Origin of the sequence: Kocuria rosea (genome assembly GCF_023715525.1) — a bacterium.
Classification (GTDB): Bacteria; Actinomycetota; Actinomycetes; order Actinomycetales; family Micrococcaceae; genus Kocuria; species Kocuria rosea_A.
Map to the genome: position 1 here is coordinate 1 of NZ_JAMBOG010000020.1, position 56,849 is coordinate 56,849.

Consider the following 56,849-nt stretch of genomic DNA (forward strand, 5'->3'; position numbering starts at 1 on the left):
TGCTGGCGATCGCCGGGCTGGTCCCGCGCTTCGAACAGCACCAGGACGGCTGGAGACGTCAGAGCGAGGCGCTGCTGCGGGCCCGGCAGCAGTCCCAGCGCGCCACCACGGTCCCGGATGCCCACGAGCCGGCCGCAGGCGCCCGCGCCCAGCTCACCCCCGCCGCCCCGCGATCGCGGGCTCCCATCCCCCGGTAAAAACCGTGCCCCCGCACCCGCTCTGACCTCTTGCAGGGCCGGCCGGGCCGGCTGCCCACCGGCTCCGGTCCAGCCGGGCGAGGCGGCACAGGGCTAGGGCGGTGGTGTCGTCGTCGGCCGCTGCGGAATCGGCGTAGTCGCCGCACAGTCCCACGAGCTCTTCGGCGGGGGCGGACGGGCCGTCGCCTGCACCGACCCTGCTCGGGGAGGGGACTTGCTGTGCTGAAGGCCCCACAGGATGAGCGGCGGTGGTGAGGTGATGGCCGCACCGGGAGGGTACCGCCAGTAGCCGGAGGATGCGACACCGGGCCACGGCCGAGTGCATGATGCGGGCCCAGGTCGCTGCCGCCAGGCGGGCCGGGGTGAACGCCACTGCCGTCGCTCCCCGGCTTCACGGCTGCTGGGCGAAGCCCAGCATGTTCCGCATCGACCGTGAGGCCCGCACCGGAACCCCTGTCGCAACGCCGGGTCCGTGAAGCATGGACCCGCGAGTCAGTGGTTGATGCGACCGAGGGCGAGCTGGACCGCATCCAGGGTCCCGCACCCCAGCCAGCCCGAGCACGCTGATGGTGTTCCGTGAGCTCCGGTCACTGGGGGATGGCACGCGTGGCCGGACGGGGTGGGCGGGGCTCCTGCTGGGGAACGGCGGCGGTGGTGGCACGTACGACGACGCGGTGTTCGTCAGTTTCCCACGACCGACCATCCCACCGGTCTACCAGCCTCGTCAGTGGTTCGCGGGACAGGCCCTGACCGCCCTCACCAGGACTGTCCCGGATGAGGCAGGCGGGTGTTCAGGCCGCCCGAGGCGCAGCGACCGCCCGCAGGTCGAACGCCGCCCAGGCGTGGGTGGTGAGCTCGCGCAGGTACCCCTGGGCTTCCAGCACCTGCAGGGCACCTTGAAGCTGCTCGCCGGTGAGCTGGTGCTCCACGGCCAGGGCAGCCAGATCCAGGTGCGGGGCCTCCTCGAGGAAGTGATCGATCAAGGCGTCCAGGACCACCACCGCGTCCACGCTCAGGTGCTCGTCGTGAATGGCGCGGGAGCGCAGTCGCGCGGTGGCAGAGGCGGCGGCGTTGATGAGACGAAACGGAGAGGTGTACATGGGACGACAGATACCCGTGGCTTCCTGAAAAAACCCTAATGATCCCTGATCCCCACGAAGCCCTCTCCTGCAGTGCTGCCCCACCCATCGGCTCCGTGCAGCGCTGCAGGACCCGTCCTGCTGCGCCCCGGGAGCCGACGTGCCGGAGGGTGCGCCGGGAAGGGCGCCCCTGCCGGGTCCGGGCAGACGGAACGGCGTCCACCCCTACGAACGGCCCTCACCGCGCCCACCATCCAGGAGGTCCTGGGCAGCTCGGTGACCGCGGCGTCGAGCTGGTGCCGGTCCGGCTCCACCGCCACGCTGGCGGCCAGCCCGTAGCCAAGGGCCGCCGGGGTCACACGCGTGCCAGCGGGCCACGACCGCTCCGCGAGTGAGGTGGGGCACATAGACTCATGGTCACCGAGGTAGGGAGGTTGCATGGGCATCGAGGACGAGTTGCGCGCTCGGGCGGCTGCCCCGGGGACGAACGAGCCGGACTCGCCCCGTCGAGCCGCATTGGATGGCGAGGCTCGAGGGCTGGGTCTGGAACAGGCCTTGGCAGACGTTCGGCAGGTCGCGATCGAGGCCAGCGAGCTGCTGCGCGCAGAAGGTCTGAAGCCGGCCAGACTTGTGTACGCCCCACCGGACGCCAAGTCCTACCCCGTAATCGGCCAGGCGTTCTCCATGGTCAGATGCGGTTACGGGTGGCACGTGGTTCGCGGCGTGGTCGTCGGCACGGACGGCCGGCTGTGGGCACGCAGGCAGGTCCACGACCCGACGCCGCAGAAGGACCTGGATGCCTGGATCCTGCAGGTGGAACCGCCCCACGGGCGGGGCCAGCTGCCGCCTGCTGTGGAGTACGACGGAAGGGCCCTCCACACCGTGCGCTGGATCTCCGAGAACGAGTACACGAAGGTCGACCTCATCGACCGGCTCACGGACGGCTACGCGCGGCTGCTGCTCCTCCATCACCAGCGCGCGACATGAGGGGTGAGCCCGCGGAGCGGGTGCCACGGTACTTCCAAGAACGCATCTCATAATGTGGTGAGCTGCAGGATCTCGAGGTGGGGGCAGCCCGACGCCCTCACCGTGTCATCGCGCAGGGCCTCCACCTGTGGTGCGCCCACCCCCGCCCCTCGACATAGGAACGACCATGGAACCCCAGGACATCTCCTTCCGTACCCGCAAGTGGGTCAAGCCCGAAGACCTCAACGCCAACGGCACCCTCTTCGGCGGCAGCCTGCTGCGCTGGATCGACGAGGAGGCCGCGATCTACGCGATCGTCCAGCTCGGCAACCAGCGCGCCGTGACCAAGTACATGTCGGAGATCAACTTCGTCAGTTCCGCCGAGCAGGGCGACATCATCGAGATGGGTCTCACCGCCACCGGCTTCGGGCGGACGTCGTTGACCATGCGCGCGCAGGTGCGGAACATGATCACCCGGGAGCTGATCTTGACCATCGACAAGATCGTGTTCGTGAATCTGGACCGCGAGGGCCGGCCGGCCCCGCACGGCTACACCGAGATCACCTACGACCGCGACCGGATCCCCACCACAGCCGTGCCCACCGTGGGCTAGCGGAAGTACCGCGGCAGCGGGCAGCTCCCGGACAGACGGGAGCGCGCCACACTGTGCGATGAGCTCCACCGGCAGTCGCCGGGCGCCGATGATGGTGATGGCCAGGGTGGCCTGCGTCTGTCGAGACTCTTTCCTCGTAGGCCATCACCGCCGCCGATCGTCCCGCGAACACCCCGGGGGACGGTGGCGTCCGTCGCTGAGACCACCCGGTGGCGGATGGCCGCGCCGGACACCGAGAGGCTCTGGTCCCGACAGGGTCGGCTCCTGAGCGCGCAGGGACGCCAGACCAACCGGGGACCCCGGACGGCGGCCTCGATCCCCGCACCGTGCTCGACATGCCGCCGTGGGGAACCGTCGTCCTCGTGCTCCCGGCGGACCCCGCATCAGCACCGCACGTGTTGGCACTACGTCGTCACAGGCCGGCTCCTGCCGTGCATCAGAGGGGCCGCGGTTGACCGGTGGAGGCGGTCGTGCCCCCGTCGACGGGGATCACCGCACCCGTGATGTAAGCGGCGTCGGGGCCGGCCAGGAACAGGACGGCACGGGCGACGTCCTCCGGGGTGGCAGCCCGTCCCAGTGCCACCCGATTGTGCAAGGCGGCGGCGAAGGCCGGATCGTCCAGGCGGTCCTGGGTGAGACGGGTGGCGGTGAAGGCCGGGGCGATGACGTTGGCGCGCACCCCGTAGGCCCCCAGATCCAGCGCCAGGCTCTGCACCATGGCGTTCACCGCGCCCTTGGTGGCGTTGTAGGCGAACTGCCCCCAGTCCCCGCGCAGGCCGGACACGGAGGAGATCGCCACGAGGTTTCCGCGGGACTGCTTCAACAACGGCACGGCGGCGCGGGCGACGAAGAGCACAGCGTCGAGGTTGATGCTGCGCATACGCTCCCACGCCGCGTCGTCGTAGTCCTCGATCTCCCCGCCCTCGAACACACCGGCGTTGTTGACGGCGACGTCCAGGCGACCGAAGCGATCGGCGATCGCAGCGACGAGCCCCTCGACCTCGGCGCGGTCGGCGACATCGGTGGTGCGCACCAGGACCCGCTCCTCGGGGAACTCCTCGACCGTCTCCCGCAGAGGTTGTTCGTGGCGGCCGGTGACGCACACGCTGGCTCCCTGCTCCAGGAAAGCCCGCGCAATGGCCTGGCCGATACCGGAACCGGCTCCGGTGACCAGAACCACAGTGCCGTCATAGGGATAGCGAGCCCACGCGATCATGGTTGCTCCTATGTCAAGCAGCTGTTGGTAGGCAGGATGGGGATTCGATGTGCTGGTTGGTCAGGGGCTTCTGCGCCTGATCGCGGATCAGGAGGTAGTACACCACGCGGGCGATCTTGCGTTTCATGCAGCGCAGAGCCTCCATGGTGGTCTTTCCACTGGCTTTGAGCCGTTCGTAGTAGTCCTTGCCAGGTCCTGGCAAGCGGATCTGGGTGATCGCGATTCGGTGCAGGGCGCAGTTGAGCTGCCGGTTCCCACCCCGATTCAGTCGTACTCGTCCGGCGGTCTTGCCCGACCACACCGGGATCGGGGCCACCCCGGCGGCCATCGCGAAGCACGCCTCGGTACGGAACCGGCCCACCCCGGCGACCTCGGCGTAGATCGTCGCCGCGCTGACCTCCCCGCACCCGGGCAGCTCCAGCAACTGCGGTGCCCGTAGCCGTACCAGGGCCCGGATCCGTGCGCTCAGCCCGGTGATGGCCTCACACAGCCGCTCCACATCGGCCAGGACCTGCCCGGCGATCTCCGCGACGATGCCTACCTGCCCGGCCAGGAACTCCCGGATCTGTGTCCGCACCCGGGCGCGGTCCAGGGACCGCGGGGCCGGATCGAGCTCGGGATCCAACTCGTGCAGGTGCCAGCGCAGGCGGTTGATCGCCCGGGTGCGCTCGGCCACCAGGTCATCGCGGCGGGCCACCAGCAGCGCCACCTCCCGGGCGGGCTCGTCGGTGACCGCCCTCGGCAGGTCCTCCTCCCGCGCCACGGCCCGGGCCACCGCCAGCGCGTCGATGGGATCGGACTTGCCCCGGGTCCGGGCCGAGGCCCGGTGCCGGGCCATGAGCTTGGTGGGCACCCGCACCACCGGCTCCCCGTGAGCCAGCAGGTCCCGCTCGAGCATCCCCGACAGGTGCCGGCAGTCCTCGATGCCCCAGACCCGGCTTTGATCGATGAACGCCGTGCGCGCCCACCGATAAGCCTTCTCGTGACCGGCGTGCGTGGCCGCGACCGTGAGCTGGCCGATCTGCTTGCCGGCCGCGTCCACGGCCACGAACGTATGGGAATGCTTGTGGACGTCCGCGCCGATGGCAATCACCATGGTGAGTGCCTCCCTTCCCAGTGAGGTAACCGGTTGGGCCGGTCGGCGGGCACTTCACAGTGGGGGCGATGCCACGCTCCTGACTTGTCTTGAATGGGTGGTGGCCGGCACTGGGGAGTCTGCAGCTTCGTAGTGTTGAGAGTGGCGGTCGGCGCTGGTCCGCAAGCTTCTTGCCGCCCCTGGAAGGGGCTGGCTCATTGATAGGGTGCCCGGCCGATCGCCACCTGCCCTGGGTGTGGTTCGACAGAGGCGTGCAGATGGATTGAAGTCAGAGTGCCCACCGAGGGAGCTTCACATCCCTGCCAGTGGAAGCAGTCTGCCATGACCGTCATCGGGATCGATCCGCACAAGTCCTCCCTCACCGCCGCAGCGTTAGCCGCCGATGGCACCGTAAAAGCCACACAGCGTTTCGCCGTGACCAAGGGCACCGGCCCGGCCGTGGTGGCCTGGGCCTCCCAGTTCGAGGACCTCCTGTTCGCCGTGGAAGGCGCCCAGGGTTTGGGCCGAGGCATTGCCCAGTACCTCACTAGTCAGGGCCACGAGGTCCTCGATGTGCCCTCCACGCTATCGATGAAGGCCCGGGTCTTGCACACCGGCGGTGGACGCAAGACCGATGCCGCCGATGCCCGGGCCGTGGGATGGGCTGCCCAGCACCATCAGGGCCTGCGGCGTGTGGCGGCCGAGGATCACGCCGAGATCCTGGACCTGCTCACGCATCAGCGCGACGCACTCAAGGGTGAGCGGACCCGGGCTCTGAGCCGGTTGCACGAGTTGCTGCGAGACCTGATCCCCGGTGGTGTGCCGAGGGGCCTGACTCTCACCAAGGCGCGGTCGGCCTTGCGCGGGCTGCGGCCGGCCACGGCCATCGAGCAGTGCCGCCGGGATCTGGCCCGCGATCTGATCGGTGAGGTGGCCCGGCTCGAGAAGCTTATGGACAACTACCAGCAGAAGATCGCCGAAGAGCTTCAGGCCACCGGCACCTCCTTGATGGAACTGCCGGGCCTCAGCACGATCCTGGCCGGGAAGATCCTGGGCGAGGTCGGCGACGTGCGCCGGTTCCCATCACCCGGGCACTTCGCCAGCTACACCGGCGCTGCGCCCCTGGATACCTCCAGCGGGGACAACCTGCGGCAACGCCTGAACCCCGGCGGCAATCGCCAGCTGAACTCCGCGCTGCACGTAATGGCCGTGTGCCAGATCAGCCACGCAGGCCCCGGCCGGGACTACTACTTGAAGAAAATTCACGAAGGCAAGACCCCACGTGAGGCCCGCAGAGCCCTCAAACGCCGGTTGAGCAACGTCATCTACCGCACCATGGTCAACGACCTGACGGCTCGCAAACCGGCGCTCTCTTGACACAGAGGCCCTATCAAGCCACGCCGACCGGTCCTTCACACCCGGTGCCGGCACAACCATGGCCAGCCAGCCCCAACGGAGCGGCATCGAGGCTAGGAGCCAGGCACCAGGTGCAAAGGATCCAACCACCGCAGCACTTGCGGCACCACTCACCCTCACACTGACCTCGATGCTACGCACCCCATCCGGTGAACCGGTGAACTGCTTGGCTGGGAAGCGGCAATGGCGCCCAGCACCATCACGAAGGCACCCACACGCTCAGCGCATCACCCCGACCGCCGACCTCCCTCCATCGCGTCGATGTGCTCCGATCCCTTCCGTCCGAGACGTGGCTGAGCACCCCGCACGCGGACGGCCCGATGTGGAGACCTTCCTCCCATGACGGCTCCCCTGCCCCCTCCCTTCAGTCGGGTGTCGTCAGCGGGTGGCCTCACCGCAGCCAACCAGCGGGTTCGGCAGCCGGGCGTGGCACTGGACGCCCGGGACCGCCCCACGACACGCCCTGGCACCTCTCGGCGACGCCGCAGGGCGAAGCGTCCGGGAACCGGCCGCGGGAGAACCCCTGACGCCACCCTCCGAGCGCGCAACCGGCTCACGCCGTGTCACGGTGACTCCAGCAGGACCCGTCTGCAGCGCCCCGGGGCCACCTGGCTACGGCAGGTAGTCCGGTGCCGGCTCGAGACCGAAGAACTCCTCCAGCGTGTTGACCCGCGCGTCGGCCTCTGCCGCCGCCTGCAGGTCCTCCACCAGGGCCGGACCGACATAGCGCAGGTGCCAGGGCTCGTAGGTGTAGCCGGTGACGGCCTCCTCGCCTTCGGGGTAGCGGATGATGAACCCGTACTCCCCGGCGTGCTCAGCCACCCACGCCCCGACCGGGGTGTCCTCGAAGCAGGCCTGCAGCGCGCACGCCCCGTCGGCGTTGGCCACGTCCATGGCCAGCCCAAGCTGGTGCTCGCTGTAGCCGGGCCGGGCCGCGATGGTGTCAGCAGTGGCCTGCCCGTACTGGGCCACGTAGCTGTCGTAGAGGCTGGCCTGGTGGGCGGAGGAACGGTACCCGCTCACGGCCACGAGGTTGACCCCGTCGACCTCCGCCGCCCGGCTCATGCGCTGGTAGGCCTCGGCGGCCTCGGTGCGCAGGTGCTCGGTCTGGACCCGGACAAGGTAGTCCGGCACGTAGCTCGGCGGGTCCAGCGGCCGGTGCTTGTTGACCACCACGGTCAGGCTCGAAGCGGAGTCGATGTCGTAGGCCGCCCCTGTCGCGACCGCCGTCGACGGGGCCACCAGACCCGTCGCCAGCGCCAGTACCGTCGCCGTACCACCGAGTCCACCCAGCTTCTTCTTCAGCATGCTCACGCCCCCACGTGTCCGGAAAAGATCCGTCTCAGCGTACCCACATGAGCCCACGGACGCGTGCTGTGTGACACATGCGCCCAGGCTCCGGGGCGCTCGGGCTCTCCGGGGCGCGGACGGCTTATCCTCTCAGCAGCGGTACAGCAATCGGCCGCGGCAACCTCGGACGGGCAAAGGATGCTGTTGTGGACCACAAGCTCTCCGTGACCGTCCAGGTGGCTCTGGACGGGCAGAAGGTGCGGATCAGTGCCGGCGGATGCCTGACCCGGCTCAGCCAGTCGGGCCTGCACCCGCTGATCCGCCGGGCCCGCGGCCTCGCCCCGGGTGTCCAGGTCACCGTCGATCTGACCGGCACCCGTCACGTGGAGGCGATCGGGGTGGAACTGCTGCGCTGGGCGGTCGACCACGACGTCCCCGACCACCACGGGCCCGCGGTGGAGATCGTGGTCCCGGAGCCGCTGCCCGACCATCTGATCCCCGCCGCACCCCCGGTGCCGGACGCCTCGGGCGGCACCGGCCGCCCGCCCGGCCGGCCGAGGACGGCACCTGCAGAACGCTGACCGCGGGGCACGACAGCACCCCCTGTCGTCCCGGCTCGGATGACGGTGGGGTCGGCAGTTCTCGGCTGCGCCGGCAGCGCACGGCGGCCCCGTCCCGGCGCGCCGGTTCCTGCCCGGGCTGATCCCGCTGACCTGGGACCGCCCGATCGACCCGGTCGAGGTCTTCGACCTGACCCTGTCCTGGAGCAGGCCGCCGAGGCCTGCCGCGCGACGGACGGACACCGCGCCCTCGAGGTCCTGCTCACCACCGACCGACCTGTTCTCGCACGGCGCCTTCCCCTCTCCCCCGATCCCCCGGAGGGACCGACTGTGTCGAGGTCGAACCACGCAGCTGGTGCTCCCGGTCCGGCGGCGTCGCGTGAGCCGGTCTCCCACGATCGGCGTCGGAGCCTGGAACCGGCGGGGCCGGCGGCGACGGATCAGGTTTCGGGATCAGGTCCGGCAGGTGAACAACTGCTGAACAGGTAGCGTAACGGTACTGGGTCTGTCTGGGCCCGACAATGGGGTGGATGTCAAGGGTGTTCGGGGAGCACGCGCGCATCTGGAACGTGAGGTGTTGCCATGTCCGGCCGGATTCTTCACGTGATCCGACGGGTTGGCGTCGTCGGGGGACGCGTCCTGGTCTACGCCCTGATCTGGGCGGGGCTCGTGCTGCTCATCACCGCCGCCGGCATCCGTTTCTACTGGGGCAGGATCTCTGTGGGCCAGATGCTCCTGAACCTCGTCTCCGTGGAAACCGACGGCGGGGGCGGGGCCATCGTCTGGGTCGGCGTCCTCGGGATCGGCGTCGCGCCCCTGCTCATCACCGTCGGGATCGCCCTGTGGCAGTGCTTCCGGCGCCGCGCGCGCCACCACCACGGCGACGAGACGCGTCCTCGTCGATCGCCGTGGATCGCGCGCACCGTCTTCACCGCCTCGGTGGCCGCGGTGGTCGTCGGCGGCACCACGGCCTTCGCCACCACGGTGGGTATGGGGGACTACATCAAGGCGGCGAACTCCCGGTACGACCTCGGCGACTACTACGCGGAGCCGACCGTCACCGGCGACCAGCACAAGCGCAACCTGGTGCTGGTCTACCTCGAGTCCGGCGAGGCCACCCTTGCGGACGACCAGCTCTCGGAGACGGACGCGTTCGCTCCCCTGCAGGAGGTCACCCGGGCCTCGGACGGCTGGCGGAGCGTGCACGATCTCCGGCAGTACGAGGGTGGAGGCTGGACCATGGCCGGGCTCGTCTCGACGCAGTGCGGCGTCCCGCTGAAGGACATGGTCTCCACCGCGGGCAGCGGCGCCTCGGACGGGTCCGACGGCGACGTCGACGCCTACCTGGGAGGGCTGACCTGCCTGGGCGACGTCCTCGACGAGCACGGTTACCACAGCGTCTTCCTGGGCGGGGCCAACGCCTCCTTCGCCGCGAAGGACACCTTCCTGCACAGCCACGGCTACTCCGGGGTGAAGGACCTCTCCGACTGGCGCGCCGCCGGCGAACCGGAGAAGCACTTCCGCAGCGACTGGGGCCTGAGCGACGAACGCCTCATGGCCCACGCCAAGGACGAGGTCGACGAGCTGCACGCCGAGGCGGAGAGGACCGGCCAGCCGTTCCACCTCTCCGTGCTGACGCTGGACACCCACGAGCCGGTGCACGTCTTCGACTACTGCACCGTGGATGCGCAGAACGAGGTCGCCTCCGTGCTCTCCTGCTCCATGACCCAGGTGGCCGGATTCGTGGACCACATGCAGGAGAAGGGCTACCTCGACGACACCGCCGTGGTGATCATGGGCGACCACCTCATGCCCAAGAACGCCGGCGACGCTTTCCACGAGCAGCTGGACGACCACGAGAACCGCACCATCTTCAACCGGATCTGGATTCCGGGCGAGGACGCGAACAGCACGCTGCGCCCCCGCGCGGACCAGCTGAGCATGTACCCCACGATCCTGGAGGCTGCCGGCCTGACCCTGCAGGGTCACGAGGCCGGGCTGGGCGTGTCCGCCTTCGCCCCGGAGGTCCCGGACGGTTCAGCGCAGGCGATGGAGCCGGGTCCCTATGCCGAGCTGCTGAGCTCGCGCTCCCCCTGGTTCTACGCGCAGGCCTGGGCCGGCGAGAGCGCCGCCCGGTAGCGCCGGCCCCGGCTCTGGCCGTGGCCACGGTCGGGCACGTGGTCGTGGCGATGAGCCCGGACTGCACCGTGATGCCCCGCCGCCCGCTTCCCCACCGCGGTGGCCACCGGCGCGTTCTGAGCCGTGGGCTCCGTCGGCGCGCGCCAAGTTCGCAGCCCCGGTCGGTCCTCCAGCGGCTGCCGCGCCCCCGTGCCTCGGCCAGCCGGGGAGCATCGCGGATCCGGAAGTCGGTGCAGGTCTGGCGCTGCCCATCCAGGTCCTTGCCGGCGGACCTTCCCCCGGCCACCGAACCGGTGATGCGCTCGCCTCTGGTCCCCGGTCTGGTTGTTGTTCGTCGGTCTCACCGGGCTGGGGCCGGTTGGCGAACGCGGCGTGCACGCCGGGGCCGTTCGACCCCGCTGTCAGGCCCCTGCCCCGAGGGGGTCGCCGAAGACGCCGACGGCGCCCTGAGCTGCCGGGTCCGCCGCCCCCCAGGGAGGAAATGGGCGGAACGGACGTCAGCGCATGAGTTGCCTGCTCGCGTGGCTGGTGCTCAGGCATGCCGGAGTTCTGCCGTGTCCGGGCTGACTCAGTAGACAGGTTTTCCCGGTTCGATTTGTGCCACCCAGGCCAGGATGCCGCCCTCGAGGTGGCGGAGCCGTTCCTCCCGCTGCGCGAAGTGCGGGCGCAGCGCGGCCAGGGCTGTCGCGGACCGGGCGCCGGCTTTGCAGTGCAGCACCAGGTCCATGCCGAGGACCTCGGCCGGCAGGGCGTCTGCGCCGCGCTCGAGCAGCTCGCTGAGCGGGACGGGGACGGTGCCCGGGATGCTCACCAGCTCTCTCTCCCAGGCCTCCCGCACGTCCACGAGCGCGAAGACGGCCTCGCCGCGCTCGCGGCGGGTCAGCAGCACGGCCAGCTCCTGGGGGCCGAGGACCTCGGCGGGCCCGGGGCCGTGGCCGGGCCGGGCGCAGACCGCCTGGGGGCTCTCGAGCGCGACCACCGGAGGTGCGCCAGGGTCCGGGGTCAGCCGCAGCTCTCGCCAGGTCATGGCGAGGGCGTCGTGGAGCAGGACCCGCCCGAGCAGCGGCTCGCCGACGCCGGTGATCAGCTTGACCGCCTCGGTGACCATGACGGAGCCGACGGTGGCCGGGAGCATCCCGACCACCCCGCCCTCGGCGCAGCTGGGCACCTCCCCGGCCGGCGGGGACTCGGGGTAGAGATCCCGGTAGGTGGGCCCGTGGCCCGCCCAGAAGACGCTGACCTGGCCCTCGAACCGCAGGATCGAGCCCCATACGACCGGGGTGCGGGTCAGGGCCGCGGCGTCGCTGACCAGGTAGCGGGTGGCGAAGTTGTCCGCGCCGTCCAGCACGAGGTCGTACCGACCGACCAGGTCCACGGCGTTGTCCGCCGTGAGCCGCACGGGGTGGGTGCGCACGTCCACGAGCGGGTTGAGCCGAGCCACCGCGTCGGCGGCGGAGTCGACCTTGGGGCGGCCGATGTCGGCGACGGTGTGGATCACTTGGCGCTGCAGGTTGGAGGCGGTCACGACGTCGTCGTCGACGATCCCCAGCGTGCCCACCCCGGCTGCGGCCAGGTACTGCAGGGCGGGGGCACCCAGTCCCCCGGCCCCGACGACGAGGACCCGGGCGTTCTTCAACCGCCGCTGGCCGATCGAGCCGACCTCGGCGAGCGCGAGGTGCCGGGCGTAGCGCTCGAGCTCCTCGCACGTCAGTCCTGGGGCGGGTGCGGCAAGTGGGGGCAGCGGGCTCACCGCGGGTGCCCCACGGGCGCCCAGTCCCCGCGCGGCGCGGCGTCCGGGACCTTCCCGCGCCCGGCGGGGCCGATCCGCCCGGCCGTGGGCGAGGAGGCGACGGCGTGGCGGCGGACGGGGATGCGCCCCGCGGTCGCGGCCAGCCGCCCGGCTGCGACGGCGTGGCGCATCGCGGTGGCCATGGCCACCGGGTCCTGGGCCCGGGTGACGGCGCTGGCCAGGAGCACGGCGTCGCAGCCGAGCTCCATGGCCAGGGCGGCCTCGGAGGCGGTGCCGATGCCGGCGTCGAGGATCACGGGCACGGCGGCGCGGGAGGCGATGAGCTCGATGTTGTGCGGGTTGAGGATGCCCAGCCCGGTGCCGATGGGCGCGCCCAGGGGCATGACCGCGGCGGCGCCGAGGTCCTCCAGGCGGCGGGCGACGGCCGGATCGTCGGAGGTGTAGGCGAAGACCTTGAACCCGCGGGCCACCAGTTGCTCGGTGGCGTCCAGCAGCTCCACGACGTCGGGCAGGAGCGTGTCCTCGTCGGCGATGACCTCGAGCTTGACCCAGTCGGTCTCCAGCGCCTCCCGGCCCAGCTCGGCCGTGAGCAGGGCGTCCCGGGCGGTGTAGCAGCCGGCGGTGTTGGGCAGGACGCGGATGGCGTTGCGCTCAAGCAGGGCGAACAGCGAGTCGCCCTGCCCGGGGGCGTAGCGGCGCAGGGCCACGGTGGTCAGCTCGGTGCCGGAGGCCAGCAGGGCCTGCTCCAGGGTGTGCAGGGAGCTCAGGCCCCCGGTGCCCATGATCAGGCGGGAGGACAGCGCCGCGCCGTCGAGGAGCAGCGGGTCGGGGTGCGTGGTGGTCACGGCTCAGCCTCCCTGGACAGCGGTGATGATCTCGACGTCCTGGCCCTGCACCACGGGCGTGCGGTGCCAGCGGCTGCGGGGGACGATCGCGGCGTCGACGGCCACGGCCACGCCCAGGCGGCCCCCGTCCACGGGGTGGCCGTCGGGGCCCAGGGCCCGGCCGACGGTCTCGGCGACGAGGTCGATGACGGTGGTGTCCTCGGCCACGGTGCGCGAGGCGCCGTTGAGGGTGATGGCGGACATCAGATGCTCCTGTTCGGTGGTCCGGCGATCTGCAGATCGAAGCGGTGCGGGTCGGTGGTGGCGAGGTGTGCTGCGTCGGCCGCCGGGTCGGCCCCCGGCTCCCCGGTGACCAGCTGAGCGGCGAGGCGGGCGGCCAGCGGGGTGAGCAGCACGCCGTGGCGGAAATAGCCCGTGGAGACGACCAGCCCGGCCACCGGCTCGCCGCTGTCCGCGCGGACGCGGCCGAGATACGGGATGTCGTCGGGGGTGCCGGGGCGCGCGCGGGCCATGACTTCCGCCAGCTCGAGGTCGGCCACTCCGGGAACCAGCGCCTGGGCGTCGCGCAGCAGCCGGAACACGCCCCCGGCGCTGGCCCCGTCCAGCCCGTCCTCCCGGGAGGTGGCCCCGATGACCACGGTCCCGTCGGCGCGCGGCACCAGGTAGACAGGCACACCGTGGACCAGGCCGCGGACGGTGCGCTCGAGTAGCTCGGGCGCTCCCGCGGGCGGGCGCGCCCGCAGGATGTCCCCGTGCACCGGGCGCATCGGCAGCCGGCACCCGACGGGCAGGCCCGCCAGGGCCCCGAGCCCCGCGCCCGGGGACAGGACCGTCTCCGCGGCCGCCACCTCCTGTCCGCCGGCCAGGACGACCCCGGTGACCGCGCCCCGGGCGTCGTGCTGCAGCGCCGCGGCAGGCTCGCGCACGAGGCGGACCGGACCGCCGTCACCGCCTCCGTCGAGGGCCGGATCGCTCGGCAGCGGCGCGGTGAGCGCGGCCAGCAACGCGGCCACGAGCCGGCGCGGGTCGACCTGGTGGTCACCGGGGATCCGGAACGCGGCGGACAGCCGCGGGCTCAGCGCCGGCTCCAGGGCGCGGGCGGTGCGCAGGGGCAGGGGCTGCACGTCCATGCCGTGGCGCAGCTGCAGCTCGCGCAGGTCCGCCAGGGCCTGGCGGTCGGCGGCGTCGACGCCGCAGACCAGGGTCTCGGTGGTGCGGTGGCCCACCGGCTGCCCGGCGGCCCGTTCCAGGGCGGCCACGAAGGCCGGGTACTCGGCGGCCGAGGTCGTCATCAGGGGGTAGAGGGGTTCCTGCTGGTACTGGACCTCGCTGACGGGGGCGAGCATCCCGGCCGCGGCCCGGCTCGCCCCCGAGCCGGGGTCCGGGTCGACCACCGCGACGGAGCGACCGCGGCGGCGCAGCTCCCAGGCGGTGGCGAGGCCGATCAGCCCAGCGCCCACGACCGCGACGTCGACGGCGGCCCCGGAGGGCCCGGGGCCCGGCAGCGCGGCAAGGGGCACGGCGGGCACGGCATGTCCTTTCCTACGGCGGCATGACCCGCATCAGGTGTGGCGGTCGGCGCTCAAGCCCTCTCAGCCCCGGCAGGGCTCCCGCAGAACTGCTGACTAACATCAGCGTGTGACCCAGCATACCCATGACCTCCCCGCCCCCGCCGACCCCGGTCTGCGGCGATCCCGCACCGAGAAGCTCGCCGCCGCCCGGCTGTACCTCTGCACGGACGCCCGCCTGGAACAGGACGACCTCGAGGAGTTCCTGCATGCCGCCTACTCCGGAGGAGCCGACATCGTGCAGCTGCGGGACAAGGCGCTGGACACCGACGCCGAGATCGAGGCGCTGCAGGTGCTGGCCCGGGTGGCCGCCCAGCACGAGAAGCTGTTCGCGGTCAACGACCGCGCGGACGTCGCAGCCCTCGTGGGCGCCGACGTCTTCCACACCGGCCAGCACGACCTCTCTCCCGCCCAGGCCCGCTCCCTGCTCGGCCCCGACGTGCTGATCGGCCGGTCCACCCACGACCTCGGCCAGGCCCGCACCGCACTGGAGGACCCGGACGTCGACTACTTCTGCACCGGTCCCGTGTGGGAGACCCCCACCAAACCAGGCCGCACCGCCACCGGTCTGCGTTTCCTCCGGGAGGTCGCCGACCTCTCGGCCGGCGCCCCGGCCGCGGTCACCAAGCCGTGGTTCGCCATCGGCGGCATCGACGGAACCCGACTTCCCGCAGTCCTCGGCGCCGGGGCCACGCGCGCAGTGGTCGTCCGCGCCCTGACCACATCGGCCGATCCCCACGACACCGCCGACAGGCTCCGCCGCGGACTCGACGCACCGGGCGGACAGTGACGGCGACCAGCAGACCCTGCAGGATCTGCGCCGGCCGGTGGTGATCCTCCAGCAGGAGCACGCTCGCCACGTCCAGCAGCACGAGCATGCGGCGGCTCCCCCGGAGGCTGCCGCCGGGACCGGGGCGGGTGGGCCTAGGCTCCGACGACGACGCGGGTGAACTCGGCCCAGGTGCCGCCGTCGTTGCGGTAGGTGTAGTGCTGGTCGCTGCGGATCCGGCCGGCCTCGCCGGCCCGCACCCGCAGGGCGAGCCCGCTGGTGGTGATGACCAGCTCCCCGGCGTGGACCTCGTGCAGCTCCTCGGTCCCGGCCCTGTCCGGCCGGGCGTGGTAGGTGTCTCCCGGGGCCAGGCGCCAGCGCCACAGCTCGGTGCGCGGGGAGCGCTCGGTGGCGATGAGCAGCACGGCCTCGCTGCCGTGGTCCGAGCTCCACACGCGCACCGCCGTCCCCGCCCGGTGTCCACCGGTGTCCTGCGCGGGTGCCGCGGGCGCCATGGCGAGGGAGACGAAGTCGGTGTCCAGTGCGTGGGCGATGTGGTCGACGGTCACCAGGCTGGGGTTCGCCTGGCCCAGCTCGATCTGGGTCAGCATGCGCCGGCTCACCCCGGCGCGGTCGGAGAGCTCCTGGACGCTCCACCCGCGCTGCCGGCGCCGGTGGCGGATCTGCCGGCCGACCGTGGCGACGAACTCGGCGGTGGCCTCGCCTTTCTCACGGGCGGCCATCCGGATCCTCCTCAGGAGGCAGCAGGGCGGACAGGGGCGACGCCGTTCTCGCCGGCTGCTCCCCGGACCGGCTCGTCCTCTGCGGAGCCGGCCCGCCCCGGGCCCGAGGCCCGGGAAGTGCTCGATCGCCGGCGCCGGTCACCGGGCCTCGAGGTGTTCCCGGTCCGCGCCCTCACCGGCTCCCGGGGCGGGTGGCCCCCGGCCTCCGGGCCACGGGGGCGCAGCTCGCTGACCAGGACACCGGCGACGATCAGCACGGCCCCGAGGATCGCCAGACCGGGCAGTCGTTCTCCGGCGAGGCGCCCGATGATCCCGCCCCACACCGGCTCTCCGGCGTAGATGACGGTGGCTCTGGTGGCCGAGACGGAGCGCTGCGCCCAGTTCATCGCCAGCTGGATCAGGATGCTCGCCGCCCCGAGCCCGACGCCGGCCGCCAGCCACACCCAGGAGAATTCCGGGACCTGCTCGCCGGCCACCGGCATCATGGCCAGGGACAGCAGCCCCGCCACCGCCACCTGCACCACGGTCACCCGGCGGGCGTCCACGGTGCCGGCGAAGCGGCTGATGAGCACGATCTCCACCGCGCAGGCCACCGCGCTCAGCAGCGTGACCGTCTCCCCGGTGCTCAGCCCGCCCAGCCCGGCGTCCGGGCCGGCCAGGAGCACCAGTCCGGCGAAGGCGAACGCCACCCCGACCAGGGTCATCGCCCCGGGCGCCCTGCGCAGCAGCACCCACTGCAGCAGGGGCACCATCGGTACGTACAGGGCGGTGATGAACGCCGACTGGCTGGCCGTGATCGTCTGCAGCCCCACTGTCTGCAGCCCGTAGCCCACGAAGATCGACACCCCGATCCCGGCCCCGGCGGCGATCTCGTGCCGGGTGATTCCCCGCAGGGCGCGCCAGAACACGACCGCCCCGATCAGCCCGGCCACCACGAAGCGGATCCCGACGAAGAAGAGCGGTCCGCTGTGCGCCATCGCCACATGGATGATCAGGAAGGTCGCCCCCCAGAGCATGGTGATGCCGATCAGGACCAGCTCGGGGCGGCTGACGCGGAGCCTGGCTCCGCCGTTGCGCAAGAAGGTGTGCCACACGCGCGCCAGCCTATGGGAAATATAGTGCGCACAGCAAGACGGCGCCCTGCCGCCCTGCCGGCCCCCACGGCGCCCGGCCACCGCGCCGGCGGTTCCCTCCCGTGGAGGGCCCGGCTCCGTCGGGGCGGGACCGCCGTGTCCGACCTGCTGCTCGTCATGGCCATCGGTTGCGTCGGCTTCCTGCTGCGCCGCTACGGCTTTCCGCCGGCCCCGGTGATGATCGGGATGGTCCTGGGCCCGCTGGCCGAGACCAGCCTGCGCAACGCCCTGATGTCCTCCGGCGGCCGGGTCGGCACCTTCGTGGGCAGCCCCATCACCTGGAGCCCCTACGGCCTGCTGGCGCTCGTCCTCGCCCACACCGCCGTCCGGAAGCTCCGTGCCGCCCAGCGCCAGGACGTCTGAACCGGCAGCACGCCACCTGGCTGCCGCCGGAGGAGGCCGTTGTCCTCCCGCCGGAGGAGGACGGCCGCCTCTCGGCCTGCGCGCCGCCGGGCCCAGGGAAGCCGGAGGCGGTGGCAACCGTCCGTTCTCGGGCGACGGGATGCTGTCCGCACGCCCGGTGAGGATCTCCGGGGTGCTGCCGCGGCCGAGGGCATCCGGCGGGCAGACGTCGCTTCCTGTTCCTCGCGTCGGGGTGGACTAGCCTCGGCACTGGGCCGGCGGACCGGACCGTGCTCCTGGGCCGGCGGACGTGCACGGGCCCAGGCTGCTGCCGGCGCGACAGGTGAGCGAGGAATCCGATGACCGAGATCTGGCCCGTGGTCCACGCCGAGCGGGCGGCGTTAATCGAGGACCTGCAGACCGTGACGGGGCGGCAGTGGTCCACCCCCTCCCTGTGTCCCGGCTGGGACGTCCACGATGTCCTGGCCCACCTCGTCGACGACGCGAAGACCACCCGGCTGGGATTCCTCCGCGACCTCCTCGCCGCCGGCTTCGACTTCGACCGCCTCAACGCCGGCGGTGTGGCCCGGGAACGCGCCGAGGACCCGGCCCGGACCGTGGAGCGGTTCCGCGAGGTGCACTCACGCACGACCGGCGCCCCGGCCCCGCCGGCCACCCGGCTGGTGGAGGCGTTCGTGCACGGGGAGGACATCCGGCGCCCGCTGGGCATCGGCCACGACTATCCGAGGGCCCACGTGATCACCGCGCTGCGCCACCAGCTGGACACCAGCGGGAGGTTCGGCGGCGGCAGGGAACGAGCACGGGGACTGCACCTGGTGGCCACGGACACCGGCTTCACCACCGGTGTGGGCGAGGACGTGCGAGGGACCGCCATCGCCTTGCTGCTGGCCGTGTCCGGGCGCCCCGTGACCGCCGAAGAGCTCACCGGCCCCGGAGCCGCCCGCCTGAGCGGGTAGGACATGGCCGCCCACCGCCCGTCGCTGACCGGCCGACCCGCCGGCCTGCGCCCCGTCATGCCGATCATGATCGCCGCCCCGGAGCAGGGTCACTCTCCCGGCCGGTGGGGATGATCATCACGGGGCTCTCGCCCCCGTGGAGCACGGCCTGCGACACGGAACCCATCAGCAGGCCCCGGAACCCCCCGTAGCCGCGGCTGCCCACCACCACGAGCTCCGCCGAGCGGCCGGCCTCCACGAGCTCGTCCGCGGGCACCCCGAAGAGCACATGCGTTTCCACCGTCAGATCCGAGTCCTTCGCCCGCACTTCCTCGGCCACCTCGCCCACCATGGCCTGCGCCGGGCCCAGGAGCTGGTCGCGGATCGCCCGGTCCAGATCCACCGACCCCGTGAAGGTGGTCGTGGCCTCCGGGACCACGGTGAGCAAGGTCAGGCCCAGGCCGTGCCGGCCCGCGTAGCAGGTCGCGGCCACGAGCGCGGGATTGTCCGCCCCCAGCCGGTCCACCCCCACCACGACGCGACCGGCGAAAGCACCCGCGCCGGCCCGGGACGCCCGCACCCCGGGCGTCCACCGGCCCGGCAGCACGACCACCGGACACCGCGCGTGGGCCGCCACGGCCGCCGAGACCGAGCCCACCCGCCCACGCACACCGCGCCGGCCGCGCCTGCCCAGCACGAGCCCCGAGACCGTCCGCGAGCGCTCCACCAGCACCCCGGCGGGGTCACCGCGGGCCACCACCCCCACCGCCGGGACACCGCGCTCCTGCGCTCGCGCCACGGCCTGGCCCGCGACCGTGCCCGCCTCCTCCTCGACCGCCGCCAGGAAGGAGCCGTAGAGGCTGGTCTCCACCGCCACGGGGCGCCCGGTGGAGACCACCACCTGCAGCTCGGCCGACAGCACCGCCGCCTCCCGGAGGGCCCACTCCAGGGCACGGTCGCTGTGCTGGGACCCGTCGTAGCCCAGGACGATCTGCTCTGCCATGGTGGGGCGCTCCGTTCACCCGGGGCCCTCCGGGGCCGCGGCGGTGGTTCCCACCGTAGCGAGCACCTCCCGCCGGCGTCGCGTGAGCACCGGCTCCGCCGGACATGTTTCACGCGGCGGCCGGCAGCCGCGCGCACGCCCGTCGACGACCGGCACGCCCTCGGCGGGCGGATCCACCAGCGTTGCCGTTGCATCCGCACCCCGGACCCCAGCACGGTGGTCCGTCTCCGGCGTGCCCCGCCGAGCACCCAGCGCGCCCCGGCGTGGGCCCTCAGAGGGTCCAGGGGTCGGAGGCGGTCCTCACGCTTCAGCAGTGGGCAGCATGGGCCGATGCTCGTAGAAGGTCTGCAGCACCACCGTGGTGCGGGTGTTGACGGACGCTACGTGGCGCACCTCGTTGACGAGCGCCTCGAGCTCCTTCGGTGAGCCGACCCTGACGAACAGCATGTAGGCGGCGTCGCCGGCAACCGAGTGGCAGGCCTCGATCGCCGTGAGCGACTGCAGGAGCTCGGGGGCGTTGTCGGGCTGACGAGGATCGAGCGGTGTGATCTCGATGAATGCGGCCAGCGGTTTGCCAATGGCTTCGGGGTCGAGAATCGCCTGGTAGCCGACGATCACGCCGCTGCTCTCGAGCTTTCGCAGCCGTGCCTGCACTGCCGAGGTCGAAAGGCCGACCCGTTCGGACAGCTGGGCGAGAGTGGCACGCGGATCGTGCGAGACCGCGGTGGCCAGTCGCACGTCGACAGGGTCGTCCATGCGGGGAAGGCTATCAGCTGATCATCCCGAAGGGGTTGACACGACCGTAAGCACATGTGAATGTTCCTGTCTATGAGCTAGATCACCGGACAATTTCCGTTGATTCCGTGACAGGAGGGGTTGAATGTCCACGTCACTGCAGACGGTGCAGGCCATCATCGGCGAGCCCGAGGTCGTCGAGGACGCCGGCACCGTGGAGTCGAGTCCCGCGTGGCTCCGGCTCAAGTCGGCAGCCACCGAACTGCAGGCGCTGCAGATCAAGGACGGTTCGATTCCCGAGCCCGCCGACCACCCGACCGCGCGCGAGCACGTCGAGGTGATCGTGGAGTCGGTCGCCGAGCTCGCACCGCTGTTCCCGCACGGTGCGGCGTACCTGGCGGCCCTGCCCGGTGACTTCGCGCGCTGGGTCGACGGCGGCTTCGGGGAGCCGGACTTCCTCGACTCCCTCGTCGCGTTCCAGCCCCAGCAGCACCGCATCGACGGCATCCGGCACCTCGTCGTGTTCCCCATGTACACCCAGAACGGCTCGGCGAACCGGCACGTCGAGGCGCTGATCGTCGAGGCGATCTGGCCGGAGTTCATCGCCGAGCTCGAGGCCGGGGACTACGGCAACGAGCTGTTCCTGTCCCTGCGGCTGATCGACTTCACCCCGGGATACGACTCCAACTCGGCGGTCATGTTTCCCGAGACGGTCGCCGTGCGGCAGACCCCGCCGTTCACCTGGGGGGCGATCTTCCAGGACCGCGAGGCGGCACGCTACCGTCGCGTGGTCACCGCGGCCGCCGACATCACGAAGCTGGACCTGCCCGACGACGCCGCGGCACTTCTCGCCGACCAGGACCTCGCCGAGAAGACCTTCGTGATGTGGGACCTCATCCACGACCGCACGCACATGCGCGGCGACCTGCCGTTCGACCCGTTCATGATCAAGCAGCGGATGCCGTTCTTCCTGTACACCCTGGAGGAACTGCGCTGCGACCTGACGGCGTTCCGGGAATCGGTCACGATCGAGCGTGCCCTCACGGCGCGCACGGCAGCCGGCGAAGAGCTCACCGACCTCGAGGAGCAGACCCGCCGGCACGGGAAGCTCGTGCAGTACGCGGTGATGTTCGACCGGATCTTCCGTTTCGCCATCACCGGTTCGCGCGTGCGCAACTACGACGGGCTGGGCGGGCAGCTGCTGTTCGCCTGGCTCCACCGGAAGCACGTGCTGCAGTGGCGTGACGTCGAGCTCAGCTTCGACTGGGAGAGGGTCGCCGATGCGGTCGTCGAGCTCGGCGACGCGATCGACCGGCTGTACTGGGAGTCGATCGACCGGCCGAAGACGGTGCACTGGTTGAAGGCCTACGAGCTCATCGCCTCCGTCGTCGCCCCGCACCCTGCGTCAGCGTGGGCCGAGGGGCTCCCCCGCGAGGTGCTGGCCGGACCGCCGAAGGGGTACACGGACCTGGTGCTGGACGACGAGTTCCCGCTGTCGATGTTCTTCGAAGCGCTCGACAAGAAGATGAAGGACGTCGTCGCATCGACGACCGGCATCCGCGCCACGGACGACTGAGCGATGACCGATCCGACCGGACGCACCGTGCTGATCGCGGGCGCCACCAGCGCGTCCGGCCTGGCGGCGGCGCGGGCCCTGACCTCCGCCGGGGCCCGCGTCGTCGCCACGGGGCGCAGCGCGGAGAAGCTCGCTCCCCTCGCCGCACTGGGGGCGCTCACGGAAACGGTGGACCTGGCGGACGAGCGGGCCGTGCTCGCCCTCGCCCGCAGGCTGCACGACCGTGGCTCGTCGATCGACGGGCTCCTCCACCTCGTCGGCGGCTGGCGCGGCGGGGGTGGGATCGCCGGGCAGACGGAGGAGGACTACCGCGCGCTGGAGACCTCCTTCACCGCGCTGCGGCACGTGAGCCGCGCCTTCGACGACGACCTGCGGACCTCACCCGCGGGACGGCTGGCGATCGTGTCCTCGACCGCAGTGGACCGCCCGCTGGCGGGAGGCGCCAACTACGCCGCCGTGAAGGCCGCGAGCGAGGCCTGGACCCGGGCGGTGGCGCAGGGATACGCGAAGGCCGCCCGCGAGGCCGGCGAACCGCTGCGCGCTGCAGCCGTGATCTTCCGGGTGCGGGCCCTGGCCGGCCTGGAGGACCGTCTCGCCGCCGCCTACGCCGGGCTGTGGGGCGCCGAGGCGGCGGAGCTGAACGGCTCGACCGTCGACATCCAGGAGAAGAAGCGAGGACCCGAATGAAAAGAGCTCATGACGTGCAGCTGCGAGGATTCGCCTCCGACAACTACTCCGGGGTGCACCCGGAGGTGCTGGAAGCGCTCGCCGAGGCCAACGGCGGCCATCAGGTCGCCTACGGCGAGGACGAGTACACAGCACGGCTGCAGGACGTGATCGTGCGGCACTTCGGCGAAGGCGCTTCGGTGTGGCCGATGTTCAACGGCACGGGCGCCAACGTCGTCGGGCTGCAGTCCATGCTCCCCCGCTGGGGCGCGGTGATCTGCGCGGACACCGCGCACATCCACGTCGACGAGGGCGGTGCGCCAGAGAAGTCCGCCGGCATCAAGCTCCTCACCGTCCCGACGGACGACGGCAAGCTCACCCCCGAGCTGATGGCGGCAGAGGCCTGGGGCTGGGGGGACGAGCACCGTGCCCAGCCGCTCGTCGTCCACATCACCCAGCCCACCGAGCTCGGCACCCTGTACACACCGGAGGAGCTCCGCGCCATCACGGGCTACGCGCACGCGCACAACATGTCCGTCTACATGGACGGGGCCCGGCTCTCGAACGCGGCGGCCGCCCTGGGGCTGCCCCTGCGCGCCTTCACCACCGACGTCGGCATCGACGTGCTCGCCCTGGGCGGCACCAAGAACGGGGCTCTCGGCGCCGAGGCCGTGGTGGTCCTCAACGAGGCCGCATCCCAGGGGCTGGTCTACCTGCGGAAGAACCAGATGCAGCTGGCGTCGAAGATGCGGTTCGTCTCGGCCCAGCTGCTGGCGCTGCTGGACGGCGACCTGTACCTGCGCAACGCGGGCCGTGCGAACGCGATGGCCCGGCGTCTTCGCGACGGCATCGAGGCGGGCATGGCCGACGGGTCGTTGCGAGGCGTGACCTTCACGCAGGAGACCCAGGTGAACGCCGTCTTCGCCACCTTGCCCGGCGGCACCGCGGACCGCCTGCGCCGACGGTTCCGGTTCTACGACTGGGACGCCGCGAAGGGCGAGGTCCGCTGGGTGTGCAGCTTCGACACCACGGAGGAGGACGTCGACGCCTTCCTGGGCGCCCTTCGTGCCGAGCTCGTCCCGGTCGGCTGACCCCCGGGGGGAAGCGGGAGGCGCCCGGTCCACGACGGTGAGCCCGCGGAGGCGGGTTCCTGCCGCCGCCGGCCCCGCGCGCCCTCGCCCGCCTGGACCGCCGCGGCGTGCCGATGACCGCGCTGGTGGCCACCACCGCGGTCGGGGCCGCCTGCTTCCTCACCACCTTCATCGGCGACGGCGCCGCCTACGTCTGGCTGGTCAGCGCCTCCGGGCTGGCCGGGTTCATCGTGTGGACGGGCATCGCCTGGAGCCACTACCGCTTCCGCCGGGCCTACACCATCCAGGGCCACGACCTCGCCGACCTGCCCTTCCGCGCCCGGCTCTTCCCCCTGGGACCGCTGCTGGCCCTGGCCCTGTGCGCGGTGGTCATCCTCGGGCAGAACTACCAGGCCCTCACCGGCGACCTCGACCTGCTCGCGGCCCTGTCGGCCTACCTCGGCCTGCCCCTGTTCCTGGCCCTGTGGGCCGGCCACCGCCTCCTCACCGGCAGCCGCACCGTCCGCTACCAGGACGCCGACCTCACCCGCCCCTGACCCCCCGTGGTTCCGGGACCGAGCCAGCTCCATCCGGTGGCGTGCGCCCGGACCACGATCCCTGTCCGGTCCACCACCGGTCAACGTGGAACTCCGAGGACCCGGACAGGTCGACCGGGATCCGCTGCCGGCGCTCTCCTCGGAGGCGCACCTCACAGCTCTTCTCATCGCACCGCTCCGACGGGAGCCCGCAGAAGCATCCTCGGGAAGCGCACGCATCGGGTCCCGCGACCAGAACGACTCATCGCCCTTGCTCCGGGAGACGACCCCTGCGGTCCGGGACCCGGCAGCGATCTGCGGAGCCACACCCCCGAGGACCACATGCCACGTGTCAGCTCAGACCCGGGGGGCCGACCTACGGGTACACGATCGCCGCCGAGCTGGCCCAGGCAGGAATCGGGGGACGTCAAGGGCGGCACGCTCTATCCCCTGCCGGCCCGACTCGAGAAGAACAGCTTGGTCAGCACCGAGTGGAGGGCCGGTGAAGGCGGGCCGGGCCGGAAGTACTTCGCCCTCACCGAGGCCGGCCGCACCGGGCTGGAGCAGGGCATCGCCCAGTGGCGGACGTTCTCGGCCACGGTCACCGACTATCCGTCCACCGGCATCACCGGCAACGCGCCGCAGCCCCCCGCCCCCGTGCTCCTCGAGGAGGACACCATGAACACCACCCCCACACCCAGGTACTGTCCCCTGATGTCCGGCAGCGCCCGTTCGTGCAGGCCCACCGGAAGTGGTGCGACGGCTTCGTGGTGGAACTGCGCCTGCTCGAGGTTCCCGGGCCGGTGATCGGAGACCGCCCCGGCGAGGTGGAGACCCGCTGCGCGGCCACCGGGAGCACGCCGGCCGAGGCCTTCGGCGACCCACTCGCCTACGCCACCCAGATCGCCCAGGACGGCACCACGGAGCCGGTCTCCGGGGCCTGGAGGATCACTGCACTCTCCGCCGCCCAGGTGATGGCCATGCTGGTGGGCACCACGGCGGTCACCGACTGGGTCCGGGGCGAGGACCTGGTTTACAACGTCGTCCCGGTGGGGCTCCTGAGCCTGTTCCTGCTGGTGCTCCTGTGCCTGCCCAGGATCATCCGCCCCCTGGTGCGCCACCTCTGGGCGGCCGGCGTCCCCCTGGCCGGCGGGGTCCCGCTGCTGGCGCTGTGGGCGGCGCTCCCCAGCCAGTTCGACCTGCCGATCGCACTGCGCCTTCCCTCCGCGCCGATCACCATCGGCCTGTTCGTGGTGGTCCTGGTCCTGGCGTGGCTCCAGCACCGCGAACTGGCTCGCGGCCTCTGCACCGGCCCGGGAGGCGTCCCTCTCCATTCTTGTTCCTGGGTGCGTCTTCTCCCGCCCTGGCGCTCGGCCTCGGGAATCTATAATCCCGGCAGGTGGAGGGGGGACGGCGATGCCCGACGAGGAGGTCTTCGTACCCTACGGCCCCACGCACTGGGCTGCTCTGGGCGTCTGCGTCCTCGGTGCCGTGGTCGTGGTGATGCTGGGCCGCCGTCTACGGGACACCGAAGCCGAGATGGTCTTCTCCCGGGCCTTCGCCTCGGTGCTGACCGCGTACACGGTGACGATGCTCGTCTACCGGTGCTTGCCGGGCAATTTCGACGTCCACATCTCTCTGCCGGTCCACCTCTCGGACCTCGCGTGGATGGTCGCTGTCATCGCCCTGTGGACGCGGGTCCACTGGGCGATGGCGCTCACCTACTACTGGGGACTGACTCTCAACCCGCAGGCTGTTCTCACCCCGGCCCTCGACTCGCCGGACTTCCCCCACATCGACTTCATCGACCTCTGGGTCCAGCACATCCTGGTGCTCTGGGCAGCCCTGTACCTGATGTGGGGACGCGGTGGCCGCGTCGACTGGCGCAGCTACCGCCTGACCATGGTCGTCACTGTCACGTGGGCGACGGCGACTCTCGGGCTCAACAGCTGGCTGGGGACCAATTACGGCTTCCTCAACGGGAAGCCGGCTCACCCCTCGCTCCTCGACCTGTTCGGTCCCTGGCCGTGGTACCTGCTGGTGGAGTTGCTCATCATCACCGCGGCGTGGGCGCTCATCACCTGGCCGTGGACGATCCGGGGGCCGGGCAGGGCCGAGACCCGGACTGGTGCGGCAGGCTGAGACCGCACGACCGCAGGGCATCGGTTCAGGCTCACCGCGGCGGCGGGCTGGTTCACCACCCGATGGGCGTGCTGGCGGCCGATCAGTCCGGCGCCGACGACGGCGGTGCGCAGGTGGGGCTCATCGGTCACCCTTCGGGATGGGTGCGGACCCGGCCGTCCGCACCGGCGCTGCTGGGCGCGCAGGCAGCAGCCGTCACGGTCCTGCTCCTTCTCGGCTGTGGGTGGTTGCCATGACGGTGGGCCCCGGAAGATCGGGGATCTTCCGGGGCCCACCGCTCTGACGCGGTGCCTCGGAGCAGGGTTTTCCCCCCGGGAGGGTGGACGGTTCAGCGGCTGACGGCGCCGTGGGCTTCGGGGTGGTGGACCGGTTTGCCCAGCTGCTCCAAGGGGGTGCGGTAGGTCTCCTTGGCCCACAGGGCGCCGATGGTGGCGATGACCGAGGAGCCGGCCACGATCCAGGCGGCCGGGCCCCAGTTGGCGGGGTCCCCGCCGACCAGGGCGGTGCCCAGGGTGGGGGTGAAGCCGGCGCAGAGGATGCCGATCTGCAGGCCGATGGCCATCCCGGAGTAGCGGACCCGGACGTTGAACAGCTCAGGGAACCAGCCCGGGTAGATCGAGTTGGACATCGCGTAGGTGCCGGCGGTGATCAGCGTGCTGGCCAGGAAGATCATCGGGATGTTGCCGGTGGAGAGCACGTTGAAGTAGACGAAGATCAGCACGGCCGAGCCGGTGACCCCGCCGATGAACATCGGTTTGCGCCCGAACCGGTCGGACAGGGCGGCGAACAGCGGCTGGGAGAAGATCGCCAGGACGTTGCCGAGGATGCTCACCCACAGCATGGTGGAGGTCGGGATGCCCACGATCTTGGTGGCGTAGGCCAGCCCGAACGACTGCATGAAGGTGTTGGTCACCGTCTGGAAGGACATCAGGGTGACCTGGAAGAACTGGGCCGGGTGGGTGCGGAACATCTCGGCGAAGGGCAGCTTGACCAGGTCGTGGTGCTCGGCCTTCTCCTCGAAGACCTCCGGCTCCTCCAGGGACCGGCGCACCAGGTAGGCCACCACCAGCACGACCAGCGAGAGCCAGAACGGGATGCGCCAGCCCCAGGACAGGCGGGCCTCCTCCGACATGGCCGCCACCGGCAGGAAGGCCAGGGAGGCCAGCACGATCCCGGCGGAGATCCCGCTCATGGCGAAGCTGGGGAAGAACCCCCGGCGCCCGACCGGGGACTCCTCCATGGTCAGGGCCGAGGCACCGGCGGTCTCACCACCGGCGGACATGCCCTGCAGGATGCGCAGGAACACCAGCAGCCCCGGAGCCCAGTACCCGGCGGTGGCGAAGTCCGGGAGCACGCCGATGAGGAAGGTCGCCCCACCCATCAGCACCAGCGTCATCACCAGGGTGTTCTTGCGCCCGATCTTGTCGCCCAGGTGGCCGAACACGAACGCCCCCAGCGGGCGGAAGACGTAGCCGACGCCGAAGACGGCGAAGGACTGGATCAGGGCGACCGTGGGATCCCCGGCGGGGAAGAAGATCTGGCTGAAGATCAGCGAGGCCGCGGTGGCGTAGATGAAGAAGTCGTAGTACTCCAGCGCTCCGCCCAGGAAGGCGGCCAGGGAGGCCTTCTTCGCCCGCTTGAGCTGGTACTGGGCCCGGGCCGGGGACACGGCCTCGGGGGCAGAACCTGCCGATGTTTGAGGTGACATGGTCGTCGCTCCTACTGGATCAGGGAAGGCGGGCGCCTGCGCCCCCTCCGTCGGTCGTCATCCCGCGCGGCGGCGGGGGCCTGTTCGGTGGGTGAGTCGTGGGACGTCTCCCCATCCCACCGGTATGGCGGGAAGTGTTCCGCCGACCTCATTCCAACTATTGGCAATGTATGCTGTATGTTGGAAGATAAGCATGAGGCAGATCACAGCACACGTCAACATGGGAGCGTCATGGCCACGGACAGATCCGGCACGGCGGGCAAGGCCCTGGGGGTCCTGACCCTGCTGGGGGACTACCCCGGCGGGGCGACGACCGGGCAGATCGCCGAGGCGACCGGCTATCCCTTCAGCACCGCCTACCGCCTGCTGAATACCTTGGTCGACACCGGCTTCGCCACCTACGACCCGACCGACAAGCGCTACCAGCTGGGCCTGCGGATCTACCAGCTGGGCCAGAAGGTCGCCCACCACCGCGGCTTCGAGGGCTCGGCCGTGCCGATCCTGCAGCACCTGACCGAGGTCACCGGGGAGAGCTCCGTGCTGCACGTGCTCGACGGGGACCAGAGCCTCACGGTGCACAAGGTCGACGGACCGCAGTTCCGCACCACCAGCGACCCCGGCGACCGCAGCCCCCTGCACACCACCGCCTCCGGCAAGGTGCTGCTGGCCTTCGCCGATCGCACCACCCGCGAGCACCTGCTCGAGACCGTCGACCTGACCCCGCGCACCGAGCACTCCATCACCGACCGCGACGAGCTGGCCCGCCAGGTCGAGCAGATCCGGACCCAGGGATGGGCGGCCCAGTCGGAGGAGAACGACATCGGCATGGCCGCCATCGCCGCCCCGGTCCTGTCCTCCTCGGGTCGGCTGATCGCCGCGGTCACCCTGGCCGCCCCGATGTTCCGGGCAACCTTGGAAGACCTGTGTCAGCACGTGCCCCACCTGCAGGAGGCCACCGCCGAGCTGGGCCTGAAGCTGCCCCAGCGCCCGTGAACGGAACCGTACCGGCTCCGTCGTCCTGCGTCCCCACCGCACACCCCAGGGCCTGTCTTGGCCGCCTTATCCGAGGAGTTCCCATGAGCACCGTTTCCGAGTCCTACCTGGTCGGCCTGATCGGTGAGGGCATCACCGCCAGCCTCACCCCGGCCATGCACGAAGCAGAAGCAGCCCACCACGGCCTGCACTACCTCTACCGGCCCGTGGACCTGGAGGTCATCGGCCGCCCCGCCACCGAGGTGGGCGAGCTGCTGCGCGCCGGGCGGGACCTGGGCTTCAACGCCTTCAACATCACCCACCCCTGCAAGCAGCTGGTCCTGGCCCACCTGGACGAGATCGCCCCCGCAGCGGCCGCCCTGGGCGCGGTGAACACCGTGCTCATCCGCGACGGACGGTTCCTCGGCCACAACACCGACCACTCCGGCTTCGCCGCCGGACTCGCCACGCAGCTGCCCGAGGTCCCCCGGGAGCACGTGGTCCAGATCGGCACCGGCGGAGCCGGCTCCGCGGTGGCCTCCGCCCTGCTCTCCTCAGGCGTGCGCACCCTGCACCTGTTCGACCTCGACCCCGCCCGCGCCGCCGAGCGCGCGGCGGCCCTGGCCGCGCTGCACCCCGACCGGCAGGTCGCCGCCGCCACCGCCGAGACCCTGCCCGCGCTGATCCGCTCCGCCGACGGGGTGGTCAACGCCACCCCGGTGGGCATGCACCACCACCCCGGCACCCCCTTCGACACCGGTCTGCTCGACGGGCACCAGTGGGTGGCCGACGTCATCTACCTGCCCGTGGACACCGAGCTCGTCGTCGCCGCCCGCGCCGCCGGGTGCCGGGTCCTCGACGGCGGGCACATGGCCGTGGGCCAGGCCGCCGACGCCTTCGGCCTGATCACCGGGATCACCCCGGACCGGACCCGGATGCGCACCCACTTCCTGGACCTCCTCCACGTCCAGCAGGGCTGAGGTGCATCCCCGCCCCGTCCCGCGCCAGGCTTTGCCCTGGGTCCTCGTCGGGATCGTCCTCGTCGCGCTGAGCCTGCGCGCCCCGATCATCGCCCCCACCCCGGTCATCACCGACATCCGGTCCGACCTGGGGCTCTCCGCGGCCGCGGCGGGCCTGCTCACCGGCCTGCCGGTGCTGCTCTTCGCGCTGGTCACGCCCCTGGCGGCGCGCCTGATCAGCCGCGCCGGCCCGGAGGCCGCAGTCCTGGCCTGCCTGGGCGGTGTGCTGGCCGGCACCGTGATCCGCTCGGCCGGCCCCGCCCCGGTGGTCCTGGCCGGCACCGTGGTCATCGGCGCTGCGATCACCATCGGCAACATCGTCGTGCCGGTGATCATCCGCCGTGACGTGTCCTGGCGCCGGGTGCCCATGGCAACTGGCGTCTACACCGCTGCCCTCAACGTCGGATCGATGATCACCGCCCTGGGCACCGCCCCGCTGGCCGCCCACATCGGATGGCGCTGGGCCCTGGTCACCTGGGGCGTCCTGACCCTGGGGGCCCTGGTCTTCTGGCTGGTCGTGGCCCGCCGCCGGGCCGGCACACCGCCGGCCGCCGCATCCACCCCCACCGAGCCCAGCACGACCACCGGGGCGCTGAGGCAGGCCCGGGGCACCGCGCAGATCAAGCGCATCGGCTGGCTGCTGACCTTCGCCTTCAGCGGCCAGGCCTTCTCCTACTACTCCGTCACCACCTGGCTACCCACCCTGCTGGCCGACACCCGCGGGCTGAGCCTGGCAGCCTCTGGCGTGAGTGCCTCGCTGTTCCAGGTCGCCGCCATCGCCGGGGCCCTGGGGGTGCCCGTGCTGGCCGCCCGCACCCCGGCCTGGACGCCCGTGGCCGTCATCGGGGCCCTGTGGGTCGCCCTGCCCATCGGCCTGCTCATCGCCCCCGGGGGATACATCGGGTGGTCGATCGTCGGCGGCATCGCCCAGGGCGGGGGCTTCGTCGCGATCTTCTCCATCGTCGCCCGCATCGTGCGCAGCGATGCCGAGGCCGCCACCACCTCGGCCCGGATCCAGGGCACGGGCTACATCGCCGCCACGATCGGTCCTCCCCTGGTCGGGGGCCTGAACTCCGTCACCGGAGGATGGTCCGCTCCCCTGCTGGTGATCCTGGCGGCGACCCTGATCTTCCTGACCGGTGGGCTGCTGGCAGCCCGCCAGACCCAACGCGGCAGCGCATGAGAACTCATGTCATGACGTGCTGGGCTGTCGATGGCTGATCAGGGCTTGAACCGTTCCACCAGGTGGCCCTTGGCCGGCCCGATCGGACCATTCCGGGTGGCCACCGTCTCCTGCGCCCCGCGGATCTGCTTCGCCTCGGCGAAGGCTACGGCCGCATGCGCCACCAGGGCCCCGATCTCCTCGAAGTCCTCCTCGAGAGCGTCGTGGTCGGCCCCGTAGACATCCAGCGCCCCGAGGACGTCGGCTCCCCCGCCCCCCGCGGCTGGAAGCACAGCAGGGATGTCCTCCCGGCCGCGGCGGCGGCCGGGGCGAAGGCCGACCACCGGGCTCGACCCGAGAATTCGGCGCCCGCGCGATCCGCTGCCGGTAGGACGCATCCAGGCACGGGCCCTCCCCGGTGGCCTAGGGAGGGCGTCCACGTCCCGGGGCAGGCCGGACGAGGGGGCGAGGGAGGAAGTGGTCCGGTGTTTCTGCGCCACTGAGACCGGGGCCGCCGCCCCGGTAATCCGCTGCCGGGCCGCGTGGGCCATGGTCGCCGGGGTCGCCGCGAGGTCGGCATCATCCTGCAGCCGGCGGGCTCGCTCGCTCAGCTGCCCAGCCGGCTCCCCGGGGAGCCACTGGCCGTGGTGACCGGCGGAATCACCGGTGTTCTTGGAGGAGAGCGGCGTTGTTCCCTGGGTTCCCCTGCGCGCCGGCGCACCGGAGGATTCCTCCTGCTTCTCAACGTGGTGTCCCGCGATGGTGGTCATGAGCGGACTGCTGCGCGGGAGGGGTCAGGGCTCCGTGGAGCGGGTGGAGGGATCCTCACCGCGGCGCATCACCGACAGGTGTTCGACCCGGTGGGCGAGGCCGCTCAGGCGTGCGCTGACCGCCCGCAGCCCGGGAGCGGTCCGTCCGGGGCCGCGCAGGACTGCGGTGTCCACGAGATCCCGGGCTCGGTCGAGCACCGACAGCGGGAGGGCCGCCACGGCGTTGCCCGGCGGTCGGCGCGCCACCACGGGGTGGGCGCGGGTCGGAGCGGTGCGGCGCACCACCTCCCAGGCCAGCCCGAGGCCCCGCAGCCGGGCCTGGTCCAGGGCGGCCTGCAGCCGCGGCAACAGCACGTCCTCCTCATCGCGCACGTCCTCGCGCAGCACCTCGGCCAGCCGGGCCAGCAGGGGCCCCCGTCCGGCGTCGTCCCCGTCCATGGCCTCGAGCCGGGTGACGAGCTCGTTGACCTCCTGGTGCTCGCGCTCCACCTCCAGTGTCAGCTCGTGGCCGTCGGGCAGGACCTTTCGCATGACCGGCCACAGCACGGCCTCCTCGGCGAAGGCGTGGGGGAACACCAGCCGGTAGATCCGCAGCAGCACCCGCCCCTGGGCGGCACCGGTGGCGCCCTCGAGTTCCTCCAGCAGGTCCTGCAGCCTGACGTGGTCCCGTTTCTGCCGGGTGAGCACGCTCAGCCGCCCCCCGAGTTCGTGCGCGTTCTGTTCGGCGATGGATCTCATCATGATGACCTTTCACCAGGGGCCCGTTCCGGGCCAGCTGATCGGGGATGGCCGTGCTGGTATGCACGGGAGGACAGTGCCGGCGCCGTCCTGCCCGGATCGTGCTCTGCGCCGCTGATCCCCCTTCCCGGACATGTTAAGCCTGCTGATAGACGATTCGTTGTCCACCTTCCGGCAATCGTCCGCGGTCGGAGCAGGCTGAAAGCGGAAGGGGTCTCGCCGCAGGGACCAGGATGTGGTTCCGAGAGCAGTTCTTCGGTGCGGCATCACTGCCGCTACGGCGCTGCCGCCGACCTCACCACGCCCTGCCTGAACAAGGCCTGCTCCCCCCCCTTCACTCGGCATGTCGTGACAGCGCAAGAACTCGACACGCTTGGGACCCGTGGCATCCTTCCGACAACGGATGGTCGTCCGCCCAGCCCCCTGCCCGCGGCCTGGCGCCTGGCAACCGAGTTCGTGATGCGTACGCGTGTGCTCTCCAGTTCCCTCTGGGCCAGGGCGGCCAGGGCGGCCATGACGGTGAGGACCGCCGAGCCCGTCGGGGTGGCGGTGTCCACGTCTCCCCCACCGAGGTGGAGCACCGGCAACCTGACACCCCTGCTGCCCAGGTGCTCGGCGAGGACCGGCAGGTCCTGCACTCATCGACGATGCGGCGCAGGAACCCCTGCGACACACACAGCGCGACCTGTCTGCGGAGGCCTGGTGCGGGCGGTGGCGCGGCCGGTGCCATGTGGGTGGATACGGAGGAGCCCCGAGACGTGCTGATCAGTTCATAGGCACGGGCAACGGCTCGTCAGCTGTCGCTGACGAGCCGTTGCTGGCGTACACAGATCAGGCCGCCGGGGCGGGGTCGATCACATGATGCCGGTGGGGACCAGCAGGGCCCAGGCCAGCGCCGGGGCGAAGAGCACGACGCCGCCGGCGTAGATCATCAGCTCACGGTAGACGCGCTGCCGGTCGTTCTCGCGGGCGTTGGCGACGACGAGGGCGCCGTTGGTGGAGAACGGGGAGATGTCCACGACGGTGGCCGCGATGGCCAGGGCCGCCACCGTGCCGGAGACGCTGAGGGTGCTGGTGGCCAGCAGGGGGCCGGCCAGGGGAATGAACGCGGCCAGCAGGGCGGTGGAGGAGGCGAAGGCCGAGCCGATGCCGATGACGTAGCACAGGACCATGGCGACCAGCAGGGGGGCGCCCAGAGCCAGGGCCATGTGGGCGAGGGTGTCGATGACACCGACGTGCTGGAGCAGGGAGACGTAGGTGATCATGCCCGCGACCAGCAGGACCGTGGACCAGGAGATCCCGTTGATGAAGCTCTGGTGTTCCTTGATGTTGATCAGCGCCAGGAGCAGCCCGGCCGAGAGGGCCACGAAGCCGATCGGCAGGTGGAAGCCCAGGGTGCACACCAGCATTCCGGCGATCAGTCCCAGGGTGAGGATCTGCTGGCCGCGCGGGCGTGCGGAACCGGCGGAGTCGACGTCGGCGTGCTGGCCGGCCTCACCAGCGCGCAGCCGGCCCAGGGCCGCGAACAGGATGAGGGTCAGCACCGAGAGGATGATGTTGATCGCGAAGCTGGCGGCGAACAGGGCCCCCCGAGAGACGGGGAAGCCGTTCTCGGCGGCCACGTCGTGCACGAGCACCCCGGCCACCGACAGCGGGGAGAAACCGCCGGCGTGGGCGCCGTTGATGATGAAGGCGCCCATCAGCACGGGGTGGAGGCGGGATTCGTAGGCGAAGCCGATGGCCGCCGGGGCCAGCAGGGCGACCGCGGCCGGGGAGAAGGTGCCCAGGGCGGTGAGGGCGGCGGCGATCAGGAAGAACATCCAGGGCAGCAGCATGGTCTTGCCGCGGACCAGACGCACACAGTTCCGGACGATGACATCGATGGTGCCGTTGTGCTGGGCCATGCTGAAGAAGTAGGTCACACCGATGATCGTCAGCACGATGCCGGCGGGGAACTCCGCCAGGATCTCCTTGTCGTCCATGCCGAGCATGAAGTACCCGACCCCGAAGGAGGCGACCAGGCCCATCACCCCGATGTTCACCGGCCACCTGGTGGCCACGACGAACATCACGACGAGGATCACGAGCGGGACGATCTGGGTAGCAGTCATGGTGGGCTCCGTGGTGGGGCCCTCCGGGTTGAGGACGACGCTGCCCAGCACGATGGCGACCAGACCCAGGGCCCCGACAGCTGCCGCCGTCATCAACAGCCTGCGGCGGCGGGCGGGAGGGTCAGGGCGGCCGTCCTGGGGGTCGCCGACGGGGGCGACGGTCTCCTGCACGGTCTCGGTCATGGTGGTCTCCTCGGAGAGTGCTCCTGCAAGCCAGGCACGACGACGGTGTCGGATGCCCGTAGGGATCGTTGGTGGCGGTGGCCACGGAGTCCGATGGTGCGCACTCCGGGTCCGGAGGGTCTGACGGGTGAGGTGCCTTTCGGCAACCCCGTCCGTCTCGAAGTGCGTGACCCCGGTCATGCCCCCTCTGGTGGCGCCCCGCCAGGGGGCCTCACTAGAGATTGATGCACATCACACCTTAAGACAATGTCCCGTTCATGGACCCCCGTGTAGAAACGCTTGACATTCCGGGCCGACAGGCCTCTTCTCTCGGATGTCGGTCCCTGCTGCTGCGTAAGAAGACCTGGAACCCGTAGGACACGTACGCTGATGTAGGTCCTGAAGAGTTTGGGACCCCGTGTCAAGGAATGGTTCAAGCACAGGTGCGTACGGTCGGGCTGCACTGCTCGGTGTCGGCGTCGTGTTCACGGTCGTCGGTGGTCCTCTCGCCTGGCCCGTGGCTGCGCAGGGCGGGGTCGCGAAGGGCCTGCGACGGGCGGATGCGGTCGTCGGCCAGGGTGAGCATCGTGCGGGCCCCGGTGCCGGTCTCGCGGATCGGGACCACGCCGGGTGGGGTGCGGGTTCTTCCACCACACCGCTCGCCGGGTGGCGGGTCCGCATCCGCTGGTGCCAGGCCTCGATCGATGCGCCCCCTCCAAGGGTTGCGGATCGGGGGTGTGGCCCTCATCGGCGGGGTGGCCGTCGGTGGTCTGGTGCGGGGTCCTTCCAGGAGTGCCGGCCGGGGGCCCGGGTGCGGTGCTCCGGGGCCGTTCGGGTCAGCCGCTGAGGCGGAGGCCGCCGCGGGTGGGATGTGGGCAGGACCCGCACCGGCAGTGGTGGCTGCCGGTACGGGCCCTGTCGGGGTGGGACTTGTCTAGGCGTGCTCGGTGGCCTTGACGACCAGGACGGGGCAGTCGACCTCGAGCAGGATCTTCTGCGCGACGCTGCCCATGAGCAGCTTGCCCACCCGGGAGCGGCGGCGGATGCCGAGCACGATGAGGTCGGGCTGGGTCTCCTGGGCGACGGCGATGGCCTGGTCGCCGGCGTCGTGGATGGTCGGGGACGGTGGGATGAAGGTGATGTGGGCTCCGGCGGCTTCGAGCTTGGCCTGGTCGATGGGCAGGTCCTCCGGGGCGGGTCCGTGGCCGTCGGCCTCGGTGGAGAGGATGGCCACGTCCCAGCCCTTCTCCAGGGCGATCTCCTCGCCCACGTGCAGGGCACGGCGGCCGAAGTCGCTGTCGTTGGCGACGATGAGCAGGTGCGGTCGGGTCATGACGACGCCTTTCACGGGTGGTGAGTGGACGAAACGGGTCAGCTGACGAAGCGGGTGAGCAGGCCCTCGGGCAGGTCCACCGGCAGCAGGGAGGGCAGGGCCAGCAGCACGACCAGGGTCACGGCGGTGTAGATGAGCACGACCTTGGTCCGGGCGCGGGCGACGAGGAGCAGGAAGGCCGGGACGAAGAGCATGGCCGCCAGCAGGTATCCACCGAGGTAGACCAGGGTGAGGAACCCGGCCATCCAGATGAAGGTGGTGGCTGCGGTGCGCAGGTGCGGCCGGTAGGACCCGGTGGCCTGCTTGCCGCGGCGGGCCAGGATCTCCTTGACCAGCAGCGCGATCGAGAAGACCAGCCCCGCGCCGGAGACGAGCCGGGGCACCAGGGCCGCCTCCGGGGAGAAGCCGCTGGAGACGATCAGCCCGGCCGCGAACAGCACCACGGCGACGACCGCCACTGCCAGGGAGTAGGGGGAGTCGGCCAGCGGGGTCTCCTCGTCGGACTCGATGTCGTGGGTGTCGTCCTTGTCGCGGCGGCGGCGGTGGCGGATGGTTTTGACGAGGTTCCACAGCGCCGGGATGATCAGGATGGCCAGGAAGACCAGCACCCCGGGCCGGAGCATCCATTCGAAGCCTTCGTAGAGGCTGTCGGTGAGGAAGTAGTAGCGCTCCAGCGGGATGGCCAGCACGAAGCCGATGAGGAACGGGGCCCGGGGAACGCCGGTGGTCTTGAGGAACCACCCCGCCACCCCGAGCAGGACCATGACCCACAGGTCGCCGAGCTGCCCGCCGTCCTGGTAGGAGCCCAGCAGCATCAGCACCACGAGCCCGGCCGAGAGCACGGCGAAGGGCACGGCGGTGAGCTTGGCGAGCTTGCCCACGGACAGGAAGCACAGCAGGGCCCCGAGCACGGAGGCGATGGCGAAGGACCACACGATCAGGTACATCAGCTCGAGGTTGTCCTCGATGATGGCCGGGCCGGGCTGGATGCCGTAGGTCAGGAGCATGCCCAGCAGCAGCGCGGAGGGCACGCCGCCGGGGATGCCGAAGAGCAGGGTGGGGATCAGGTCCCCGGCCTCCACGGAGTTGTTCGCGCTCTCGGGACCGACGATCCCCCGGGGGTCGCCCTTGCCGAACCTGGACTTGTCCTTGGCGGTGGCCACGGCCTGGCCGTAGGCCAGCCAGGTGCCGGCGGTCGCCCCGACCCCGGGCAGGATCCCGGCCCAGATCCCGATCAGGGATCCGCGGATGACCTGGGACCAGTGGGTGAGCCATTCGCGGATGCCGGCGAACCAGCCCCCGCCCACCCGGATCTGGGTGGTGTCGCCGCGGCGCTGGCTGGCGCGGCTGGCGATCTCGGCCAGCCCGAACACGCCCAGGGCCACGGCCACCAGGGACAGCCCGTCGCCGAGGAAGAGGCTGCCGAAGGTGAAGCGCTCCTCGGCGGTCGTGGGCGAGATCCCGACCATGCCCAGCAGCAGCCCGAGCATGCCGGCGGTCAGGCCTTTGAGGACGTTGCCTCTCGAGAGCACCGCGGCCAGGGACACACCCAGGACGGCGAGCATGAACAGTTCGGGGCTGGCGAAGGAGAGCACCAGCGGCCGGGCCAGCGGGATGGCCAGGGTCAGGCCGATGGCCCCGATGATGCCCCCGGCCATCGAGGACAGGAACGCCAGGGACAGGGCGCGGGCGGCCTTGCCCTGCTTGGCCATGGAGTAGCCGTCGAGCATGGTCACCGAGGCCGAGGCCGAGCCGGGGGCTCCGAGCAGGACGGCGGAGACGGTGTCGGAGGTGTGGACCACGGCCAGGGCCCCGATGAGCAGGGCCAGGGCCGGCTCGGGGTCCATGCCGAAGGTCACCGGCAGGAGGATGGCCACGGCACCGGTGCCGCCCAGTCCGGGGATCAGACCCATGATCAGGCCTGCGGTCGCGCCGATGACGAGCATGATCAACAGGCTCGGATCGGTCAGGGAGCTCAGGGCTCCCAAAGCTGCATCAAGCATGGGATGTCCTCAGTGAACGGTGATGTCGTAGGACCTCTGGAGGAGGTCTCGGATGTAGGTGACGGTGTCGTCGGAGACCGTGTAGGCCTCCTGCACCTGGGCGGCGACGTCGTCACCGGACTCCAGGGGGTAGCCCCCGAGGATCTCCTCGGCCTCTTCCAGGAAGGCCGTGTCGGCGGCCATCTTCCGGGCCGACTCCCGCAGCAGGGCCAAGGCCTCGGGCGGGGTGTCCTTCGGCGCCCACAGGCCCTTCTGGTAGGTGTAGGTCAGCCCGAGCACGGTCTTGTACGCCTCGAACTCGGGTCCGCTGGGCGCCTGTCCGTGCAGCTGCTCGTAGGCCTCCGCCACGGTGGGCACATCCGGGAAGTTCGGATCGCGCACGACCTCGCCGGCCTCGTTGAGCTGGCCGAAGGAGGCCAGCACGACGGCGTCGCCGTCCTCGACCATTCCCTCCACCGCCGACTCGTAGCTGGTGGTGGTCTGGTAGTCCAGGTCGATCTCCCCGCGCTGCAGGGCCAGGTTCACCGGGCCGCGGCCCTCGAAGCCGAAGGTGGCGGTGACGTCGGCGTCCAGCAGGTCGAAGGCGATCAGGGTGGTGATGTCCAGCCCGGTGGCGGTGATCCCGCCGAACTCCAGGGGGGTGTCGCGGTCCACGAGGTCTTCCACGCCCTGCACCCCGGCGTCGGTGCGGGCGTAGATGACCCCGCCGGTGCCGTTGACCAGCACGGGCTCGAGCTCGTCGAAGGAGTAGTGCACCGCTTCGCGCTCCAACAGCCAGGGCACCACGGTCGTGGCGGTGCTCACCAGCAGCTCCGTGCCGTCGGGCTCGGCGGAGGTGACGAACTGGTTGCTGCCGGTGATGCCCTCACCACCGGCCTCGTTGACCGGGGAGAACCCGGGCTGACCGGGGATGTGCTCGGTCATTTCCGCCCCGATGAAACGGGCCCAGGTGTCGGTGCCCCCGCCCTCGGCCAGCGGGATGAGCAGCGAGAGGGTCTCCCCGGCGTAGTCGCCGTCGGTGGTGGTGGCCGGGGGGTTGAGGATGTCCCCGCCCAGCACGGTGGCCACCAGGCCCAGGACCCCGAACCCGGCCACGGCCGCCAGCACGGTCCGGCGCTGGGGAGCCGGCGGGTCAGGGCGCTGGTCCTCCACCTCCCCACTGGGGATCTCGGGGCGCGGATCCTGCACGGGCTCAGTCATGGTCGGCTCCTCGGGCGGTGGTCCCGACGGAAGCGGCGGCTTCGACGCCGGGTGCCTCGGGCAGGTGGATGGTGGTGGTGGCGATGGTGCGGGCGGTGCGGTCGACGCCGACGATCAGGGTGCCGTCGTTCTCCTCGGACCAGGTGTCGATCACCCCGGCCGGGGTGCGCAGCCAGAGAGTGCCCTCCGGGGTGTCCCCGACGATGTCGTGCAGCACGGTGCCGGGCGTGCGAGTGGCCAGGGTCAGGGCGATGCTGCCGGTGATGGCCAGGGCCGGGTGCGGCTTGCCCATCGACAGCATCATCACGTTGACGTCGCAGGTGGGGTCGGCGGGGGTGGGCGCGGCGACGAGGGCCAGCTTCGGGATCGCCCGGGCGGCCCCGGCGATGGTGGGGGCCAGCCCCATCCGTACCGCCGCCTGCCGGCGCACGTGCTCGAGGGTGTCCAGCTGCAGCTCCACCCCGGTGCGCCAGTTCTCGTACCGGGCCGGGTCCAGGCCCAGCTCCTCGGCACGGACGATGACCACCGGCGCCCCGGCGTCGACCATCGACACCGTCAAGGGCGTGCCGCCGGCGGTGATCGTGTCGGTGGCCGAACCGGTGGGCAGCAGTGCTCCGGTGGTCTTGCCGGCCGGGTCCTGGAACCCCAGCCCCACCCGGTAGCCGGGGAAGGGCACCCCGGGCATCTGCGCGTCCGGGACGGGCGGCAGGGCCCGGTGAGGGGTGGGCACCCGCTGGATGATGATCTGGCCGGTGTTGGTGTTGCGGGTGACGATGCGAGTCATCTCCCCGGCAGGAGTGACCCAGCCCTTCTCCAGCGCGTACAGGCCCACGACCGCGGAGCAGTTGCCGCAGTTGCTGCCCCAGTCCACCGTGGCTTCCTCGATGCCCACCTGGGCGAAGGTGAACTCCACATCGGCCTCGTCATCGGCAGGCGCCCGGTGGAGTATCACGGCCTTGCTGGTGGTCGAGGTGGCCCCGCCGACCCCGTCGACCTGCCGGGGATCAGGGCTGCCGAACAACCTCGGCAACAGCGCATCCACGCTGGAGCCGCTCTCCTGCAGATGCTCGGTCTCGAACACCCAGCACTTGCTGGTGCCGCCGCGCATCCATTCCGCTTCGATCTTCATGGGGGTGACCACGTCTCCTCGTGTCTCAATCCAGTGAGTGGGGCTGAGAAGAGATTGAGCCAGGTCACAACTTAAGACAATGTCGGCTTTCTCAACGGGGATATAGGTATCCTTAATCCATTGCGGCAGCAGGGTCCGGGACGTCGGCATCTCGTGGGCGTCCAGCACATCAGGGCTCGGAATCGCACGGCTGACGAGGGCAAATTCAGTCGATGAAACATCAGAAGAGGAGGGTGAACTTTTGCTTCACGATGACAGTCAGCACTTGTTCGACATACGGCGCCTGGCCCTGCTGGTGGAGGTGGTCGAGCAGGGTTCCATCACCGCGGCGGCCGAGCTGATGATGTACACGCCGTCGGCCGTGTCCCAGCAGCTGCGCAAGCTCGAGCAGGAGGTCGGCCAGCCGTTGCTGAACCGCCGCTCGCGTGGGATGGTGCCCACCGAGGCCGGCCAGGTGCTGGCCGACCACGCCCGCAAGATCGTGCGGCAGATGCAGGCCGCCCAGTCCGATCTGGATCAGATCGCCGGACTCAAGCGCGGATCTCTGACCATCGGCACCTTCCCCACTCTGGCCGGGTCCTTCCTGCCCACCGTGATCCGGGTCTTCAAGAAGCGCTACCCGGCGATTAGCCTGTCGGTGCGCAGCGCCCGTTTCGACGAGCTCGTGGCCGATCTGGAGTCGGGGGTCACCGGGCTGTGCCTGCTGTGGGACTACCCGTGGAACCCTTTCCACGACGAAGCCATCCGGGTCACCGAGGTCTTCCAGGAGTCCACCGTGATCCTGGTGGCCCGCGGCCACCGACTGGCCGAGCGCGAGCAGGTCACCATGGAGGAGCTGCGCCACGAGTCGTGGATCGTGCGCGCCGAGGCCCACCCCGTGGTGGAGGTCCTGCAGCGCTCCGCTCACGAGGCCGGGTTCGAACCGACCCTCGGGTTCCTGGCCAACGACTACCAGGAGGCCCAGGCCATGGTGAGTGTGGGCATGGGGGTGGCCATGGTCCCCAAGACCGCGGTGGCTCTGCAGCACCCCGACGTGCGGGTGCTGCGCCTGGGCCCGGAGGCCCCGATGCGCCGCGTACTGCTGGCCCAGCGCCAGGACAAGGTCTACGCCCCGGCGGAGGTGGCCTTCCACTCCACCCTCCTGGAGGTCGCCCGTGAACGGGCCGGCGAGTACCTGTAGCCGGGGCCGACGGTACGCTCCCACCTCAGGCAGTGGACACCCTGAAGCACCCTGGGAAGGACGAGCCATGACTCTGCAGTGCGCGGTGATCGACGGCTACCAGGGCGCCGCCCGCCGGTTCGCCGACTGGCCCTCCCTGGGCGACCAGGTGGGGCTGACGGTGTTCACCGATCACCTGGATGACCAGGACGCGGTGGCCGAACGCCTCGCCGGCTTCGACATCGTGGTCGTCATGCGCGAACGCACCCCCTTCCCCGCCTCCTTGCTGGCCCGGCTGCCCCGGCTGCGGCTGCTGATCACCTCCGGGATGCGCAACGCCGCCATCGACCTCGCCGCCGCCCGGCACCAGGGCGTCATCGTGTGCGGCACCACCAGCAACTCCGAACCCCCCTCCGAGCTGACCTGGGCGCTGATCCTGGGCCTGAGCCGACACCTGCTCCCCGAGACCACCGCCGTCCGGGACCGCGGACCGTGGCAGCACACCGTGGGGACCGACCTGCACGGGGCCACCCTGGGGGTGCTCGGGCTGGGCAGGATCGGCACCCAGGTCGCCCGCATCGGGGCGGCCTTCGGCATGGACGTGCTCGCCTGGAGCCAGCACTTGACCCAGGAGCGAACTGAGGCCGCCGGGGCACGGCTGGCCGGCTCCAAGGAGGCGCTGCTGGCCGCCGCCGACATCGTCTCCCTCCACCTGGTGCTCAGCGACCGCACCCGCGGGCTGCTCGGGGCGCAGGACCTGGCTCTGATGAAGCCCACCGCCTACCTCATCAACACCTCCCGGGCCGGCCTCGTCGACCAGGACGCCCTCCTGGACGCCCTGGTAAGCAACCGGATCGCCGGGGCCGGCCTGGACGTCTTCGACACCGAACCCCTCCCGGCCAACGACCCGTTCCGGGACCTGCCCAACGTGCTGGCCACCCCGCACCTGGGCTACGTCACCGCGCGCAACTACCGGACCTACTTCACCCAAGCGGTGGAGAACATCCAGGCCTTCCTCGACAGCAACCCGATCCGCACCCTGTGACCGACACCCGACCGCAATCATGCACCTGGCCCCGAGCCCGCGTGTCGGCGACTGCAGCGACCGGGACCTCGGCGACGACCATCGGCGCCTCGAAGGAGTATTCTCGGGTCGGCGCCCGGTTCGAGCCACCGGCCGGGCGTCTTGATCTTTCTCCCACCCCACTCGCCGTCCGCCGAGAACGTCTTCACTCCGGCGCACTCGACCCATGGCCACAGGCAGTTCCCTGGTCCGCCGATAGAGGATGGCTCGGGACATCCCGAGGTCGCGGGCGACCTGGGTGGCCGGCTCCCCGCCCTCGATGAGTCGAAGGGCGTTGCAGATCGGGGAGTCGGTGGAGGTCTGCCGCCGACCGCCGAGGTCCTTGCCGGCGGCCCGGTGCGTGGCCACGGAGGCGGTGATCCGTTCACGGTCGACGTCCAGCTCCCTCTGGGCCCGGGCGGCCATGGCGGTGCAGACCATGGACCCCACCGGGGTGGCGGTGTCCACGTCTCCCCCACCGAGGTGGAGCACCCGCAACCCCGCGCCCCTGCTCTGCGGTGCCTCGGCGACGGTCAGCATGCTCTTCGACGACCGTGACGCCCGCCCGGGAACCCCTACTGCACTGCGTGCTGCAGGTTGCTCCGCTGATGGCTGTGGGAGTGTCCACAAAGGATCATCGCGAACCGTCTAGTGGACGCGGAAGACGTCGATCCGCACGCCGTCCGGTCGTCGCTGCCCGGTGCCGATGAACAGGGTGCGGTTCATCCACCCGTAGGGCCCGGCCTCGTCGGCAGTCAGGCGCGGCACGCAGCGGAAGTAGATCCGGGCCGGGTCGACCGTCTCCCCGGCCATCACCTTTCGCAGGTCTTCGGGATCACCGGTGCGCAGGGCGCGGTTCTGCACCAGGACGTGGTGGCCGTCCTCGAGCTCCAGGACGTAGTCGGCGACCAGGTAGGCGAGGTCCTCAGCGGGGTACTGCTGGAAGTCGGCTCCGGCGTGGAGGACCCGCCCGGCGAGGTCCGGGCCGTGGACCCGGCCGCCGCGGATCGGGACCACGCGCCGGACTCCGTCCACGGTGGTGCCGATGGTGATGGGCGGGTCCACGTCGACCTCGATCGTGGCGACGTACGCCAACGGGGGTGGCTGCACTCCCTCGGAAGGGAGGTGGGGTGATTGCTGGGGGCGGGGACGGGTCATGCCAGGTCCTCTCGTCGATTCGTTTCCGTGGCTTGGAGCACCTCGATGGCGGCGGTGACGCGGCGGGAGAGCTTCTGCCCAGCCGGGGTGACGGCCACGATGGAGTTGGGCGGGGCCTGTCGGCCACCGGGCGGTACACCACCTGGTGCTCGTCGAAGGTGGCGCCGGTGGCGGGGATGCTGTTGGCGACGGAGTACCCCTGGACGGTGGCATCGCGGTGAGGGTCTTCACCGCTGAGGTCTTCACCGCTGAGGTCTTCACCGCTGAGGTCTTCACCGCTGAGGTCTTCTCCGCTGAGGTCTTCTCCGAGCAGCTGCGCACCCTGTCGGTCGTGGTCCGCTGCTGCTGGGCGTGCTGCTCAGCGCGGGTGGGGCCGTGTGCTGAGTCAGGGTCGAGCGCAGTCTGCGCCACCGGACTCCTCTGCCCCTGGCCCGGGGACGCACGGCGCTGGCCCTCATCACCGACGTCGCAGGTGTGCTGGGCCTGACCACAGCCACAGCCGTCCTTAGCCTCGACGTGGTGCTCGCCTGCGCCTGGCCCAGACAGAGTCCCTGTACTCCGCACCTATCCTGCACGAGACCCTCCGGCAGGAAGCTGGACATGACGAGCGGTGGAGGAACCCCTGCTGCAACGTCGTTCTCGTGGGCCAGTGGCCGACAACTCCGCCATATGTGTAGCGGCAGCGCCGAGCCCCCGTCCACATGGCAGACCAATTCCTGCGGTGACGACAAGCCGGAAGACCTGGCGTGCCAGGTCACACGACTCTTCCGTGTTCTCGGGCGGGGCTGCCGGGTTCAGGGGCGTGGTCCGGGTGGTCTCCATCGGGGTGTCGTGGTCGTGCTCGCGCATGGGGTCTTTCCGTTCCTCCGGGCCGGGGATGGGCACGGCGCAGCCGTCGGCCGCCCCCCGGCGGGGGGGGGGGGGCGGCGGGGGGGCCGGCGGGGGGGGCGCCCGCCGGCTGCGCCGGCAGGGTCGGCGCTCAGTTGCGCTTCTCGGCGGCCCCGGCGGCCCCGGCGGCCCCGGCGGTCCCGGCGGCCTCGGTGGCTTCGGGGTGGGCGGCGTGGTCCTGGTGCCCGTCGGCTACGTGCAGATCGGTACCCTGGAGCCGCTTGGGGACCATGGACACCGCGATCAGGGAGACGATCGCCAGGCCGGCGATGTAGGCGCCGATGGTCCAGGAGGCACCGGTCTCGTTGAGCAGCAGCTGGGCGATCATCGGGGCGAAGGCCCCGCCGATGATGGAGCCGAACGCGTAGCCGATCGAGACCCCGGAGTAGCGCACCCGGGCCGGGAACATCTCCGCGTACAGCGCCGACTGCGGGCCGTAGGACGGGCCCAGCCCGATGGTGAGGACCACGATGGCGGCGGCGAACAGCGGCAGGGAGGCGGTGTCGAGCAGCCACCACATCGGGATCGCCCACACGATGATGATCGCGTAGCCGATCTGGAAGGTGCGCACCCGCCCGACGGTGTCGGACATCGCCCCGCCGAGCATCGTGAAGACCAGCCACCCGAGCCCGCCGATGAGGGAGGCGATCAGGGTCGCGGAGCGGTCCATGCCCAGGGCCTTGGCGCCGTAGGAGGCGAAGAAGGCGATGACCAGGTAGCCGGCGGCGTTGTTCGCGGCGAAGATCAGCGCCGCGAGGGTGACCTCCTTCTTGTGGTGCCGGACCAGCTGGCCCAGCGGCGCGGAGGACTCCTTCTTGCGCAGCTGCATCTGCTGGAACACCGGAGACTCGTCGACGGTCTTGCGGATGAGGTAGCCGACCACGATGAGCACCACCGAGGACAGGAACGGGATGCGCCAGCCCCAGGCCTCGAACTGCTCCGGGCTCAGCGCGGAGGTCAGGGCGAACATGAACCCGGTGGCCAGGAGCATGCCCAGGGGCACGCCGATCTGGGGGTAGGCGCCGAAGAGCCCGCGCTTGTTGACCGGGGCGTGCTCCACGGCCATCAGCGCCGCCCCGCCCCACTCACCGCCGGCGGAGAAGCCCTGCAGAATTCGCAGCACTACCAGCAGGATCGGGGCCCACACCCCGATGGAGGCGTAGGTGGGCAGCAGCCCGATCAGCATGGTGGCCGCGCCCATGCCTACCAGGGTCAGAACCAGCACGAGTTTGCGCCCGTGCTTGTCGCCCAGGTGTCCCGCCACCACCGCCCCGAGGGGGCGGAAGAGGAAGCTGATGCCCAGGGAGGCCCAGGCGACCACCTGGGCCAGGCCGGCGTTCTCCTCCGCCAGCGGGGCGAAGAACAATGGGGCCAGCACGAAGGCTGCCGCCTGGGCGTAGATGAAGAAGTCGTACCACTCGATGGTGGTGCCCACGAGCGTGCCCGCGAGGACCTTGCGCTCCTCGCGGGTCATCTCGTGCCGCCGGGCCGGGGCGGAGGAAGAATGGGCCATGGGAAACTCCAGTGGGGTCGGGATGATGCCGGGCGCCTCGGCACCTCGGCGGAGGAAGGGGATGGAGCGACAACACGGGCTGTCACACCCGCGGGCCGACAGCCCGAACTCTGGGGCCGCCAGCTCATGGGGCGCACAGACAGACGGCCGGGGTCAGCAGCTGCATGGGATCGGGGCGTCGGGATGCGGCAGTGGTCAGCTCGCCGGCGTCGGTGGTGGGGAGCATGCTCGGGGGCTGACGGGATCGGTCAGGGGGTGTAGATCCGCGTCAGGAAGTCCGACAGTTCGGCGGTTGCGGTCAGGGGCAGCACGTGGGCGACGTACTGGTCCGGGCGGACCACCACGACCACGCCGTCGCGGCTCAGGCCGCGAGCCGCGTAGATGTCGTCGGCCGGGTCGACACCCCACACCTTGTTCAGGTTGGAGATCTGGAACTTGCCGACCTTCGGGCGGAACACGGACGGGACCTTCATCAGTTCCACCTCTTCGTGCGGTTGCTGGTAGACCACGTGGAGGTCGAACAGGGCGTCGAGGTCCCGGTCCTCCGGGGTGAACCGGCGCACCGGCGATTCCGCGGAGTCCATCCACTCGGCCCAGGCCCGCAGCGTCGAGCTCTCCGCGGAGGACACTGCGGAGTCGGCGAAGGCGTAGATCCGCCACCGTCCGTCGGCGACGTGCTGGTGGCCCAGGAACTTCGGGTTGGTGTCGCAGACGCGCTTGACCGGGTGGGCCTTGAAGCGCTTGCCCAGGGGGAAGCCCGTGGCCAGCTCCTGGTGCGTGGCCTCGCCCCGGAGCAGGCTCACCGGGTATTCGGTCATGAAGCCGGCCGGGAACTCGGCGGTCTTCACGTAGAAGTCCTCCAGCGCGGTCGCGCTCTCGAGCTCCTCCGGCTTGGCGGCCATCATGGAGGACCACTCGCGGTCGAAGTCGATGAGGTCCTGGGCGATCTGCTGGCGCTCGGCGGTGTAGGTGGCCAGCAGCTTCTCCGGTGCCAGCCCGGTCAGCACGTGACCCAGCTTCCAGCCCAGGTTGAAGGCATCCTGGATGGAGACGTTCATGCCCTGGCCCGCCTTGGCCGAGTGGGTGTGGCAGGCGTCGCCGGCGATGAACACCCGCGGGTTGCGCTGTCCCGCTTCCTCGGCGGGGACGTCGTCGAAGCGGTCCGTCACTCGGTGGCCGACCTCGTAGACGCTCCACCACGCCACGTTCTTCACGTCCACGGTGTAGGGCGAGACGATCGTGTTGGCCTGGCGGATGATCTCCTCCAGCGGGGTCTTGCGCACGGCGCCGGCGTCGTTGTGGTCCACCTCGCCGAGGTCCACGTACAGGCGGACCAGGAAGCCGCCCTCACGCGGGATGAGCAGGATCGACCCGTGCTGGGACTGGATGGCGCACTTGGTGCGGATGTCCGGGAAATCGGTCTCGACCAGGACGTCCATGACGCCCCAGGCGTGGTAGGACACGGCACCGACGTGCTGGGCGCCGATGTCCCGGCGGACCTTGGAGCGGGCGCCGTCGGCGCCCAGCACGTACTTCGCGCGCACGACGCGCTCCTCGCCGGGGTTCACCCCGGCCTCGGCGCTCTCGCCGGTGCGCTTCAGGGTGACGGCGATCGGGTGCTCCCCCTCGCCGATCTCCAGCTTGACGAACTCCCAGCCGAAGTACGGCTCGGTCCGGGACGGGGCGTTCTTCGCGAAGCGGGCGAAGTAGTCCAGCACGCGCGCCTGGTTCACGATCAGGTGCGGGAACTCGCTGACACCCGTGGGGTCGTCGACTGTGCGGGCCGTGCGGATGATGCGGTCCGGGTGGGCCGGGTCCGGCTTCCAGAAGATCATCTCGGTGAGGTCGTAGGCCTCGGCGATGATCTCCTGGGCGAAGCCGAACGCCTGGAAGGTCTCGACGCTGCGGGCCTGGATGCCGTCGGCCTGGCCGATCTCCAGCCGGTGCGGACGGCGGTCGACGAGGCAGGTCATGACGTCGGGGAAGCTGGCCAGCTGGGCGGTGGCGGTCATGCCGGCGGGACCAGAGCCGACCACCAGCACGTCCATGACCTCCGGCAGGTCGGGGGAGCGGTCAACACCCACACCGGCGGCGGGCTGGATCCGGGGGTCCGTGGACACGTAGCCGTGGTGGTGGAACAGCATGGGGCCTCCTGGCGCGGGGAAGGACGGAACGGCTAGTTTGTTCTATAATGGAACACGCGGTTCTTTTATCGAACTCTTGGGGGCGATCATATACGTTGAGTGACCGCCCTCACAAGGCCCCGCGACGCCGCTCACGCTACGGTCCGGGGAGAGCCTGCTCGCCCCGGGCCACGACCTGCCCGGCCTCCGGTGCCGCTCCGCGGCCCGGCCCGGGGAACCCCCTCCGACCGCCCACAGAAAGGGGCCACGGTGAACGCTCAGGGACATCCTCCCGCCCAGGTGCCGGCGAGCAGGACGTCGGCCGCGCAGTCGACCGGGAGCGAGCACGGCCGGGCCGCCGCGCCGGTACCGCTCTCCCAGACCCTCTCCCGGGGGGTGCGCATGCTCGAACTGGTGGTCTCGGCGCAAGAGCCGCCCACGATCGCCGACGTGGCCGCGCAGCTCGGCGTGCACCGGTCGATCGCCTACCGGATGCTGCGCACCCTGGAGAGCCACGGCCTGCTGACCCGGGACTCCACCGGCCGGCTGATCGGCGCACCCGGGCTGGCGGTGCTCGCGCGGGGGGTGCAGCAGGACCTCCAGTCGGCGTCCCTGCCGGAACTGACCGCACTGGCCAACGAGCTGCAGATGAGCGCCTTCGTCGCGGTCTGGGGCCAGGAGGAGTGCATCACGCTGGTGACGGTGGAGCCCTCTCGCGGCCACGCCGTCACCCAGCGTCCGGGCACGCGCCACCCGCTGGACCGCGGCGCCCCCGGGCTCGCCGTGCAGGCGGGCATGGACCCGGACGAGCTCACCGAGCTGATGGGCGGCGTCCGCCCCCGCGCGGAGGTGGAGCAGACCCGGCAACGCGGATTCGCCGTGAGCAGCAACGAGGTGCTGGACGGGGTCTCGTCCGTGGCCGTTCCCCTCCGCGTTCCCGGCCACCTGCCGGCAGCGCTGGCCGTCGTCTACGCCACCCGCCAGCTCGACGTCGAGGCGCTGAGCCAGCGGCTGACGCACAGCGCGGGGCTGATCGCCGCCCGCCTCGGGCAGCGATCAGCCCCGTCGGATCAGTAGGACCCGCGCGGTCCCGTGCCCGGTCCCTGCTCCTCTCCTGCCGGAGCGCACCATGCGTCGGCCAGTGCCTCGGTCCCGCGGGCCAGCAGCGCGACGTCGGCGCCCACGTTGACGAAGTCGGCGCCGGCGTCGAGATAGTCCTGGGCCTGGGACGGCGCGAATGCGTTGACTCCCACGAACTTCCCCGCCTGCCGCACGGCGGCGATGACGTCCTTGACGGCGGCCACCACGTCGGGGTGGCCCTGCTGGCCGATCAGGCCCATGGAGGCGGCGAGGTCCGAGGGACCGACGAAGACGCCGTCCACCCCGCCCACCGCGGCGATCTGCGCGGTCGCCTCGACCGCGGCTGCGCTCTCGATCTGCACCACCAGGGTGACCAGATCGGCGGCGCGGGTGAGGTACCCGGGGACCCGGTTCCACCGGGCCGACCGCGCGAGCGCCGAGCCCACCCCGCGCACCCCGCGCGGCGGGTAGTGCACGGCGCGCACGGCGGCCTCGGCGTCGGCGGCGCTGTTGACCATGGGCACCACCAGGGACTGCGCGCCGAGGTCCAGGTACTGCTTGACCAGCACCTCGTCCAGTCCGGGGAGCCGGACCACCGGGATCGAGCCGTAGCCGGCCATGGCTCGCAGCTGGGCCTGGATGGTCTCCAGGCCCAGCGGTGAGTGCTCGGCGTCGATCAGCAGGTAGTCCAGGCCGGCCGAGGCGCAGATCTCGGTCACGGTGGGATCTCCCGAGCTGACGAACATGCCGGCCGCCGGTCGCCCGCTGCGCTCCGCGCAGGCGGCCTCGGTGAACAGGTCCTTGAGGCTCGGCTGGGCCTCTAGACGAATCGGCATGTGATGGTCCCCAGTTCCCCGTAGTCGGCGTAGACGGTGTCCCCGGCGTGGACCCACATGGGCCGGGTGAAGGACCCGGCGAGGATGATCTCCCCGGCCTCCAGGCGGTCCCCGTGGCCGGCGATCCGGTTGGCCAGCCAGTGCACCCCGTTGGCGGGGTGGTTGAGCACCCCGGAGGCCACCCCGGTCTCGACGATCTCCTGGTTGCGCCACAGCGCCCCGGCGACCCAGCGCAGGTCGACGGCGTCCGGGGCGACCGGGCGACCGCCGATCACCATGGAGCCGAGCGCGGCGTTGTCCGAGATGGTGTCGGTGATGGTGCGGCCCTCCATCTCGATGCGCGAGTCCAGCACCTCGAGGGCCGGCACCACGTACTCGGTGGCGCGCAGCACGTCGAAGAGGGTCACGCCGGGGCCGGCGAGGTCCTCCTTCAGGACGAAGGCCAGTTCCATCTCGATGCGCGGGTGGGTGTACCTCGCCCACTCGTAGACGTGGCCGGACTCGACCACCTGGTCGTCGAAGATCACCCCGTAGTCCGGCTCGTCGATGCCGGTGGCGTCCTGCATGGCCTTGGAGGTCAGCCCGATCTTGTGCCCGGCTTTGGTGCGGCCGGCCCCCTCCTGCCGCTGCGCCCAGATCCGCTGCACCGCGTAGGAGTCCTCGATCTGCATCTGCGGGTACCGCTTGGTCAGCCGCGGCACCGGCGTACGGTCCAGTCCGGCCTGGTGCAGCTCATCGGCGATCTTCACATGGGTCTCGTGGTCCAGCATCGTCGCAGTCCCCGCTCAGAGCTGGTGTCCGAGCTTGAAGCCCTTGGCGGCCTCGCCCTGGTAGCTGCCCGAGTCGTCACCGGCGCGGGTGTAGGAGAACCCGTCGGCGCCGATGGTCACCTCCATCTCGGAGTCGTGGGTGCGGGCCACGACCTCCTGCGGGTTGCCGTCCAGGTCCAGGACCAGAGAGGCCTCGGTGTACCAGGACGGGACGACCGGGTTGCCCCACCAGTCGCGGCGCTGGTTGTCGTGCACGTCCCAGGTGACGACCGGGTTGTCCGGGTCACCGGTGTAGTAGTCCTGGGTGTAGATCTCGATCCGGTGGCCGTCCGGGTCGAGGATGTACAGGTAGAACGCGTTGGAGACCCCGTGGCGGCCCGGTCCGCGCTCGATGCGGTCGGAGATGCGCAGGGCGCCCATCTTGTCGCAGATCGCCAGGATGTTGTGCTTCTCGTGGGTGGCGAAGGCGACGTGGTGCATGCGCGGGCCGTCGCCGCCGGTCATGGCGGTGTCGTGCACGGTCGGCTTGCGGCGCATCCAGGCGGCGTAGACGGTGCCCTCGTCGTCCTGGATGTCCTCGGTGACGCGGAAGCCCAGGTCCTGCATGAACTTCGTGGCGCGCGGCACGTCCGGGGTGACCTGGTTGAAGTGGTCCAGGCGGACCAGGGAACCGGGGGTGTACAGGTCGTAGCGCCAGGCCAGTCGCTCGACGTGCTCGACGTCGTGGAAGAACTCGTAGGGGAAGCCCAGCGGGTCCTCGACGCGCACCGAGTCGCCGATGCCCTTGGTGAAGCCCTCCGGACGGCGCTCCACACGGCAGCCGAGCTCCTCGTAGAAGGCCACGGCCTTGTCCAGGTCCTCGGGTGTGCGCACGCGGTAGGAGAAGGCGGCGACGGCGGCCACGGGGCCCTTCCGGAGCACGAGGTTGTGGTGGATGAACTCCTCCAGGGACCTCAGGTAGACGGCGTTCTCGTCCTCCTCGGTCACGGTCAGCCCCAGCACGTCCACGTAGAACTCCCGCGAACGCTCCAGATCGGTGACCACGAGCTCCATGTAGGCGCAGCGCAGGATGTCCGGCGCGGGGGCCTGCGGGGTCGGGACGGGGTTGTCGGAATGGATCGGGGCTTCCTGGGAGACGTAGAAGCCGGAGGACGTCATCGTCCGGTCGTCGAGGTGGGTCATGGTGCTGTCCTTTGTGATGAGGGGTGGGTGTCGGCAGGCGCGCAGGGTCAGGCCTGGAGCTCCTCGGCGGCCTGCTCCTGGCGGCCGAAGACCGGGTTGTGGACCTCGCCCAGGTTGATGTGCACGGCCTGCTGGTCGGTGTAGAAGTCGATCGAGCGGTAGCCGCCCTCGTGGCCCAGGCCCGAGGCCTTCACACCGCCGAAGGGGGTGCGCAGGTCGCGGACGTTGTTGGAGTTCAGCCACACCATGCCGGCCTCGACGTTCTGGGCGAAGTTGTGGGACCGCTTCAGGTCGTTCGTCCAGATGTAGGCGGCCAGGCCGTACCTGGTGTTGTTGGCCAGCTCCAGCGCCTCCTCGTCCGTGTCGAACGGGGTGATGGCCACGACCGGGCCGAAGATCTCCTCCTGGAAGATCCGGGCGTCCGGGGCGACGTCGGCGAAGACGGTCGGCCGGATGAAGTTGCCCTCCGGGAACTCCTCGGGACGGCCGCCGCCGGCGGTCAGACGGGCCTCGCCCTTGCCGATCTCCACGTAGGACATGACCTTCTCGAAGTGCTCGGGGTGCACCAGGGCACCGACCTCGGTGCTCTCCTCGTGCGGCAGGCCGACCCGCACGCGCTCGGCCTGGGCGGAGTAGCGCTCCACGAACTCGTCGTAGATGCCGCGCTGGACCAGGATGCGCGAGCCGGCGGTGCAGCGTTCGCCGTTGAGGGAGAAGACGCCGAAGATCGTCGCGTCGATCGCGGCGTCCAGGTCGGCGTCGTCGAAGACGACGGCGGGGGACTTCCCGCCCAGTTCCATGGACAGCCCCTTCAGGTACGGCGCGGCGTTGCCGAAGATGATCTGGCCGGTGCGGGACTCGCCGGTGAAGGAGATCAGCGGCACGTCCGGGTGCCTGACCAGGGAGTCGCCGGCGAAGCCTTCCTCGCCGTAGCCGTGGACGACGTTGAACACGCCCTTCGGCAGGCCGGCCTCTTCGAAGATGCTCGGCCACAGGGACGCGGACAGCGGGGTGAACTCGGCCGGCTTGAGCACCACGGTGTTGCCGGTGGCGAGCGCCGGGCCCAGCTTCCAGGACTCCAGCATGAAGGGGGTGTTCCACGGGGTGATGAGCCCGGCCACCCCGATCGGCTTGCGGTTGACGTAGTTCACCTGGCGTCCGGGCACCTTGTAGGTGTCGTCGGCCTGGGCGACGATCAGGTCGGCGAAGAACCGGAAGTTCTCGGCGGCGCGCCGGGCCTGGCCGCGGGCCTGGGCGATCGGCAGGCCGGTGTCGAAGCACTCCATCTCGGCCAGATCCTGGCCACGGGACTCCACGATGTCGGCGACCTTGTGCAGCACCCGGGAGCGTTCGCGCGGGAGCATGCCCGGCCACGGGCCGTTCTGGAAGGCGTCCTTGGCAGCGGCGACGGCGGCGCCGATGTCGGCGACCTTGCCGGAGGCGGCTTTGAGGTAGGGCTGGTTGGTGACCGGGTCCAGCACGTCGAAGGTGTCACCGTCGATCGAGTTGACGTGCTCACCGTTGATGTAGTGCTGAATCTTTCCCGGCAGGTTGGCCGGGACCCAGCGCTGTGCGTTGTCGGGGGTGGTCTCGGTGCTCATGGTGTGTCCTTTCGGCGTGCAGCGTCGTGAGGTGTGGTCCGTGATGCCAGATAGGCGTCGAGCGTGTTGAGGCGGTGTTGCCGCGCGGCGGCCTCGACGGCTTCGAAGGAGGCGCCCTGGGCGATGAGGTCCAGCAGGTGCTCGTGCTCGTCCACGGAGGCACGGGCCCGGCCGGGGACGTAGGCGAAGGTGGAGGAGCGCAGGGCGGCCAGCCGGTTCCAGCCGCGGTGCACCAGGTCGAGGATGTGTGCGTTCTGGTGGTGCTCGTAGAGCGTGGAGTGGAACTGCTTGTTCAGCGTGGTGAACTGCACCGGGTCGAACTCCTCCAGCACCCGGCGCATCTGATCGTTGATCCCACGGGCCCGCTGCAGGTCGGCTTCGGTGACCAGCGGCGCGCACTGGGCGGTGGAGAATCCCTCGACCAGGGCCAGGGTCTCCATGGTGTTCCGGTACTCCACGGGGTCGATGCCCACCACGGTGGCACCGACATTGCGCTCATAGGCCACCAGGCCGTCCTGTTGGAGCATTCGCACGGCCTCGCGCACCGGCACCACGGACATCTTCAGCTCGGCGGCCAGCTGGGCCAGCACCAGGCGGCTGCCAGGCGCGAAACGGCCCTGCTGGATCCCCTCGAGGATGGCCTGGTAGGCCATTTCCGCCTTGGACAGGATGACCTCGGCGCTCATGGGGTGTCCTGTCCGGTGCGCGACTGCTGGTGCTCCTGGTACTTGCGCTTCCATTCGGCGTTGGGCGGGAACAGTCCGTCCACCGGGTGGCCTGCGGCCACCTGGTCATACACCCAGGCGTCCTGCTGTTCCTGCTCCCAGGCGTCGGCGATCACCTCGGTCAACATCTGGGGAGGGACGACCACGACGCCGTCGTCGTCACCGATGACGATGTCGCCCGGCTGGACGGTGGTCCCGCCGCAGGCCACCGTGCCGCCGACCTCCCAGGGGATGTGGCGGCGGCCCAGCACGGCCGGGTGGACGCCGTTGGAGTAGACCTGGATGCCGACCTCGGCGACAGCGGCACTGTCCCGCACGCCGCCGTCGGTGATCACCGCGTTGGCGCCTCGCACCTTGGCGCGCAGGGCGAGGACGTCGCCGAGGGTGCCGGTTCCCTTCTCACCGCGGGCCTCCATGACCACCACGTCGTCCGGCTGCACCGTGTCCATGGCGCGCTTCTGGGCGTTGAACCCGCCGCCGAAGGCCTTGAACAGGTCTTCCCGGTTGGGCACGTAGCGCAGTGTCTTGGCGTAGCCGAGGATGCGGCGGCCGGGATGGGTGGGCCGCACGCCGTCGATCGTGGCGTTGTCGATCCCCCGCTTGCGCAGCTGCGCGGTGATGGTGGCCACGGCCGTCTCGTTGATCTTCGCGGTGAGCTCCTCGGTGAGCAGGCTGCGGTCGGGGGCCGGGGAGTCGGGCACATAGTGGTACGGCTCCGTGTCCGCTGCGGCCGGCGGCAGTCCGGCGGCCTCGCGCGATCCCCAGGCCTCCTCCCGCTGTGTGTCGTCCACCTGCGGGCCGTGCCCGTAGGGCGCCATCGGCTCCTCGCCGGCCACCACGCGGGTGACCAGCCGGCCGCTGGAGGGAGCGCCGGGCGCCTCGGGCGCGTCCACCTCGACCTCGACGACGTCGCCCGGCTGGGCCACGGAGGAGCCGGCCGGGGTGCCCGTCAGGATGACGTCGCCCTCCTCCAGCGTCATGAGCTGGGACAGGTCCGCCACGAGCTGGCCGAAGGGGAAGACCAGCGCCTCGGTGGTGTCGTCCTGGACGAGGTTCCCGTTGACCCAGGTCCGGATGCGCAGCGCGGCCGGATCGATCCCGGCGGCCGGGATGAGGTTCGGGCCCAGCGGGGTGTAGCCGTCCCCGGACTTGTTCTTGACGTTGGAGCCCTTGTCGGCGTGGCGCAGGTCGTACAGGCCCCAGTCGTTGGCGGCGGTGATGCCCGAGACCTTGGACCAGCCCTCCTCCGGGCGCACGCGGCGGCACGTCTGACCGATGACCAGGGCGATCTCCCCTTCGTAGGCCAGCAGCTCGGTGCCGGCCGGGCGTTCGATCGTGTCCCCGGTCCGGGCGATGGAGGTTCCGGCCTTGAGGAAGTAGCCGGGGAACTTCGGAGAGCGGCCCCGCTGGGCGATGCGGGAGGGATAGTTCAGGTGCAGGGCGATGACCTTTCCGGGGCGGTTCGCCCGATCGGTGAAGTCAATGGCCCCGGTGGCCCCGGGAGGGGCCGGTGTCGTCTCTGCCATGCCGTCCTGCCTTCGTGGTCTTCGGAGGTGACCCGGGTCGTACACCTCCAACGGTGTGGCCCGGATCTCATGAGCAGGATCGTATCTGATACGAAGTGCTTCGCGCCACCCCTGCGGGATTCCTTTGAGGGGCGCGCATGCGTATGGCTTCGGAAGCAGGGATGCGCGTTGTCGCTGCAGGCTCCGGGGAGATCACGGCGAGGTGCGCGCGTTGCACGCCGCCGTGAAGGTGGACGGGATCCGCCTGCCGTGGATCCGGCGGCCATGGCAGAAGACCTGTTCCGGGGGAGTTCACCAGCACCGCCCAGACCTGTGCCGCACTCGAGCGGCTCTACGTCCACGAAGACGTCTACGACGCCGCGTGCGAGGCGCTGACCGAGGTGTCCGCGAAGGTGCCGATGGGCGGGCGTGGGGCGGGACGAGAACAACGTCATGGGCCCGCTGCAGAACCAGGCCCAGTACGACGTCGTGGCCGACCTGGTGGAGCAGGCCTGGGCCGGTGGCGGACGCGTGCTGCTCGGCGGCAACCCCGA

The 56,849-nt window shown here is 70.9% G+C and carries 52 protein-coding genes, 2 pseudogenes and 1 riboswitch (1 of these 55 running past the window's edge); of the genes and pseudogenes, 22 read left to right on the forward strand and 32 right to left on the reverse strand.

Translation table 11 applies throughout. The annotated features are described in order from the left end of the window. On the forward strand, window positions 1–197 hold a 197-nt coding region (locus M3185_RS13200), incomplete at its 5' end, for a hypothetical protein (RefSeq protein WP_251334147.1). A 791-nt stretch (window positions 198–988) separates the two neighbouring features. Here M3185_RS13200 and M3185_RS13205 read toward each other — a convergent pair. Then, on the reverse strand, window positions 989–1,297 hold the full coding sequence (locus M3185_RS13205; RefSeq protein WP_251334148.1) for a hypothetical protein: 309 nt from the start codon (window positions 1,295–1,297) through the stop codon (window positions 989–991). A gap of 417 nt (window positions 1,298–1,714) precedes the next feature. Between M3185_RS13205 and M3185_RS13210 the strand changes: the two genes are divergently transcribed. Together M3185_RS13210 and M3185_RS13215 are read left to right on the forward strand one after the other, a co-directional pair. Beyond that, window positions 1,715–2,263, forward strand: a complete 549-nt coding sequence (locus M3185_RS13210) for a hypothetical protein (RefSeq protein WP_251334149.1) — start codon at window positions 1,715–1,717, stop codon at window positions 2,261–2,263. A 166-nt stretch (window positions 2,264–2,429) separates the two neighbouring features. After that, on the forward strand, window positions 2,430–2,855 hold the full coding sequence (locus M3185_RS13215; protein WP_251334150.1) for an acyl-CoA thioesterase: 426 nt from the start codon (window positions 2,430–2,432) through the stop codon (window positions 2,853–2,855). 436 nt (window positions 2,856–3,291) lie between these two features. Here M3185_RS13215 and M3185_RS13220 read toward each other — a convergent pair whose 3' ends face one another. Together M3185_RS13220 and M3185_RS13225 are read right to left on the reverse strand one after the other, a co-directional pair. Then, window positions 3,292–4,071, reverse strand: coding sequence for an SDR family NAD(P)-dependent oxidoreductase (locus tag M3185_RS13220; RefSeq protein WP_251334151.1), 780 nt, complete (start codon window positions 4,069–4,071; stop codon window positions 3,292–3,294). 13 nt (window positions 4,072–4,084) lie between these two features. Beyond that, on the reverse strand, window positions 4,085–5,167 hold the full coding sequence (locus M3185_RS13225; RefSeq protein ID WP_285859887.1) for an IS110 family transposase: 1,083 nt from the start codon (window positions 5,165–5,167) through the stop codon (window positions 4,085–4,087). Window positions 5,168–5,488: 321 nt separating this feature from the next. Between M3185_RS13225 and M3185_RS13230 the strand changes: the two genes are divergently transcribed. Then, complete coding sequence (locus M3185_RS13230) at window positions 5,489–6,523, forward strand: IS110 family transposase (RefSeq protein WP_251334152.1); 1,035 nt, start codon at window positions 5,489–5,491, stop codon at window positions 6,521–6,523. 651 nt (window positions 6,524–7,174) lie between these two features. On the opposite strand, the gene M3185_RS13235 is transcribed toward M3185_RS13230, so the two are convergent. Next, window positions 7,175–7,870, reverse strand: a complete 696-nt coding sequence (locus M3185_RS13235; protein ID WP_251334199.1) for a M15 family metallopeptidase — start codon at window positions 7,868–7,870, stop codon at window positions 7,175–7,177. A 188-nt stretch (window positions 7,871–8,058) separates the two neighbouring features. Between M3185_RS13235 and M3185_RS13240 the strand changes: the two genes are divergently transcribed. Together M3185_RS13240 and M3185_RS13250 are read left to right on the forward strand one after the other, a co-directional pair. Further along, a complete protein-coding gene (locus M3185_RS13240; RefSeq protein ID WP_251334153.1) occupies window positions 8,059–8,433 on the forward strand; it encodes a hypothetical protein in 375 nt (124 codons plus the stop codon). A 582-nt stretch (window positions 8,434–9,015) separates the two neighbouring features. Next, the gene (locus tag M3185_RS13250; RefSeq protein WP_251334154.1) at window positions 9,016–10,551 is read left to right on the forward strand and encodes a sulfatase-like hydrolase/transferase; all 1,536 of its coding nucleotides are present in this window, start codon (window positions 9,016–9,018) and stop codon (window positions 10,549–10,551) included. Between the two features lie 568 nt (window positions 10,552–11,119). On the opposite strand, the gene moeB is transcribed toward M3185_RS13250, so the two are convergent. From moeB to M3185_RS13270, 4 genes are all read right to left on the reverse strand, one after another. Then, on the reverse strand, window positions 11,120–12,301 hold the full coding sequence (gene moeB, locus M3185_RS13255; protein ID WP_251334155.1) for a molybdopterin-synthase adenylyltransferase MoeB: 1,182 nt from the start codon (window positions 12,299–12,301) through the stop codon (window positions 11,120–11,122). After that, the gene (locus tag M3185_RS13260; RefSeq protein WP_251334200.1) at window positions 12,298–13,083 is read right to left on the reverse strand and encodes a thiazole synthase; all 786 of its coding nucleotides are present in this window, start codon (window positions 13,081–13,083) and stop codon (window positions 12,298–12,300) included. Before M3185_RS13260 ends, moeB begins: the two co-directional genes overlap by 4 nt. Window positions 13,084–13,149: 66 nt before the next feature. Next, window positions 13,150–13,389: a sulfur carrier protein ThiS gene (gene thiS / locus M3185_RS13265; RefSeq protein WP_251334156.1), complete on the reverse strand. Its 240-nt coding sequence runs from the start codon at window positions 13,387–13,389 to the stop codon at window positions 13,150–13,152. Next, window positions 13,389–14,675, reverse strand: coding sequence for an FAD-dependent oxidoreductase (locus tag M3185_RS13270; RefSeq protein ID WP_251334157.1), 1,287 nt, complete (start codon window positions 14,673–14,675; stop codon window positions 13,389–13,391). Before M3185_RS13270 ends, thiS begins: the two co-directional genes overlap by 1 nt. Next, window positions 14,669–14,770, reverse strand: a riboswitch (TPP riboswitch). Its footprint overlaps the gene before it by 7 nt. Window positions 14,771–14,784: 14 nt before the next feature. Between M3185_RS13270 and thiE the strand changes: the two genes are divergently transcribed. Further along, entirely contained in the window at window positions 14,785–15,504 is a 720-nt protein-coding gene (thiE, locus tag M3185_RS13275) for a thiamine phosphate synthase (protein WP_251334158.1), read from the forward strand. Window positions 15,505–15,638: 134 nt separating this feature from the next. Here thiE and M3185_RS13280 read toward each other — a convergent pair whose 3' ends face one another. Beyond that, window positions 15,639–16,226, reverse strand: a complete 588-nt coding sequence (locus tag M3185_RS13280; RefSeq protein WP_251334159.1) for an XRE family transcriptional regulator — start codon at window positions 16,224–16,226, stop codon at window positions 15,639–15,641. 11 nt (window positions 16,227–16,237) lie between these two features. Then, window positions 16,238–17,320, reverse strand: a complete 1,083-nt coding sequence (locus M3185_RS13285; RefSeq protein WP_251334160.1) for a DMT family transporter — start codon at window positions 17,318–17,320, stop codon at window positions 16,238–16,240. Between the two features lie 135 nt (window positions 17,321–17,455). On the opposite strand from M3185_RS13285, the gene M3185_RS13290 reads away from it, so the two are divergent. Next, window positions 17,456–17,722 carry a hypothetical protein gene (locus M3185_RS13290; RefSeq protein ID WP_251334161.1) on the forward strand — a complete coding sequence of 89 codons (267 nt, stop codon included), beginning with the start codon at window positions 17,456–17,458 and terminating at the stop codon, window positions 17,720–17,722. A gap of 338 nt (window positions 17,723–18,060) precedes the next feature. Further along, a complete protein-coding gene (locus M3185_RS13295) occupies window positions 18,061–18,678 on the forward strand; it encodes a maleylpyruvate isomerase family mycothiol-dependent enzyme (RefSeq protein ID WP_251334162.1) in 618 nt (205 codons plus the stop codon). Between the two features lie 64 nt (window positions 18,679–18,742). Here M3185_RS13295 and M3185_RS13300 read toward each other — a convergent pair whose 3' ends face one another. Further along, window positions 18,743–19,660, reverse strand: coding sequence for a universal stress protein (locus M3185_RS13300; RefSeq protein ID WP_251334163.1), 918 nt, complete (start codon window positions 19,658–19,660; stop codon window positions 18,743–18,745). Window positions 19,661–19,960: 300 nt separating this feature from the next. Next, window positions 19,961–20,416, reverse strand: coding sequence for an Lrp/AsnC family transcriptional regulator (locus tag M3185_RS13305; protein ID WP_251334164.1), 456 nt, complete (start codon window positions 20,414–20,416; stop codon window positions 19,961–19,963). Window positions 20,417–20,540: 124 nt separating this feature from the next. Between M3185_RS13305 and M3185_RS13310 the strand changes: the two genes are divergently transcribed. From M3185_RS13310 to M3185_RS13335, 6 genes are all read left to right on the forward strand, one after another. Beyond that, window positions 20,541–21,971 (forward strand): DUF6421 family protein, encoded by a 1,431-nt coding sequence (locus tag M3185_RS13310; RefSeq protein WP_251334165.1) that lies wholly within the window; start codon window positions 20,541–20,543, stop codon window positions 21,969–21,971. 3 nt (window positions 21,972–21,974) lie between these two features. Continuing rightward, window positions 21,975–22,658: an SDR family NAD(P)-dependent oxidoreductase gene (locus tag M3185_RS13315; protein WP_251334166.1), complete on the forward strand. Its 684-nt coding sequence runs from the start codon at window positions 21,975–21,977 to the stop codon at window positions 22,656–22,658. Beyond that, a complete protein-coding gene (locus M3185_RS13320; RefSeq protein WP_251334167.1) occupies window positions 22,655–23,728 on the forward strand; it encodes a threonine aldolase family protein in 1,074 nt (357 codons plus the stop codon). Before M3185_RS13315 ends, M3185_RS13320 begins: the two co-directional genes overlap by 4 nt. Window positions 23,729–23,841: 113 nt before the next feature. Next, a complete protein-coding gene (locus M3185_RS13325) occupies window positions 23,842–24,264 on the forward strand; it encodes a hypothetical protein (RefSeq protein ID WP_251334201.1) in 423 nt (140 codons plus the stop codon). Window positions 24,265–24,720: 456 nt separating this feature from the next. Continuing rightward, window positions 24,721–25,050 carry a PadR family transcriptional regulator gene (locus M3185_RS17430; protein WP_308222209.1) on the forward strand — a complete coding sequence of 110 codons (330 nt, stop codon included), beginning with the start codon at window positions 24,721–24,723 and terminating at the stop codon, window positions 25,048–25,050. A 609-nt stretch (window positions 25,051–25,659) separates the two neighbouring features. Continuing rightward, window positions 25,660–26,385, forward strand: coding sequence for a YwaF family protein (locus M3185_RS13335; RefSeq protein ID WP_251334168.1), 726 nt, complete (start codon window positions 25,660–25,662; stop codon window positions 26,383–26,385). Window positions 26,386–26,713: 328 nt separating this feature from the next. On the opposite strand, the gene M3185_RS13340 is transcribed toward M3185_RS13335, so the two are convergent. Continuing rightward, entirely contained in the window at window positions 26,714–28,093 is a 1,380-nt protein-coding gene (locus tag M3185_RS13340) for an MFS transporter (RefSeq protein WP_251334169.1), read from the reverse strand. Window positions 28,094–28,324: 231 nt separating this feature from the next. Here M3185_RS13340 and M3185_RS13345 point away from each other — a divergent pair, with 231 nt between their 5' ends. The 3 genes from M3185_RS13345 (at window position 28,325) to M3185_RS13355 (ending at window position 31,267) form a co-directional block, all read left to right on the forward strand. After that, window positions 28,325–29,086: an IclR family transcriptional regulator gene (locus M3185_RS13345; protein WP_251334170.1), complete on the forward strand. Its 762-nt coding sequence runs from the start codon at window positions 28,325–28,327 to the stop codon at window positions 29,084–29,086. Window positions 29,087–29,169: 83 nt separating this feature from the next. After that, the gene (locus tag M3185_RS13350) at window positions 29,170–30,045 is read left to right on the forward strand and encodes a shikimate dehydrogenase (RefSeq protein WP_251334171.1); all 876 of its coding nucleotides are present in this window, start codon (window positions 29,170–29,172) and stop codon (window positions 30,043–30,045) included. A 1-nt stretch (window position 30,046) separates the two neighbouring features. Beyond that, on the forward strand, window positions 30,047–31,267 hold the full coding sequence (locus M3185_RS13355; RefSeq protein WP_251334172.1) for an MFS transporter: 1,221 nt from the start codon (window positions 30,047–30,049) through the stop codon (window positions 31,265–31,267). Between the two features lie 38 nt (window positions 31,268–31,305). On the opposite strand, the gene M3185_RS13360 is transcribed toward M3185_RS13355, so the two are convergent. From M3185_RS13360 to M3185_RS13400, 9 genes are all read right to left on the reverse strand, one after another. Beyond that, entirely contained in the window at window positions 31,306–31,539 is a 234-nt protein-coding gene (locus M3185_RS13360) for a hypothetical protein (RefSeq protein WP_251334173.1), read from the reverse strand. Window positions 31,540–32,040: 501 nt separating this feature from the next. Then, window positions 32,041–32,757, reverse strand: a complete 717-nt coding sequence (locus M3185_RS13365; RefSeq protein ID WP_251334174.1) for a hemerythrin domain-containing protein — start codon at window positions 32,755–32,757, stop codon at window positions 32,041–32,043. A 272-nt stretch (window positions 32,758–33,029) separates the two neighbouring features. Then, window positions 33,030–33,392 carry a recombinase family protein gene (locus tag M3185_RS13370; protein WP_308222210.1) on the reverse strand — a complete coding sequence of 121 codons (363 nt, stop codon included), beginning with the start codon at window positions 33,390–33,392 and terminating at the stop codon, window positions 33,030–33,032. Between the two features lie 216 nt (window positions 33,393–33,608). Next, complete coding sequence (locus M3185_RS13375; RefSeq protein ID WP_374238516.1) at window positions 33,609–34,958, reverse strand: SLC13 family permease; 1,350 nt, start codon at window positions 34,956–34,958, stop codon at window positions 33,609–33,611. Window positions 34,959–35,460: 502 nt separating this feature from the next. Continuing rightward, a complete protein-coding gene (locus M3185_RS13380; RefSeq protein WP_251334175.1) occupies window positions 35,461–35,652 on the reverse strand; it encodes a hypothetical protein in 192 nt (63 codons plus the stop codon). A 309-nt stretch (window positions 35,653–35,961) separates the two neighbouring features. Then, window positions 35,962–36,360 carry a universal stress protein gene (locus M3185_RS13385; protein ID WP_251334176.1) on the reverse strand — a complete coding sequence of 133 codons (399 nt, stop codon included), beginning with the start codon at window positions 36,358–36,360 and terminating at the stop codon, window positions 35,962–35,964. Window positions 36,361–36,398: 38 nt separating this feature from the next. Next, window positions 36,399–38,363, reverse strand: a complete 1,965-nt coding sequence (locus tag M3185_RS13390) for a tripartite tricarboxylate transporter permease (RefSeq protein ID WP_251334177.1) — start codon at window positions 38,361–38,363, stop codon at window positions 36,399–36,401. Window positions 38,364–38,372: 9 nt separating this feature from the next. Then, window positions 38,373–39,563, reverse strand: a complete 1,191-nt coding sequence (locus tag M3185_RS13395; protein WP_251334178.1) for a Bug family tripartite tricarboxylate transporter substrate binding protein — start codon at window positions 39,561–39,563, stop codon at window positions 38,373–38,375. Further along, on the reverse strand, window positions 39,556–40,692 hold the full coding sequence (locus tag M3185_RS13400; protein WP_251334179.1) for a PrpF domain-containing protein: 1,137 nt from the start codon (window positions 40,690–40,692) through the stop codon (window positions 39,556–39,558). Before M3185_RS13400 ends, M3185_RS13395 begins: the two co-directional genes overlap by 8 nt. Window positions 40,693–40,957: 265 nt before the next feature. On the opposite strand from M3185_RS13400, the gene M3185_RS13405 reads away from it, so the two are divergent. Together M3185_RS13405 and M3185_RS13410 are read left to right on the forward strand one after the other, a co-directional pair. After that, window positions 40,958–41,872: a LysR family transcriptional regulator gene (locus M3185_RS13405; protein ID WP_374238515.1), complete on the forward strand. Its 915-nt coding sequence runs from the start codon at window positions 40,958–40,960 to the stop codon at window positions 41,870–41,872. Between the two features lie 67 nt (window positions 41,873–41,939). Next, on the forward strand, window positions 41,940–42,896 hold the full coding sequence (locus M3185_RS13410; protein ID WP_308222212.1) for a D-2-hydroxyacid dehydrogenase family protein: 957 nt from the start codon (window positions 41,940–41,942) through the stop codon (window positions 42,894–42,896). A 213-nt stretch (window positions 42,897–43,109) separates the two neighbouring features. Here the strand turns inward: M3185_RS13410 and M3185_RS13415 are convergent. The 4 genes and pseudogenes from M3185_RS13415 to M3185_RS13430 form a co-directional block, all read right to left on the reverse strand. Then, window positions 43,110–43,469, reverse strand: a pseudogene (locus M3185_RS13415) (recombinase family protein); the annotation flags it as partial. Window positions 43,470–43,562: 93 nt separating this feature from the next. Then, window positions 43,563–44,009: a DUF3237 family protein gene (locus tag M3185_RS13420; RefSeq protein WP_251334181.1), complete on the reverse strand. Its 447-nt coding sequence runs from the start codon at window positions 44,007–44,009 to the stop codon at window positions 43,563–43,565. 1,042 nt (window positions 44,010–45,051) lie between these two features. Beyond that, complete coding sequence (locus M3185_RS13425) at window positions 45,052–46,473, reverse strand: MFS transporter (protein WP_251334182.1); 1,422 nt, start codon at window positions 46,471–46,473, stop codon at window positions 45,052–45,054. A gap of 248 nt (window positions 46,474–46,721) precedes the next feature. After that, window positions 46,722–48,617, reverse strand: coding sequence for an FAD-dependent monooxygenase (locus tag M3185_RS13430; RefSeq protein WP_251334183.1), 1,896 nt, complete (start codon window positions 48,615–48,617; stop codon window positions 46,722–46,724). Window positions 48,618–48,866: 249 nt separating this feature from the next. Between M3185_RS13430 and M3185_RS13435 the strand changes: the two genes are divergently transcribed. Next, the gene (locus M3185_RS13435) at window positions 48,867–49,673 is read left to right on the forward strand and encodes an IclR family transcriptional regulator (protein ID WP_251334184.1); all 807 of its coding nucleotides are present in this window, start codon (window positions 48,867–48,869) and stop codon (window positions 49,671–49,673) included. Here the strand turns inward: M3185_RS13435 and M3185_RS13440 are convergent. The 6 genes from M3185_RS13440 to M3185_RS13465 are packed head-to-tail and all read right to left on the reverse strand — an operon-like array spanning window position 49,667 to window position 56,316. Further along, entirely contained in the window at window positions 49,667–50,512 is an 846-nt protein-coding gene (locus tag M3185_RS13440) for an HpcH/HpaI aldolase family protein (protein WP_285859888.1), read from the reverse strand. The genes M3185_RS13435 and M3185_RS13440 overlap by 7 nt on opposite strands. Next, entirely contained in the window at window positions 50,497–51,282 is a 786-nt protein-coding gene (locus tag M3185_RS13445; RefSeq protein ID WP_251334185.1) for a 2-keto-4-pentenoate hydratase, read from the reverse strand. Before M3185_RS13445 ends, M3185_RS13440 begins: the two co-directional genes overlap by 16 nt. Window positions 51,283–51,297: 15 nt before the next feature. After that, window positions 51,298–52,464, reverse strand: a complete 1,167-nt coding sequence (gene hpaD / locus M3185_RS13450; RefSeq protein ID WP_251334186.1) for a 3,4-dihydroxyphenylacetate 2,3-dioxygenase — start codon at window positions 52,462–52,464, stop codon at window positions 51,298–51,300. A gap of 47 nt (window positions 52,465–52,511) precedes the next feature. Beyond that, window positions 52,512–54,065: a 5-carboxymethyl-2-hydroxymuconate semialdehyde dehydrogenase gene (gene hpaE, locus M3185_RS13455; protein WP_251334187.1), complete on the reverse strand. Its 1,554-nt coding sequence runs from the start codon at window positions 54,063–54,065 to the stop codon at window positions 52,512–52,514. After that, window positions 54,062–54,751, reverse strand: coding sequence for a GntR family transcriptional regulator (locus M3185_RS13460; RefSeq protein ID WP_251334188.1), 690 nt, complete (start codon window positions 54,749–54,751; stop codon window positions 54,062–54,064). Before M3185_RS13460 ends, hpaE begins: the two co-directional genes overlap by 4 nt. Continuing rightward, on the reverse strand, window positions 54,748–56,316 hold the full coding sequence (locus M3185_RS13465; RefSeq protein WP_251334189.1) for a fumarylacetoacetate hydrolase family protein: 1,569 nt from the start codon (window positions 56,314–56,316) through the stop codon (window positions 54,748–54,750). Before M3185_RS13465 ends, M3185_RS13460 begins: the two co-directional genes overlap by 4 nt. A 228-nt stretch (window positions 56,317–56,544) precedes the next feature. Here M3185_RS13465 and M3185_RS13470 point away from each other — a divergent pair. Next, a pseudogene (locus tag M3185_RS13470) lies at window positions 56,545–56,849 on the forward strand (aldehyde dehydrogenase family protein) (its annotated part continues 330 nt past the right edge of the window); the annotation flags it as partial.

Bases quoted from the DNA above. Each gene is read 5' to 3' on its own strand.
- M3185_RS13365 (WP_251334174.1), bottom strand. From the start codon at position 32,757: ATGATGAGATCCATCGCCGAACAGAACGCGCACGAACTCGGGGGGCGG.
- hpaE (WP_251334187.1), bottom strand. From the start codon at position 54,065: ATGAGCACCGAGACCACCCCCGACAACGCACAGCGCTGGGTCCCGGCC.
- M3185_RS13385 (WP_251334176.1), bottom strand. From the start codon at position 36,360: ATGACCCGACCGCACCTGCTCATCGTCGCCAACGACAGCGACTTCGGC.
- M3185_RS13440 (WP_285859888.1), bottom strand. From the start codon at position 50,512: ATGCCGATTCGTCTAGAGGCCCAGCCGAGCCTCAAGGACCTGTTCACC.
- M3185_RS13305 (WP_251334164.1), bottom strand. From the start codon at position 20,416: ATGGACGACCCTGTCGACGTGCGACTGGCCACCGCGGTCTCGCACGAT.
- M3185_RS13430 (WP_251334183.1), bottom strand. From the start codon at position 48,617: ATGCTGTTCCACCACCACGGCTACGTGTCCACGGACCCCCGGATCCAG.
- M3185_RS13400 (WP_251334179.1), bottom strand. From the start codon at position 40,692: ATGAAGATCGAAGCGGAATGGATGCGCGGCGGCACCAGCAAGTGCTGG.
- M3185_RS13300 (WP_251334163.1), bottom strand. From the start codon at position 19,660: ATGGCAGAGCAGATCGTCCTGGGCTACGACGGGTCCCAGCACAGCGAC.
- thiS (WP_251334156.1), bottom strand. From the start codon at position 13,389: ATGTCCGCCATCACCCTCAACGGCGCCTCGCGCACCGTGGCCGAGGAC.
- M3185_RS13225 (WP_285859887.1), bottom strand. From the start codon at position 5,167: ATGGTGATTGCCATCGGCGCGGACGTCCACAAGCATTCCCATACGTTC.
- M3185_RS13410 (WP_308222212.1), top strand. From the start codon at position 41,940: ATGACTCTGCAGTGCGCGGTGATCGACGGCTACCAGGGCGCCGCCCGC.
- M3185_RS13220 (WP_251334151.1), bottom strand. From the start codon at position 4,071: ATGATCGCGTGGGCTCGCTATCCCTATGACGGCACTGTGGTTCTGGTC.
- M3185_RS13465 (WP_251334189.1), bottom strand. From the start codon at position 56,316: ATGGCAGAGACGACACCGGCCCCTCCCGGGGCCACCGGGGCCATTGAC.
- M3185_RS13350 (WP_251334171.1), top strand. From the start codon at position 29,170: ATGAGCACCGTTTCCGAGTCCTACCTGGTCGGCCTGATCGGTGAGGGC.
- M3185_RS13325 (WP_251334201.1), top strand. From the start codon at position 23,842: ATGACCGCGCTGGTGGCCACCACCGCGGTCGGGGCCGCCTGCTTCCTC.
- M3185_RS13335 (WP_251334168.1), top strand. From the start codon at position 25,660: ATGCCCGACGAGGAGGTCTTCGTACCCTACGGCCCCACGCACTGGGCT.
- M3185_RS13210 (WP_251334149.1), top strand. From the start codon at position 1,715: ATGGGCATCGAGGACGAGTTGCGCGCTCGGGCGGCTGCCCCGGGGACG.
- M3185_RS13230 (WP_251334152.1), top strand. From the start codon at position 5,489: ATGACCGTCATCGGGATCGATCCGCACAAGTCCTCCCTCACCGCCGCA.
- M3185_RS13295 (WP_251334162.1), top strand. From the start codon at position 18,061: ATGACCGAGATCTGGCCCGTGGTCCACGCCGAGCGGGCGGCGTTAATC.
- M3185_RS13340 (WP_251334169.1), bottom strand. From the start codon at position 28,093: ATGTCACCTCAAACATCGGCAGGTTCTGCCCCCGAGGCCGTGTCCCCG.
- M3185_RS13395 (WP_251334178.1), bottom strand. From the start codon at position 39,563: ATGACTGAGCCCGTGCAGGATCCGCGCCCCGAGATCCCCAGTGGGGAG.
- M3185_RS13390 (WP_251334177.1), bottom strand. From the start codon at position 38,363: ATGCTTGATGCAGCTTTGGGAGCCCTGAGCTCCCTGACCGATCCGAGC.
- M3185_RS13215 (WP_251334150.1), top strand. From the start codon at position 2,430: ATGGAACCCCAGGACATCTCCTTCCGTACCCGCAAGTGGGTCAAGCCC.
- M3185_RS13445 (WP_251334185.1), bottom strand. From the start codon at position 51,282: ATGCTGGACCACGAGACCCATGTGAAGATCGCCGATGAGCTGCACCAG.
- M3185_RS13425 (WP_251334182.1), bottom strand. From the start codon at position 46,473: ATGGCCCATTCTTCCTCCGCCCCGGCCCGGCGGCACGAGATGACCCGC.
- M3185_RS13345 (WP_251334170.1), top strand. From the start codon at position 28,325: ATGGCCACGGACAGATCCGGCACGGCGGGCAAGGCCCTGGGGGTCCTG.
- M3185_RS13235 (WP_251334199.1), bottom strand. From the start codon at position 7,870: ATGCTGAAGAAGAAGCTGGGTGGACTCGGTGGTACGGCGACGGTACTG.
- M3185_RS13260 (WP_251334200.1), bottom strand. From the start codon at position 13,083: ATGGGCACCGGGGGCCTGAGCTCCCTGCACACCCTGGAGCAGGCCCTG.
- M3185_RS13205 (WP_251334148.1), bottom strand. From the start codon at position 1,297: ATGTACACCTCTCCGTTTCGTCTCATCAACGCCGCCGCCTCTGCCACC.
- M3185_RS13375 (WP_374238516.1), bottom strand. From the start codon at position 34,958: ATGACGGCGGCAGCTGTCGGGGCCCTGGGTCTGGTCGCCATCGTGCTG.
- M3185_RS13315 (WP_251334166.1), top strand. From the start codon at position 21,975: ATGACCGATCCGACCGGACGCACCGTGCTGATCGCGGGCGCCACCAGC.
- M3185_RS13320 (WP_251334167.1), top strand. From the start codon at position 22,655: ATGAAAAGAGCTCATGACGTGCAGCTGCGAGGATTCGCCTCCGACAAC.
- hpaD (WP_251334186.1), bottom strand. From the start codon at position 52,464: ATGACCCACCTCGACGACCGGACGATGACGTCCTCCGGCTTCTACGTC.
- M3185_RS13460 (WP_251334188.1), bottom strand. From the start codon at position 54,751: ATGAGCGCCGAGGTCATCCTGTCCAAGGCGGAAATGGCCTACCAGGCC.
- M3185_RS13280 (WP_251334159.1), bottom strand. From the start codon at position 16,226: ATGGCCGCCCGTGAGAAAGGCGAGGCCACCGCCGAGTTCGTCGCCACG.
- M3185_RS13310 (WP_251334165.1), top strand. From the start codon at position 20,541: ATGTCCACGTCACTGCAGACGGTGCAGGCCATCATCGGCGAGCCCGAG.